Source organism: Pseudomonas sp. PDM09, assembly GCF_014852305.1.
Lineage (GTDB): Bacteria > Pseudomonadota > Gammaproteobacteria > Pseudomonadales > Pseudomonadaceae > Aquipseudomonas.
Genome location: NZ_JACVBI010000006.1, coordinates 342458 through 398902, shown reverse-complemented (window position 1 = coordinate 398902; position 56445 = coordinate 342458). Strand labels below are relative to the sequence as shown.

54 protein-coding genes, 1 other RNA gene and 2 pseudogenes (2 of these 57 only partly in view) are annotated in these 56445 nt (G+C 59.7%); 34 read left to right on the top strand and 23 right to left on the bottom strand.

All coding sequences use genetic code 11. The features are described from left to right. Positions 1-203: the end of a LysE family transporter gene (locus IB250_RS17320; protein ID WP_192345001.1), read on the top strand. The gene continues 430 nt to the left of window position 1, outside the view; only the last 203 of its 633 coding nucleotides appear in the window; its start codon lies off the left edge, out of view; the stop codon is at positions 201-203. A gap of 191 nt (positions 204-394) precedes the next feature. Here the strand turns inward: IB250_RS17320 and IB250_RS17315 are convergent, their stop codons facing one another. Genes IB250_RS17315 through IB250_RS17300 form a run of 4 tightly spaced genes read right to left on the bottom strand, consistent with a single transcriptional unit; the run spans position 395 to position 3550 of the window. Beyond that, on the bottom strand, positions 395-1138 hold the full coding sequence (locus IB250_RS17315; protein WP_192345000.1) for a penicillin-binding protein activator LpoB: 744 nt from the start codon (positions 1136-1138) through the stop codon (positions 395-397). Positions 1139-1141: 3 nt separating this feature from the next. Continuing rightward, positions 1142-1729 (bottom strand): penicillin-binding protein activator LpoB, encoded by a 588-nt coding sequence (gene lpoB, locus IB250_RS17310; protein ID WP_123500440.1) that lies wholly within the window; start codon positions 1727-1729, stop codon positions 1142-1144. Between the two features lie 39 nt (positions 1730-1768). Beyond that, entirely contained in the window at positions 1769-2140 is a 372-nt protein-coding gene (locus IB250_RS17305) for a YcfL family protein (RefSeq protein ID WP_007899347.1), read from the bottom strand. Between the two features lie 15 nt (positions 2141-2155). Then, a complete protein-coding gene (locus IB250_RS17300; RefSeq protein WP_192344999.1) occupies positions 2156-3550 on the bottom strand; it encodes a COG3014 family protein in 1395 nt (464 codons plus the stop codon). A gap of 315 nt (positions 3551-3865) precedes the next feature. On the opposite strand from IB250_RS17300, the gene IB250_RS17295 reads away from it, so the two are divergent. Together IB250_RS17295 and IB250_RS17290 are read left to right on the top strand one after the other, a co-directional pair. Beyond that, entirely contained in the window at positions 3866-5764 is a 1899-nt protein-coding gene (locus IB250_RS17295) for an FTR1 family protein (protein WP_192344998.1), read from the top strand. A gap of 106 nt (positions 5765-5870) precedes the next feature. Then, positions 5871-6326, top strand: coding sequence for a YaiI/YqxD family protein (locus tag IB250_RS17290; RefSeq protein ID WP_192344997.1), 456 nt, complete (start codon positions 5871-5873; stop codon positions 6324-6326). 112 nt (positions 6327-6438) lie between these two features. Here the strand turns inward: IB250_RS17290 and elbB are convergent, their stop codons facing one another. Then, on the bottom strand, positions 6439-7107 hold the full coding sequence (gene elbB / locus IB250_RS17285) for an isoprenoid biosynthesis glyoxalase ElbB (protein ID WP_192344996.1): 669 nt from the start codon (positions 7105-7107) through the stop codon (positions 6439-6441). A gap of 114 nt (positions 7108-7221) precedes the next feature. On the opposite strand from elbB, the gene IB250_RS17280 reads away from it, so the two are divergent. After that, complete coding sequence (locus IB250_RS17280) at positions 7222-8469, top strand: sterol desaturase family protein (protein WP_192344995.1); 1248 nt, start codon at positions 7222-7224, stop codon at positions 8467-8469. Here the strand turns inward: IB250_RS17280 and IB250_RS17275 are convergent. After that, positions 8450-9082: a DedA family protein gene (locus IB250_RS17275; protein ID WP_192344994.1), complete on the bottom strand. Its 633-nt coding sequence runs from the start codon at positions 9080-9082 to the stop codon at positions 8450-8452. The two genes, IB250_RS17280 and IB250_RS17275, sit on opposite strands and share 20 nt — an antisense overlap. A 198-nt stretch (positions 9083-9280) precedes the next feature. On the opposite strand from IB250_RS17275, the gene hemB reads away from it, so the two are divergent. Together hemB and ppk1 are read left to right on the top strand one after the other, a co-directional pair. Continuing rightward, the gene (gene hemB / locus IB250_RS17270; protein ID WP_007899362.1) at positions 9281-10294 is read left to right on the top strand and encodes a porphobilinogen synthase; all 1014 of its coding nucleotides are present in this window, start codon (positions 9281-9283) and stop codon (positions 10292-10294) included. 18 nt (positions 10295-10312) lie between these two features. After that, positions 10313-12535, top strand: a complete 2223-nt coding sequence (gene ppk1, locus IB250_RS17265; protein ID WP_192344993.1) for a polyphosphate kinase 1 — start codon at positions 10313-10315, stop codon at positions 12533-12535. A gap of 169 nt (positions 12536-12704) precedes the next feature. Here the strand turns inward: ppk1 and ppx are convergent, their stop codons facing one another. From ppx to IB250_RS17240, 5 genes are all read right to left on the bottom strand, one after another. Further along, positions 12705-14207 carry an exopolyphosphatase gene (gene ppx, locus IB250_RS17260; protein WP_123500426.1) on the bottom strand — a complete coding sequence of 501 codons (1503 nt, stop codon included), beginning with the start codon at positions 14205-14207 and terminating at the stop codon, positions 12705-12707. A 243-nt stretch (positions 14208-14450) separates the two neighbouring features. Next, positions 14451-15188 (bottom strand): amino acid ABC transporter ATP-binding protein, encoded by a 738-nt coding sequence (locus tag IB250_RS17255; protein WP_008076079.1) that lies wholly within the window; start codon positions 15186-15188, stop codon positions 14451-14453. Further along, positions 15175-15825 carry an amino acid ABC transporter permease gene (locus IB250_RS17250; protein WP_192344992.1) on the bottom strand — a complete coding sequence of 217 codons (651 nt, stop codon included), beginning with the start codon at positions 15823-15825 and terminating at the stop codon, positions 15175-15177. The genes IB250_RS17255 and IB250_RS17250 overlap by 14 nt, the downstream gene beginning before the upstream one ends. Beyond that, entirely contained in the window at positions 15822-16493 is a 672-nt protein-coding gene (locus IB250_RS17245; protein WP_008076077.1) for an amino acid ABC transporter permease, read from the bottom strand. The genes IB250_RS17250 and IB250_RS17245 overlap by 4 nt, the downstream gene beginning before the upstream one ends. A gap of 19 nt (positions 16494-16512) precedes the next feature. After that, on the bottom strand, positions 16513-17298 hold the full coding sequence (locus tag IB250_RS17240) for a transporter substrate-binding domain-containing protein (RefSeq protein WP_192344991.1): 786 nt from the start codon (positions 17296-17298) through the stop codon (positions 16513-16515). Positions 17299-17555: 257 nt separating this feature from the next. Here IB250_RS17240 and IB250_RS17235 point away from each other — a divergent pair, with 257 nt between their 5' ends. From IB250_RS17235 to IB250_RS17210, 6 genes are all read left to right on the top strand, one after another. Further along, the gene (locus IB250_RS17235) at positions 17556-18263 is read left to right on the top strand and encodes a FadR/GntR family transcriptional regulator (protein WP_192344990.1); all 708 of its coding nucleotides are present in this window, start codon (positions 17556-17558) and stop codon (positions 18261-18263) included. 122 nt (positions 18264-18385) lie between these two features. Beyond that, positions 18386-18715 (top strand): thioredoxin TrxA, encoded by a 330-nt coding sequence (gene trxA, locus IB250_RS17230; protein ID WP_007899382.1) that lies wholly within the window; start codon positions 18386-18388, stop codon positions 18713-18715. A gap of 247 nt (positions 18716-18962) precedes the next feature. Next, positions 18963-20222 carry a transcription termination factor Rho gene (gene rho, locus IB250_RS17225; RefSeq protein WP_007899384.1) on the top strand — a complete coding sequence of 420 codons (1260 nt, stop codon included), beginning with the start codon at positions 18963-18965 and terminating at the stop codon, positions 20220-20222. A 142-nt stretch (positions 20223-20364) separates the two neighbouring features. Next, entirely contained in the window at positions 20365-21831 is a 1467-nt protein-coding gene (ubiD, locus tag IB250_RS17220) for a 4-hydroxy-3-polyprenylbenzoate decarboxylase (RefSeq protein WP_007899385.1), read from the top strand. Next, a complete protein-coding gene (locus IB250_RS17215; protein WP_192344989.1) occupies positions 21831-22799 on the top strand; it encodes a CDP-6-deoxy-delta-3,4-glucoseen reductase in 969 nt (322 codons plus the stop codon). The genes ubiD and IB250_RS17215 overlap by 1 nt, the downstream gene beginning before the upstream one ends. Before the next feature lie 210 nt (positions 22800-23009). After that, positions 23010-23678: a gamma-glutamylcyclotransferase gene (locus IB250_RS17210; protein WP_192344988.1), complete on the top strand. Its 669-nt coding sequence runs from the start codon at positions 23010-23012 to the stop codon at positions 23676-23678. Here the strand turns inward: IB250_RS17210 and glpT are convergent. Then, positions 23654-25003: a glycerol-3-phosphate transporter gene (gene glpT / locus IB250_RS17205; protein ID WP_192344987.1), complete on the bottom strand. Its 1350-nt coding sequence runs from the start codon at positions 25001-25003 to the stop codon at positions 23654-23656. The two genes, IB250_RS17210 and glpT, sit on opposite strands and share 25 nt — an antisense overlap. A 220-nt stretch (positions 25004-25223) precedes the next feature. Then, on the bottom strand, positions 25224-26201 hold the full coding sequence (locus IB250_RS17200) for an NADPH:quinone oxidoreductase family protein (RefSeq protein ID WP_192344986.1): 978 nt from the start codon (positions 26199-26201) through the stop codon (positions 25224-25226). A 150-nt stretch (positions 26202-26351) separates the two neighbouring features. Here IB250_RS17200 and IB250_RS17195 point away from each other — a divergent pair, with 150 nt between their 5' ends. Continuing rightward, the gene (locus tag IB250_RS17195; RefSeq protein WP_095633149.1) at positions 26352-26759 is read left to right on the top strand and encodes a flagellar basal body-associated protein FliL; all 408 of its coding nucleotides are present in this window, start codon (positions 26352-26354) and stop codon (positions 26757-26759) included. 124 nt (positions 26760-26883) lie between these two features. Here IB250_RS17195 and IB250_RS17190 read toward each other — a convergent pair whose 3' ends face one another. Beyond that, complete coding sequence (locus IB250_RS17190) at positions 26884-27336, bottom strand: EVE domain-containing protein (protein ID WP_192344985.1); 453 nt, start codon at positions 27334-27336, stop codon at positions 26884-26886. A 200-nt stretch (positions 27337-27536) separates the two neighbouring features. Here IB250_RS17190 and IB250_RS17185 point away from each other — a divergent pair, with 200 nt between their 5' ends. Further along, entirely contained in the window at positions 27537-27686 is a 150-nt protein-coding gene (locus IB250_RS17185) for a hypothetical protein (RefSeq protein ID WP_018927582.1), read from the top strand. Positions 27687-27720: 34 nt separating this feature from the next. Here IB250_RS17185 and IB250_RS17180 read toward each other — a convergent pair whose 3' ends face one another. The 4 genes from IB250_RS17180 to IB250_RS17165 all read right to left on the bottom strand — a co-directional run bounded on the left by IB250_RS17180 (position 27721) and on the right by IB250_RS17165 (position 29144). Beyond that, the gene (locus IB250_RS17180; protein WP_192344984.1) at positions 27721-28326 is read right to left on the bottom strand and encodes a 5-formyltetrahydrofolate cyclo-ligase; all 606 of its coding nucleotides are present in this window, start codon (positions 28324-28326) and stop codon (positions 27721-27723) included. A gap of 85 nt (positions 28327-28411) precedes the next feature. Then, positions 28412-28590, bottom strand: a non-coding RNA gene (gene ssrS / locus IB250_RS17175) — 6S RNA. A gap of 30 nt (positions 28591-28620) precedes the next feature. Beyond that, the gene (locus IB250_RS17170) at positions 28621-28938 is read right to left on the bottom strand and encodes a cell division protein ZapA (protein ID WP_123500406.1); all 318 of its coding nucleotides are present in this window, start codon (positions 28936-28938) and stop codon (positions 28621-28623) included. Beyond that, a complete protein-coding gene (locus IB250_RS17165) occupies positions 28935-29144 on the bottom strand; it encodes a TIGR02449 family protein (RefSeq protein ID WP_007899405.1) in 210 nt (69 codons plus the stop codon). The genes IB250_RS17170 and IB250_RS17165 overlap by 4 nt, the downstream gene beginning before the upstream one ends. Positions 29145-29271: 127 nt before the next feature. Between IB250_RS17165 and IB250_RS17160 the strand changes: the two genes are divergently transcribed. From IB250_RS17160 to gcvP, 10 genes and pseudogenes are all read left to right on the top strand, one after another. After that, positions 29272-29826: a YecA family protein gene (locus IB250_RS17160; RefSeq protein ID WP_008012538.1), complete on the top strand. Its 555-nt coding sequence runs from the start codon at positions 29272-29274 to the stop codon at positions 29824-29826. 27 nt (positions 29827-29853) lie between these two features. Further along, positions 29854-31188: a Xaa-Pro aminopeptidase gene (gene pepP / locus IB250_RS17155; protein ID WP_192344983.1), complete on the top strand. Its 1335-nt coding sequence runs from the start codon at positions 29854-29856 to the stop codon at positions 31186-31188. Continuing rightward, positions 31185-32372, top strand: coding sequence for a 2-octaprenyl-6-methoxyphenyl hydroxylase (ubiH, locus tag IB250_RS17150; RefSeq protein WP_192344982.1), 1188 nt, complete (start codon positions 31185-31187; stop codon positions 32370-32372). The genes pepP and ubiH overlap by 4 nt, the downstream gene beginning before the upstream one ends. A 22-nt stretch (positions 32373-32394) precedes the next feature. Next, positions 32395-32490, top strand: a pseudogene (locus IB250_RS28715) (tetrameric acyl-CoA thioesterase); the annotation flags it as partial. Positions 32491-32499: 9 nt separating this feature from the next. After that, complete coding sequence (locus IB250_RS17145) at positions 32500-33717, top strand: 2-octaprenyl-3-methyl-6-methoxy-1,4-benzoquinol hydroxylase (protein WP_192345014.1); 1218 nt, start codon at positions 32500-32502, stop codon at positions 33715-33717. A gap of 99 nt (positions 33718-33816) precedes the next feature. Further along, entirely contained in the window at positions 33817-34821 is a 1005-nt protein-coding gene (locus IB250_RS17140; RefSeq protein ID WP_192344981.1) for an extracellular solute-binding protein, read from the top strand. Positions 34822-34998: 177 nt separating this feature from the next. After that, positions 34999-36615 carry an ABC transporter permease gene (locus IB250_RS17135; RefSeq protein ID WP_192344980.1) on the top strand — a complete coding sequence of 539 codons (1617 nt, stop codon included), beginning with the start codon at positions 34999-35001 and terminating at the stop codon, positions 36613-36615. A gap of 156 nt (positions 36616-36771) precedes the next feature. Next, positions 36772-37854: a glycine cleavage system aminomethyltransferase GcvT gene (gene gcvT, locus IB250_RS17130; protein ID WP_192344979.1), complete on the top strand. Its 1083-nt coding sequence runs from the start codon at positions 36772-36774 to the stop codon at positions 37852-37854. Positions 37855-37904: 50 nt separating this feature from the next. Next, positions 37905-38291: a glycine cleavage system protein GcvH gene (gcvH, locus tag IB250_RS17125; protein WP_192344978.1), complete on the top strand. Its 387-nt coding sequence runs from the start codon at positions 37905-37907 to the stop codon at positions 38289-38291. Positions 38292-38561: 270 nt separating this feature from the next. Beyond that, on the top strand, positions 38562-41435 hold the full coding sequence (gcvP, locus tag IB250_RS17120; protein WP_192344977.1) for an aminomethyl-transferring glycine dehydrogenase: 2874 nt from the start codon (positions 38562-38564) through the stop codon (positions 41433-41435). Positions 41436-41632: 197 nt separating this feature from the next. On the opposite strand, the gene IB250_RS17115 is transcribed toward gcvP, so the two are convergent. The 3 genes from IB250_RS17115 to IB250_RS17105 all read right to left on the bottom strand — a co-directional run bounded on the left by IB250_RS17115 (position 41633) and on the right by IB250_RS17105 (position 44343). Next, a complete protein-coding gene (locus tag IB250_RS17115) occupies positions 41633-41953 on the bottom strand; it encodes a DUF2388 domain-containing protein (protein ID WP_008076034.1) in 321 nt (106 codons plus the stop codon). A 176-nt stretch (positions 41954-42129) separates the two neighbouring features. Further along, complete coding sequence (locus tag IB250_RS17110) at positions 42130-43914, bottom strand: GspE/PulE family protein (RefSeq protein ID WP_192344976.1); 1785 nt, start codon at positions 43912-43914, stop codon at positions 42130-42132. A gap of 90 nt (positions 43915-44004) precedes the next feature. Beyond that, positions 44005-44343 (bottom strand): hypothetical protein, encoded by a 339-nt coding sequence (locus IB250_RS17105; RefSeq protein WP_007899446.1) that lies wholly within the window; start codon positions 44341-44343, stop codon positions 44005-44007. A gap of 126 nt (positions 44344-44469) precedes the next feature. On the opposite strand from IB250_RS17105, the gene IB250_RS17100 reads away from it, so the two are divergent. Next, positions 44470-44934, top strand: coding sequence for an Lrp/AsnC family transcriptional regulator (locus IB250_RS17100; protein WP_123500382.1), 465 nt, complete (start codon positions 44470-44472; stop codon positions 44932-44934). A gap of 125 nt (positions 44935-45059) precedes the next feature. On the opposite strand, the gene IB250_RS17095 is transcribed toward IB250_RS17100, so the two are convergent. Beyond that, positions 45060-46427, bottom strand: a complete 1368-nt coding sequence (locus tag IB250_RS17095) for an inorganic triphosphatase (protein WP_192344975.1) — start codon at positions 46425-46427, stop codon at positions 45060-45062. Between the two features lie 175 nt (positions 46428-46602). Here IB250_RS17095 and argE point away from each other — a divergent pair, with 175 nt between their 5' ends. Beyond that, on the top strand, positions 46603-47772 hold the full coding sequence (gene argE / locus IB250_RS17090; RefSeq protein ID WP_192344974.1) for an acetylornithine deacetylase: 1170 nt from the start codon (positions 46603-46605) through the stop codon (positions 47770-47772). Between the two features lie 265 nt (positions 47773-48037). Continuing rightward, positions 48038-49336, top strand: coding sequence for an amino-acid N-acetyltransferase (gene argA / locus IB250_RS17085; protein ID WP_123500376.1), 1299 nt, complete (start codon positions 48038-48040; stop codon positions 49334-49336). Between the two features lie 33 nt (positions 49337-49369). On the opposite strand, the pseudogene tauA reads toward argA, so the two are convergent. Then, a pseudogene (tauA, locus tag IB250_RS17080) lies at positions 49370-49534 on the bottom strand (taurine ABC transporter substrate-binding protein); the annotation flags it as partial. Positions 49535-49998: 464 nt separating this feature from the next. Between tauA and IB250_RS17075 the strand changes: the two are divergent. The 7 genes from IB250_RS17075 to ssuB form a co-directional block, all read left to right on the top strand. After that, positions 49999-51372: an OprD family porin gene (locus IB250_RS17075; protein WP_192344973.1), complete on the top strand. Its 1374-nt coding sequence runs from the start codon at positions 49999-50001 to the stop codon at positions 51370-51372. 294 nt (positions 51373-51666) lie between these two features. After that, entirely contained in the window at positions 51667-52305 is a 639-nt protein-coding gene (locus IB250_RS17070) for a peroxiredoxin (protein WP_192344972.1), read from the top strand. A gap of 278 nt (positions 52306-52583) precedes the next feature. Further along, positions 52584-53177: an NADPH-dependent FMN reductase gene (gene ssuE / locus IB250_RS17065; RefSeq protein WP_192344971.1), complete on the top strand. Its 594-nt coding sequence runs from the start codon at positions 52584-52586 to the stop codon at positions 53175-53177. 101 nt (positions 53178-53278) lie between these two features. Continuing rightward, complete coding sequence (locus tag IB250_RS17060; protein WP_192344970.1) at positions 53279-54244, top strand: sulfonate ABC transporter substrate-binding protein; 966 nt, start codon at positions 53279-53281, stop codon at positions 54242-54244. A 25-nt stretch (positions 54245-54269) separates the two neighbouring features. After that, on the top strand, positions 54270-55418 hold the full coding sequence (ssuD, locus tag IB250_RS17055; protein WP_008067973.1) for an FMNH2-dependent alkanesulfonate monooxygenase: 1149 nt from the start codon (positions 54270-54272) through the stop codon (positions 55416-55418). A gap of 9 nt (positions 55419-55427) precedes the next feature. Beyond that, positions 55428-56210: an aliphatic sulfonate ABC transporter permease SsuC gene (gene ssuC / locus IB250_RS17050; protein ID WP_192344969.1), complete on the top strand. Its 783-nt coding sequence runs from the start codon at positions 55428-55430 to the stop codon at positions 56208-56210. Beyond that, positions 56207-56445, top strand: the 5' end (the start) of a protein-coding gene (gene ssuB, locus IB250_RS17045; RefSeq protein ID WP_192344968.1) for an aliphatic sulfonates ABC transporter ATP-binding protein. Its footprint extends 568 nt past the window's final position; only the first 239 of its 807 coding nucleotides appear in the window; its start codon is at positions 56207-56209; the stop codon falls past the right edge of the window. Before ssuC ends, ssuB begins: the two co-directional genes overlap by 4 nt.

The window sequence follows — 56445 nt, the reverse complement described above, 5'->3', positions numbered from 1 at the left end:
CGCTGGTGGCCCAGTACCTGATTCTCGGCGTGACCATGATCGGCGTCGACCTGATCGTCATGGCCGGCTACACCGGGCTGGCGGCCAAGGTGCTGCGTTTGCTGCGCACGCCCAAGCAGCAACAACGCATGAACCGTACTTTTGCCGGGCTGTTCATTGGCGCGGCGGCGTTCATGGCGACCCTGCGCAAAGCCGCGGTGTAAACCTTCAGGCATAAAAAAAGGCGACCTCTTCAGGTCGCCTGATCGTTCCATGCTCTGCGTGGGAACGCCTCAACGGACGCTCCGCGTTCGGCTCTTTGGGACGCAGAGCGTCCCGGGCTGCGTTCCCACGCGGAGCGTGGGAACGATCAGAACGGGGGCAAGCCCCCTCGCTACAGATGGCCAGCCTGAGATCAGCGCAGAATCACCGGCGCCGTATCCTGCGGCAGATTATTGCGCAGCGGCGCTTGCCCCGGCTGCTCGTAACCACCGCCACCGAGTTGTTGGCTCAATTGCGCAGCCACATCCTCACCCAGCGCCTTGGACACGTCACGTACCACCCGTGGACGGTTCAGCGAGATCTTGATGTCCCGACCATTCACCAGTTTGGTGTCCTGACCTTCGCCCATCGCCGTGAAAGCCGAGGTGATCTCAAAGGTCTTAGTGTTGATCAGGCTGAAGTCCGCCACCAGCGTCAGCCCCAGCACCGCCGAATAGCTATCGGTGTTGGCCAGCTCGTTCATGTCGCGGGTGAAGTCGATGTCTGACACGGTGCCGAACAGCACGTAGTCGGCACCCTTGAAGCTGCCGGCCTTGATCCGCTTGATCACGTCATACACGTCACCTTTGGACGATGCTGTGTAAGGCGTGCCCTGCACCAATTGGAACATGCCGGTGCGTAGAATCTCGCCCTTGATGTCGCCGGTGAATTTACGCAGCTCGCCTTGCTCGATGTAGCTGCTGGTCGCTTCGATCTCGTTGTAACTCGAAGAGCCGCTGGCGCCGTAGTAACTCTGGCTGTGGTTGCTCTGTGCCGAAATGATGTGGATGTATTGCTCCACTCGCTCCTGATACGCCAGATCCGTCACCGCGACTTTCGGGGCCGCTTGCACGCTGAACGCGCAAGCCAGGGCCATCATGCCAATCCATGTGCGCATCGATTAACGCTCCGTGGTTTTGCGGATCTCTTTTTCGTCCATCCACTCGGCCAGACCGCTTTCAACGTCGATCAACTGCAGGCTGAATTTGTAGAAGACGTCCTTGTAATCGCTGCTGCGCTTGACGATCGAGCTGATCGAACCTTCAAGACGGTATTGGGCGGCGATCATGTTGCCGGTCTTGGCCACGGTGCTTTTCTTGTACAAACCGCTCTGGTTTTGCAGCTTGAGCTGGTCAACCTGGCTTTGCATGGCGGTGTTGTCGCTGGCGAAGCGGGCAGTGCCGGACTTCATCAGTTGGGTCTTGATGCTGGTGGTGATTTCGCGAGTGTCGATGTACTCGCTGGTCTTGTTCTTCACGTCGTAGACCTGAACCACCGGACGGCCTTGCAGGATGCCGGACTGGGCCAGGGAGCGGGTCATGGATTCGGCGATCATCTGCAGGTCGGTGGAACCGAACTCGTTGGTCACGGTTTCCACGGCCTTGGTGTCGCCGTAGCTGATGTTTTTGCTGCCAAGCGTTGGCGAAGTGTTGGCGCAACCGCTGGCCAGGAGGGCGATGACGGCGATGAACGAAAAGCGTGCAAACATGGGAATGCTCTCTAAAACTGAACGAATAGGGTGTCGGGCTTAAGGCGTTTTGATTTCGAGACGGAAATCCACGGCTTTGGCGGTTGGCGCAATCGCCTGAATGAAACTGGTCTGCTCGCCGTACATCATCTGGCTTTTCCAGGTTTCTTCTTCGGCAACCGGGAAACCTTCAGGGCCGAGCCAGGCAAAACGGTAGTAGAAGGTCTTGTTGTTGTAGCTGGTGTTGCTCAGCTGCGCATTGACCGTCATGAAGCCGTTTTCCCGGGCCACGCGCATGGCGCCGACCACGATGTTCTTGAGCTTGCCCATGGCCACGACCTTGCTGGCCGCGCTGCCTGGCTCCGGCGGTGGCGGGGTGGCGCAGCCGGCCAGCAAGGCGAGGGCGACGACAGCGATGAATTTGAAGCGCATGCAAAGACTCCGTTCTTAAGGTTGTTTGAGGCTGGCCACGGCGGTCGGGTTGGCGCTCGGGATCACGTGCGCAGCTACGCCGCTGGCGAATACTTGATTGCCCACGGCGCGCAGGGTGATGACCTGAAAGCGCTGATCGACGGTGACCTTGACCACCGAGCCGCCCACGGCGCTCGGCAGCGTGACGCTGTGCTCGCCTTTCTTCAAACGCAGACGCACCACCTGAGTGTTGTCCGGCAGCGTGCGCCACGTACGGGTATCGGCGCCTTCGAGTACAGCTGAAGTGATGCCGACGGCAAGACCCGCCAACGGGTTGGTTTCATTGATCTGCTTCTGTGCCACGCCACGGGTGATCGCCCGCACGGTGGTGCGCAGGATGATGCCTGGCATGTCATCACGCAGCGCGCGACGGGACATGGCAGTGGTGCTGTTGAGTTGCGTCAGGTCCAACTGCTGACCGTCCACGCCGATTTGGGCGAACACGGCGGTGGAGGTATCCGGCTTGATGATCGGGAACGACAGCGGCGTAATCACCACGTTGTTGCTGATAGGCAATGGCAGCGGAATGCGGATCGAGTCGCGGGACGGCGCCAGACCGCTTTGCACCACGATCAGGATGTCGCTGTCCTCGTTCCTGGCGGGTTTATCGAGATTCACCAGCGCCTGCTCCAGCAGTGGCGTGTTCGGACGCAGCTCGGCGGCCTTGCGATAGCCCGGTGCCGCCAGATCTTTCTCACCCAGGGCTTCATAGACGAAGCCGGCCAGATAATGGCTGAACGCACTCTGGTAGCTGTTTTTCAGGCTGACCACTTCCGGTGCGTCGAGGCTCGCCACCGGATAACCCTGCAAATCCTTGTACTGGGTTTTGACGCCTTCTTTCTCGGCTTGCTCTTCGCTCTTGAGGTATTCCTTGTCACGCAGGTCGGCAATCACCGCTTCACGTTCGTGAGTCTTCTTGATCGCGGTGCGCGCGCCATCGAAATCATTCACCGCCAGCAGGTTGAGGGCCATCTGCGTGGTCAGCATGACTTTTTCGTAGTCGTAGCCTTCGTAGCGACGAACCTTGTCGTTGACCAGGAAGCTGCCGAACTGAGCCAGGTACTTGTCGGTGTCGAGCTTGACCGCGTCTTCCCACTTGCCCACCACCTGATCGGCGCTGGTCCAGGCGTTCTGGCTGCCTGACAAGTCGCCCTTGGCGCGCAGCAGTTCGCCCTTCTCGAAGTAATAGAGCAGGTCTTTGTCTTTGCTGGTGTTGTTCTTTTCCAGCAGGGTCAATGCGGCGTCGACGTTGCCGGAGGCCAGTTGCTGGTTGGTTTGTGCAAGTTCCGAATCGTAGTTACGAAACGCCGAGCAGCCGGAAAGCAATGTGACAGCGCTGAGCGCGATCAAGGTGGGGGCACGGAATGCCATAAGGGTACGTCTTCCCTGAATTTAAGCAGCCGCGTGCTGGTCGGGCTGTTGGGACCCATCGGCAGGGCTGTTGGCCTCATGCCAATTCCTCATAAAAAAGGAGCTTAAATGCCATATCGCAATAACGACGGCGCGGCATTATAAACAGGGATGATGGCCATGTAATGGCTTTTTAATTTCATATTTTCGCAATGTGCCATTACTTATTTCAGGCCGGACTCCACGTAGCGTTCTCAGGAAATTCCAACAAAGCTTGAGTGAAACTCATTGGGAGTGAACAATGTGTTACTTCGTATTTCCATTTGAGATTTATTCATGATTGCCTCCTCTCGTTTTCTGGCGTGGCTCGTGCTGCCGGTGATCGCGTTTTGCAGTTTCAATGCGCTGGCCGAAACCGCGGAAGGTGCGCCCAAGGCCCTGCATTTGCTCGATTACATTGGCGCCGATTACCCAGCGACGGTTGAGGCGGGCAAGGTCATCGATGAGTCTGAATACCGCGAACAGCAGGAATTCCTGAAAGTGCTGCAAGGTTTGATCGCCGATTTGCCGGCCAAACCCGAACGGGCAGAGCTGGAGCAGGGCGTCAACAGCCTTGGCGCTGCCATCGCCGCTCGCAAGGACGGCGCGGATGTTGCCCGTCAGGCGCGGCAGCTGGGGGCAAAACTGGCGGTGACCTATGAGGTCAGCCAGGCCCCGGTTATCACTCCAGACCCGACTCGCGGCGCGCCGCTGTATACCCAGCAATGCTCGGTGTGCCATGGCGATGCGGGCGCCGGTGACGGTCCGGCGGGTGTCGGCATGACGCCACCGCCGGCCAATCTGCGCGATGCCGTGCGACTGGACCGTCTGAGCCTCTATGCGATCTACAACACGCTGGGCATGGGGGTTGAAGGCACCGACATGCCGGCCTTCGCCGATCAACTGGATGATCGTCAACGTTGGGACCTGGCAACCTATATCGCCAGCTTCAGCGCCGATCCGGCTGCGGCCAAATCCGAGAAAACCTACAACATCGCCGACCTGGCACGTCAGACGCCAGCCGAGGTGCAGGCCGCTGAAGGTCCGCAAGCGGCCGCCACTTTCCGGGCGCAACGAGCGCAACCGCCCCAGGTCAAGCGTGGTCCGGGGCAGTTGCTTGATTACACGGCGGCCACCCTGGACAAGAGCATCGCAGCCTACCGCGCCGGCGATCACGATCAGGCTTATGACTTGTCGGTAGCGGCGTACCTGGAAGGCTTCGAACTGGTCGAAAGCTCGCTGGACAACGTCGACGCCAACGTGCGCAAAGACACCGAAAAATCCCTGATGGCGTACCGTCAGTCGTTGCAGGACGGCTTGCCGGTGGCCCAGGCCGAGCAGCGCCTGGAAGCGGCCAAAGCCAAGTTGAAAGAGTCCGCTGGCCTGCTAGGCAGTGATGGCTTGAGCTGGTCGCTAAGCTACATTTCCGGTCTGTTGATTCTGCTGCGTGAAGGTCTGGAAGCGATTCTGGTGCTCGCGGCGATCCTCGCATTCCTGCGCAATACCGGTCAGCAATCGGCGGTACGCAGCGTCAACATCGGTTGGGGCCTGGCACTGTTGGCCGGGCTGGCGACCTGGGCGGTTGCGGCTTATGTGATCGACGTCAGCGGCGCCCAGCGTGAACTGCTGGAAGGCGCGACGGCGTTGTTTGCCAGTGTCATGGTGCTCTGGCTCGGCGTGTGGATGCATGACCGTCGCCACGCAGCGGCCTGGCAGGATTACATCAAGAGCAGCCTGGTGAGCGGTGGCGGGCGTTTCGGCTTTGCGATTCTGGCGTTTTTCTCGGTGTATCGCGAACTGTTCGAAGTGATCCTGTTTTACGAAACCCTGTGGCTGCAAGCCGGGCCAGCAGGGCATAACGCCGTAATGGCGGGCGGCGCAACGGCGCTGGTAATGCTGATCGGTCTGGCCTGGGTGATTCTGCGTGGCTCGGCGAAACTGCAGCTGGCGTTGTTCTTCAGCATCAATGCCGGGCTGTTGTGCGCATTGTCGGTGGTGTTTGCCGGCCATGGCGTGAAGGCGTTGCAGGAAGCCGGGATCTTCGGCACGCGGCCGGTGCCGTTCTTTGACTTCGACTGGCTGGGGATCCACGCTGATGCGTATTCCCTGAGTGCTCAGGCTGTGGCGATCATTGCGATCATTGTGTTGTATAGCCGTAGCCGGATGGCCGAGAAGCGGCGGGTGTCGGTTTCTTAAAAGCATTCGCTGCGCTCATAATCGCGGGCAAGCCCGCTCCCACAGGTTCAGCGCTAACCTTGTGGGAGCGGGCTTGCCCGCGATGCTTTTCAATAGAGGAAACACTATGCGCGTGTGGATCGATGCCGACGCCTGCCCTCGGGCAGCCAAGGATCTGGTGGTGAAGTTCGCCCTAAAGCGCCAGTTCGAAGTGGTGCTGGTGGCCGGCCAGCCGCAGATCAAACCGGGCCTCACGCTGGTGAAGTTGATCGTAGTACCCAGCGGCCCGGATGCCGCTGACGATTACCTGGTGGAACACGCGGCGCCGGGTGAGCTGGTAATTTGCAGCGATGTGCCGCTGGCGGACCGGTTGGTGAAGAAAGGCGTGGCGGCACTGGATCCGCGGGGCAAAGAGCTCGATGCGCAGAACATGGGCGATCGGCTGGCGGTGCGTAACCTGTTCACCGATCTGCGCGAGCAGGGCCAGATGAGCGGCGGGCCGGCGCCGTTTGGCGAGCGCGAGAAGCAGGCATTCGCCAATGCGCTGGACCGGATACTTACGCGGTTGTCGCGCAAAGCCTGAAAAGATCGCAGCCTGCGGCAGCTCCTACATGGACCGTGACCGACGCAAATTATGGGTCAGTGCAAAATCCTGTAGGAGCTGGCGAAGCCTGCGATCTTTTGATCTTGCTTCTTTACTCGTCGTTTTCGTGGGTCAGTTCCAGCACGCGGTCGACCAGTTTGTTGATGCCGGAAGCGGCCTCGCTGATCGATTGCGCCAGCATGTACGCCGGAGTGCTCACCAGCTTGCGCGCCTTGTCTTCGACGATGTCGGTCACCGCGCACTCGGCATGGGTGGCGCCCATTTTGTTCATCGCGGCGGCGGTATCGGCATCGTTGCCGATGGTGCAGGTCACGCCCGGGCCGTAGATCTTGGCCGCCAGGGCCGGCGAGATGCAGATCAGCCCCACCGGCTTGCCGGCCTCGGCGAACGCTTCGGTCAACGCCAGGACGTCAGGCTGAACGCTGCATCCGGCACCTTCGACGGCAAAGGTCGACAGATTTTTGGCCGATCCGAATCCGCCGGGAACGATCAGCGCATCGAAGTCTTCGACGCTGGCTTCACGGATATCCTTGATGTTGCCCCGGGCGATCCGTGCCGATTCCACCAGCACGTTGCGTGCCTCGGGCATTTCTTCGCCGGTCAGGTGGTTGATCACATGCAACTGCGCGATATTGGGTGCGAAACACTGCACCTGGGCGCCGCGCTGGTCCAGCCGCAGCAGGGTGATCACGCTTTCGTGGATTTCGGCGCCGTCGTACACGCCGCAGCCGGAAAGGATCACTGCAATTTTTTTGCTCATGGGCTTTTCTCCAGATTCATGGCGTTAAATGTCCACTAATTTGTCACTCGTTGCCATAGGGTTAATACGCGGCTCCACCTAATCTCTGCTGAACGATTCTGATCAGGGCGCGTCATGGACTTCATTCTGTATGCGGTGCCGTTTTTCTTTGTGCTGATTGCGGTCGAGCTGCTGGCCGACCGTTGGCGCGGGGTGAGCAATTACCGCGTGGCAGACGCGATCAACAGCATCAGCACTGGCGTGCTGTCGACTACCACGGGTCTGTTGACCAAAGGCGTCGGCCTGGTGACTTATGCCTTCGCCCTGAAGCATCTGGCCGTGATCGAGTTGTCGGCCGACAGCGTCTGGGTCTGGGTGTTCGCTTTCGTCTTCTACGACTTCTGCTACTACTGGCTGCACCGCATGGGCCACGAGCGCAATATCCTCTGGGCCGCCCATTCGGTGCATCACCAGAGCGAGGACTACAACCTCTCCACGGCCTTGCGCCAGACCAGCACCGGGTTTGTGTTGAGCTGGATTTTCTACCTGCCCATGGCCGTGCTCGGCGTTCCACTCGTGGTGTTCGTCAGCGTTGCGGCGCTGAATCTGCTGTACCAGTTCTGGGTGCATACCCGGCACATTCCCAAGCTCGGCTGGTTCGAATGGTTCTTCGTCACGCCGTCCAATCACCGGGCTCACCATGCACAGAACGCTCTTTACATGGATCGCAACTACGGCGGGGTGTTCATTATTTGGGACCGTCTATTTGGCTCGTTCCAGGAAGAGGACGACAACGAGCCGGTGATTTTCGGCGTGACCACACCGCTGGCGAGCTGGAATCCGTTGTGGGCGAATGTGCAGTTCTATGCGCAGCTGTGGGATGACGCCCGGCGTGCCGAAAGCGGATGGGACAAGCTGCGGATCTGGTTCATGCGCACCGGTTGGCGACCAGCGGATGTGGCGGCCAAGTACCCGATGAACAAACCGGACCTGAGCCAGTTCCGCAAATTCGAGGTACCGCTGGACGGGCGCCAACAGTGGTATGTGGCGCTGCAGTTCTGCGTCTACATCGCCTTGGGCAGTTACTTGATGAACCTGGAGCAAAGTCTGCCGACCGCAGCCCTGGTGTTGGGCTGGGGCGCCGTGGCGCTGGGGCTGTTTGTGCTGGGCGCGGCCCTGGAAAATCGCCCGCAGGCGTTGAGGCTGGAGTTGTTGCGGCTGGCGTCGAACCTGCCGCTGGTGTGGCTGGCGCCAATGGTCGGGTTATGGCCGGACAGTGTAATGGGCAATGCGGTGGGCTGGGTGGGGCTGCTCAGTTACAGCCTGCTCAGCGGGATCGGTCTCTACTGTTGTAGAAACCGCTTCACTCGATGGGCGTCGTAGGTTCGCTGGACTTGGCCTGTCCGGCTTTCAACGCTTGCTCGTCGGCATAGATCTTCTTCGCCAGACGGGCATTCTTGAAGCGCCGCCGCAGCCACAGGCAAAAGCCCAGTACCAGCAAGGCGCCCAGCACCCACAGCTCATACTTCTTGACGCTGCCCAACATGCCTTCGAGCACTGCGCCGAAATGATAGGCGGCGGAAGCCAGCGCGGCGGCCCAGATGGCTGCGCCAATCCCGTTGAGCAGCAGGTAACGTCCCGGCGGATAGCCCGACAGGCCGATCGCCACTGGCATCACGGTGCGCAATCCATAGACAAAGCGGAAGCTCAGCACCCAGATGTCCGGGTGCTTGCGGATATGTTCCAGCGCCCGATCGCCCATCAGTTGCCAGCGCGGTTTGCGCGCCAGCAGTTTGCGCCCGTGCTTGCGTCCCAGGAAGTACCACAGCTGATCGCCGGCATAACTGCCGAGGAATGCCACGAGCATCACCACCTTGATGTCCATGTATCCACGGAACGCAAGGAAGCCCGCGAGCACCAGGATGGTTTCGCCTTCGAAGAACGTGCCGAGAAAGAGGGCGAAGTAGCCGAATTCCTGAAGAAATTGTTGGAGCATTGTCTGGGTGCTGGCGAAATGAACGCGCAGCCTAACCCCTCGGACACATTCAGGAAAGTGTCAAAATGTGTCTCGACGTGAACATTTCCTACAAGGACAATGGAATGCGGCTTCCTGAAGCACAACTGTCATCCGTTCGTCATAATGGCCGCTTATAACTGTCACGCTCGCCCGCCAGCGCGGGCTCAGGAGTCTGCCGTGAGCTTTACCCCCGCCAATCGTTTGTTTCCTGCAACCCGCCTGCGTCGAAACCGTCGTGATGATTTCTCGCGTCGACTGGTCCGTGAAAACGTACTGACCGTCGATGACCTGATCCTGCCGGTGTTCGTGCTGGACGGTGAAAACCGTCGCGAAGCGGTGGCGTCGATGCCGGGCGTCGAACGCCTGACCATCGACCTGTTGCTGGAAGAGGCGGCCAAGTGGGTCGAGCTGGGGATTCCTGCCCTGGCATTGTTCCCGGTGACGCCGCCGGAGCTCAAATCCCTGGACGCCGCTGAAGCGTGGAACCCCAACGGCATCGCCCAGCGCGCCACCCGAGCCCTGCGTGACCGGTTCCCGGAGTTGGGGGTGATCACCGACGTCGCCCTGGACCCGTTTACCACCCACGGTCAAGACGGCATTCTCGATGAAGAAGGCTACGTGCAGAACGACATTACCGTCGACGCACTGGTTAAACAGGCCCTGTCCCACGCCGAAGCCGGCGCTCAGGTGGTGGCGCCTTCGGACATGATGGACGGTCGCATTCAAGCAATCCGCGAAGCGCTGGAGCTGGCCGATCACGTCAACGTGCGGATCATGGCTTACTCGGCCAAATACGCCAGCGCCTATTACGGCCCGTTCCGCGATGCGGTGGGTTCGGCGCTGAACCTGGGCAAGGCCAACAAGGCCTCCTATCAAATGGACCCGGCCAACAGCAACGAAGCCCTGCACGAAGTGGCGGCGGACTTGTCAGAAGGCGCGGACATGGTCATGGTCAAGCCAGGCATGCCGTATCTGGATATCCTTTACCGGGTCAAAGAAGAATTTAAAGTGCCGACCTTTGTCTATCAGGTCAGCGGTGAATACGCCATGCACATGGCAGCGATCCAGAATGGCTGGTTGAGCGAAGGGGTTATCCTCGAATCCCTGACCGCTTTTAAACGTGCAGGCGCTGATGGCATCCTGACTTACTTTGCCGTCCGTGCTGCTCAATTGTTACGAGAGCAAAAATAGCCCTCCCAGGAACATTCGATGAATACCGAAGGACTCACTGAAGTTGCCGTAAAAGACGCTCAACCTGTGGTGGAGCCAATCGCCGAAACCCCGCCGGAGCTGGAGCCTGCTCCTGCCGCGGTGGTGGCCGAGCCCGTTGTTGCGGCGCCAGCGATTGCCATTCCCGGCCTGGATGACAGCAGCCTGTACATCCATCGTGAGCTCTCGCAACTGCAGTTCAACATCCGCGTGCTGGAACAGGCGCTGGATGAGTCCTACCCATTGCTGGAGCGGCTGAAGTTTCTGCTGATTTTCTCCAGCAACCTGGACGAGTTCTTCGAGATTCGTGTGGCCGGCCTGAAGAAGCAGATCACCTTCGCTCGCGAACAGGCTGGCGCCGATGGCCTGCAACCGCACCAGGCCCTGGCTCGCATCAGTGAACTGGTGCACGGCCACGTCGATCGCCAATACGCGATCCTCAATGACATTCTGTTGCCGGAACTGGAAAAACATCAGGTCCGCTTCATCCGTCGCCGTTACTGGACCACCAAGCTCAAGACCTGGGTTCGTCGTTATTTCCGCGACGAGATCGCCCCGATCATCACTCCGATCGGCCTCGACCCGACGCACCCGTTTCCGTTGCTGGTGAACAAGAGCCTGAACTTCATCGTCGAGCTCGAAGGCATCGACGCCTTCGGTCGCGACTCCGGTCTGGCGATTATCCCGGCGCCGCGTCTGCTGCCGCGGATCATCAAGGTGCCGGAAGAAGTCGGCGGTCCCGGCGACAACTATGTGTTCCTGTCGTCGATGATCCACGCCCACGCCGATGACCTGTTCCAGGGCATGAAGGTCAAGGGCTGCTACCAGTTCCGCCTGACCCGAAACGCCGACCTCGCAGTCGACACCGAAGATGTCGAAGACCTGGCCCGCGCCCTGCGCGGCGAGTTGTTCTCCCGTCGCTACGGTGACGCGGTGCGGCTGGAAGTTGCCGATACCTGCCCGAAACACTTGTCCGACTACTTGCTCAAGCAGTTCAACCTGCATGAGACCGAGTTGTATCAGGTCAACGGCCCGGTCAACCTGACCCGGCTGTTCAGCATCACTGGCCTGGACAGTCATCCGGAGCTGCAATACAACCCGTTCACCCCGCAGATCCCGAAACTGCTGCAAAACAGCGAGAACATTTTCAGCGTGATCAGCAAGCAGGACATTCTGCTGCTGCACCCGTTCGAGTCGTTCACCCCGGTGGTCGACTTGCTGCGTCAGGCAGCGAAAGACCCGCACGTGTTGGCGGTACGCCAGACGTTGTATCGAAGCGGTGCCAACTCCGAGATCGTCGATGCGCTGGTAGACGCTGCGCGTAACGGCAAGGAAGTGACGGCGGTGATCGAATTGCGCGCGCGGTTCGATGAGGAGTCCAATCTGCAACTGGCCAGCCGTCTGCAAGCGGCCGGTGCGGTGGTGATTTACGGCGTGGTCGGTTTCAAGACCCACGCCAAGATGATGCTGATTTTGCGTCGCGAAGCGGGCGAGATTGTCCGCTACGCCCACTTGGGTACCGGCAACTATCACGCGGCCAACGCCCGTCTGTATACCGACTACAGCCTGCTGACCTCCGACGATGCCTTGTGCGAAGACGTCGGCAAACTGTTCAGCCAGCTGATCGGTATGGGCAAGACCCTGCGCATGAAGAAACTGCTGCACGCACCGTTCACGTTGAAGAAGGGCATGCTTGATATGATTGCCCGGGAGACGCAATTCGCCCTCGACGGCAAACCGGCGCACATCATCGCCAAGTTCAACTCGCTGACCGACCCGAAGGTCATCCGCGCGTTGTATAAGGCCAGTCAGTCCGGGGTGCGTATCGATCTGGTGGTGCGTGGCATGTGCTGCCTGCGACCGGGCATCGCCGGGGTCTCCCACAACATCCATGTGCGCTCGATCATCGGTCGCTTCCTGGAACACACCCGGGTCTTCTACTTCCTCAACGGCGGCGAAGAGCAGATGTTCCTGTCCAGCGCCGACTGGATGGAGCGCAACCTCGACAAGCGCGTCGAGACTTGCTTCCCGGTCGAGGGCAAGAAGCTGATTTTGCGGGTCAAGAAAGAGCTGGAGCTTTATCTCACCGATAACACCCACAGCTGGAGCCTGCAGTCGGACGGTCGCTACATCCGCAACACGCCGACCGGCAACCAGAACCCGCGCAGTGCCCAGGCAACTTTGCTTGAGCGTTTGGGTAGCCCGATTCTGGCTGTTCGTTAACGCGCAAACCCTGTGGGAGCGGGCTTGCTCGCGAAGGGGGCAGCACATTCAGCATGGATGTTGACTGACACACCGCCTTCGCGAGCAAGCCCGCTCCCACATGGGGCTTGCATCGTCTGCTGAATCGCGGGCACAAAAAAAGGCCTTCCGAAGAAGGCCTTTTTCAATTTCAACGAACGTTAAGGACGAAGCTGACGCGAGTCAGCCATTCCGCTTCCAGGGCGAAGTCGGCCTGGGTCAACTGGTTGTCGTCCAGCCAGTGTTCCGGGAACAACACGTCCAGGCTGTCGCCGTTGGCATGCAGCACGACCTGTGGCATTTCCTGGATACCGCGGATGTGGTGGAACAGAATCGCAAAACGCAGTAGCACGCACAGGCGAATCAGCTTGATGCCGTCGTCGCCGAATTCGGCGAACTTGTCCTTGGGAATGTTGCGTCGGTGGCCACGTACCAGTAGCGCGAGCATTTGCTGGTCTTCGCGGGAGAATCCGGCCAGGTCCGAGTGCTCGATCAGGTAGGCGCCGTGCTTGTGGTACTGATAGTGGGCAATGTCCAGGCCCACTTCATGGACCTTGGCGGCCCAGCTCAGCAATTCGCGCCAGACACCGTCATCCAGCTGCCAATCCTCGGCCACTTGATCGAAGGCATGCAGCGCCTTGCGTTCGACCCGTGCGGCTTGTTCCAGGTCAACGTGGTAACGCTCCATCAGCGAGCTGAGAGTGCGCTCACGCACGTCTTCATGATGATGACGGCCCAACAGGTCGTAGAGCACGCCTTCGCGCAGGGCGCCTTCACAGTGGTCCATGCGTTGCAATTCGAGGGCGTCGAAGATCGCTTCGAGAATCGCCAGCCCGGCGGGGAAAATCGCCCGACGGTCGGGCTTGATGCCTTCGAAATCGATTTTCTCGGCATCGCCGAGTTTGAACAGCTTGCGCTTGAGCCAGGCCAGGCCTTCGGCATTCACTTCGCCAGTGCCATGCCCGCCGGCCTTCAGCGCCAGGCCAATGGCGCGAATGGTGCCCGAGGAGCCGATGGCTTCATCCCAGGTCAGGCGGTGCAGGGCGTGTTCGATGCTCATGATCTCCAGCCGCGCCGCGGTGTACGCCTGGGCATAGCGGGCCGGGGTGATCTTGCCATCCTTGAAATAGCGCTGGGTATAGCTGACGCAGCCCATTTGCAGGCTTTCGCGCAGCAGCGGTTCGAAGCGCTGGCCGATGATGAATTCGGTACTGCCGCCGCCGATGTCGGCTACCAGGCGCTTGCCCGGCGTGTCGGCGAGGGTGTGAGAGACGCCGAGGTAAATCAGGCGCGCTTCTTCACGGCCAGAGATGACTTCTACCGGATGGCCAAGAATTTCTTCGGCGCGGTGGATGAATTCGGCGCGGTTACGGGCTTCGCGCAGGGCGTTGGTGCCGACGATCCGCACCGTGCCGGGCGGCATACCGCTGATCAGTTGGGCAAAACGCTTCAGGCAATCGAGCCCGCGCTGCATGGATTCTTCGCTGAGTTGGCGCTCTTCGTCGATGCCGGCGGCCAGCTGAACCTTCTCCCCGAGACGTTCGAGAATCCGGATTTCGCCGTTCTGGGCCTTGGCCACGACCATGTGAAAGCTGTTGGAGCCCAGGTCGATTGCGGCGATCAGGGACAGATTCTTGGCTTGGGATTGCGGCATGGTCAGGGGGTCTCGGTCGATAACCTCGACATCCTGCCACGATCAAACGCTGCCGCCAACGCGTAGGCGCTGTCGAAGGCTGCGATCTTTTACCACGGGGCATCCGTGGTGTTGCGAATGGCCTCTTCGCGGGCAAGCCCGCTCCCACAGGTTTTTGCGTCGAACACACCATCGCGTTCCAGCAGAGAACCCTGTGGGAGCGGGCTTGCCCGCGAAGGCGGCCTTGCAGGCACTGAAGATCTCTCAGCCTGCCGCCTCAACCGTCCCGATAAAATTCGCCAGCTCCGCCGTCTGCGGGTTGGCAAACAATACCTTCGGATCCCCCACCTCATGCACCTTGCCATGGTGCATGAACACCAATTTGTCCCCAACCTCGCGGGCAAAGCGCATTTCATGGGTGACCATGATCAGCGTCATGCCCTCTTTGGCAAGTTGCCGGACCACGCTCAGCACTTCGTTGACCAGTTCCGGATCCAGTGCCGAGGTGATTTCATCGCACAACAGCACCTTCGGCGACATCGCCAGCGCCCGGGCAATCGCCACCCGCTGTTGCTGGCCACCAGACAGTCGGTCGGGAAAGGCATCGAATTTTTCCCCCAGCCCCACCCGTTCCAGCATCTGCCGCGCCAGTTCGGCGGCTTTGGCTTTCGGCACTTTCTGCACCACTTGCGGCGCGAGCATGACGTTTTCGCCCACAGTGAGGTGGGGGAACAGATTGAACTGCTGGAACACCATCCCGACTTTCTGCCGCAGGCTGCGCAGGTCGGCGCGGGCGGCGTCGAGGTATTCGCCGTCGACTTCGATCACGCCGTCATTGATCGACTCCAGACCATTGAGGGTGCGCAGCAAGGTGGATTTGCCCGAGCCACTACGGCCGATGATCGCCACCACCTGGCCTTCGTCGACACTCAGGTCGATGCCTTTGAGCACATGGTGATCGCCGTAATACTTATGCAGGGCGGAAATTCTAAGCAGAGGCATGCAGTCTCCTTTCCAGGTAGCGCGCACTGAGGGACAAGGGGTAGCAGAGCAGGAAGTAACCGAGCGCCACCAGGCCGTAGACCATGAAGGGCTCGAAGGTCGCGTTGGCGAGCATGCCGCCGGTCTTGGTCAGTTCGGTGAAGCCGATGATCGAGGTGACGGCGGTGCCTTTGACCACTTGCACCGAGAAACCCACGGTTGGCGCCACAGCGATGCGCAGGGCTTGCGGCAGGATGACGTAACGCAGTTGCTCCAGCGGGTTGAGTGCCAGGCTCGACGAGGCTTCCCACTGGCCATTGGGGATCGAATCGACACAACCGCGCCAGATCTCCGCCAGGTAAGCGCTGGTGAACAGCGTCAAGGCCATGGCCGCGGCCATCCACGGCGAAATCTCCACACCGGCCAACGCCACACCGAAGAACACCAGAAACAGCTGCATCAATAGCGGCGTGCCCTGGAACAGCTCGATGTAGGTGCGGGCGAAGTGGCTGGGCAGGGATTTTTTTGAAATCCGCATCACCATGATCAGCAATCCGATCAGCCCGCCGCCGATAAACGCCACCAGCGACAATGCCAGGGTCCATTGCAGCCCCGTGAGCAGGTTGCGCAGGATGTCCCAGAGGGTGAAATCACTCATTGGCTGCTGCTCCTTGCTATGTAGCGCCGGCCGATCCAGTTCAGCAATTGGCGGATCAGCAGGGCCATGCACAGGTAGATCAGTGTGGTCAGGGCATAGGTTTCAAAGGCGCGAAAGTTGCGCGATTGAATGAAGTTGGCGGCGAAGCTCAGCTCTTCGGTGGCGATCTGCGAACAGACCGCCGAGCCGAGCATGACGATGATGATCTGGCTGCTCAGGGCCGGCCAGACCTTGCCCAGCGCCGGCAGCAGAACCACGTGACGGAAGGCTTCGAAGCGGGTCATCGCCAGGGCGGCCGCGGCTTCCAGCTGCCCGCGGGGGATCGCTTGAATGCCGGCGCGGATGATCTCGGTCGAATAGGCGCCAAGGTTGATCACCATCGCCAGCACCGCCGCCTGCCATTCGGAAATCTGCAGGCCCAGCGACGGCAAACCGAAGAAGATGAAAAACAACTGCACCAGGAATGGCGTGTTGCGGATCAACTCGACGTAAACCCCGAAAATGCCGGCGAACGGGCGGATGTTCCACGCCCGCACCAGTGCCCCGACGATACCCAGACCGACCCCGAGCACCGCGCCAATGGCCGTCAACTCAAGGGTGAACAGCGCACCGCGCAGCAGCAGATCGGTGTTTTCCACCACCGGCAAGAAATCGAACTGATAAGCCATAAATCGTCTCCGCGAACGATCAGAGATCGGCCGGCAGCGGCTCTTTCAGCCAGGTTTGCGAGTTCTTTTCCAGCGCACCGTCAGCCTTGGCCGTGGTGAGGATGTCGTTGACCTTGCCCAGCAGCGCCGGCTCCTTCTTGTTCACGCCAACGTAAACCGGCGAGTCCTTGAGCTTCACCTTGAGGGCTGGCACGCGTTTCGGGTTTTTTTCGCTGATCGCTACCATCACCACGTTGCCACTGGCGATCAGGTCGACTTGCCCTGCCAGGTAAGCGGCGATGGTCGAGTTGTTGTCTTCGAAGCGTTTGATGGTCGCGCCTTCGGGAGCGACTTTGGTCAGTTCGATGTCTTCGATGGCGCCACGGGTGACGCTGATGGTTTTGCCCTTGAGATCGTCCAGGCCCTTGATGGCGGCGTCTGGCGGGCCGAACACGGCGAGGTAGAACGGCGCGTAGGCACGGGAGAAGTCGATGACTTTCTCGCGCTCAGGGTTCTTGCCGAGGCTGGAAATCACCAGGTCGACTTTGCCGGTGGTCAGGAACGGAATGCGGTTGGTGCTGTTGACCGGGGTCAGTTCAAGTTTGACCTTGAGTTGGTCGGCCAGCAGTTTGGCGGTGTCGATATCGAGGCCGCGAGGTTTCATGTCCGGGCCGACCGAACCGAACGGCGGGAAGTCCTGGGGCACGGCGACTTTGAGGGTGCCGCGCTTGACCACATCCTCCAGACCGTCGGCGTGGGCGGGTGCCTGGCTCAGCATCAAGCTGGCAAACAGGGTGGCGAGGAGGACGCTGTAACGCATGGTCATGGCAAATCTCCGGATCGGCGGGAAGTGATTTCTGCGGATCGACAGAGCACGGGCCATGCCAAGATTGGTTTTTGGGGGGCGCAGGCCACGGTTTTGCTGGTGTCGCTCGGTCTTACTGGTCTGAACAGTTGAGTGACATTTCGCACCCTGATGGCGCACCCGTGAAAATTCCCGAACCCCCATGGGGCACGACTTGCCGGACGTCGCGAATAGCTTTACAACTAGCCGCTCATTGGCCTGGCTCGTCTGAAAAAACCATGAACTCGATCTCCCGCGCCGTACCCGAAGTGGCGCTGCAAGCCATCCGCAAACTGATCACCGAGCAAGGTTTCGGGGCGGGGGATGCCTTGCCCTCGCAACGGGACCTGGCGGTGCAATTGGGGGTCAGTCGAGCGTCATTGCGTGAGGCGTTATCGTCCCTGAGCGCACTGGGCGTGATCAGTATCCAGCCGGGCAAGGGCGTGTTTGTGCAGTCACCAGTCGATCTGCCCCGGGGCGATGCGGCGCCGGGCTGGCCGTTCGCGGCTCAGGCATCGCCGCTGGACATCTTCCAGTTGCGCTACGCGCTGGAAGGTTTTGCCGCCGGGCTGGCGGCCGTGACCCTGAGCACCGATGAACTCGATGTCCTGGAAGACAATGTCGCCGCCATGCGCAACGAACTGCGTGCCGCCGACTTCGATGCAGCGGCGCGACTGGATTTCGAGTTTCACCGGCGCATCCTCCTGGCCAGCGGCAATCAGGCGATGCTGAGCATTCTGACCGCCAGCGCCGACATCTTCCTGGAGAGCCAGAAGCTACCGTTCATCCGGGCCGAACGGGCGATGGAAACCTGGCAGGAACACCGTAAAATCCTCCGTGCGCTGGCTCGTCGGGCCTCTGGTGCCGCGCAGAAGGCCATGCAGGAGCATGTGCGCAATGCCGCCCTGCGTACCGGAATTGCTTTCGTCGCTCCCGCCACCTCATGACTTGAGCTATACCCAAACTCATGGGCCACCATAGCGAGACTCAATCATCTGCGGCTTCCTGAACACGGGAAGGGCGGCTATGATGGGCCACGTTTTTTATTGCTTACAACCCGGAGACATCCATGAGCAGCGATCTTATCAAGCACGTCACCGACGCTAACTTCGAAGAAGAAGTACTGAAGGCTGCTGGCCCTGTGCTTGTTGACTACTGGGCTGAGTGGTGCGGCCCTTGCAAAATGATCGCCCCGGTTCTGGACGAGATCGCTGGCACCTACGCTGGCAAGCTGACCGTCGCCAAGCTGAACATCGACGAAAACCAGGAAACCCCGGCCAAGCACGGCGTGCGCGGTATCCCGACGCTGATGCTGTTCAAGAACGGCAACGTCGAAGCCACCAAGGTCGGTGCGCTGTCGAAGTCGCAACTGGCTGCTTTCCTCGACGCCAACATCTAAGCGTTGTTATAAAGCGTCATGAAAAGGCCCCGCATAATGCGGGGCCTTTTCGTTATTGAGGGCTAGACGCTCCGAAACTCAGGTGGTACATTCGGCCCCGCACTGGTTTCTCCACTGCCCCCTGCTAGCCGTCGCCGACGCACTCCTTTTCGAATAAGTACGCGATCCTGTCGCCTTCTCTGCGGCGCGGCCTCATTAAGCCAAAAGCTTAATTTCCCCCCTCCATAAATGATTACGTCATTCCTATATGAATCTGACTGAACTCAAGCAAAAGCCGATTACCGAACTGCTCGAATTGGCCGAACAGATGGGCATAGAAAATATGGCCCGTTCGCGCAAGCAGGACGTGATTTTCTCCCTGCTCAAAAAGCACGCTAAAAGCGGCGAGGAAATCTCCGGTGATGGCGTGCTGGAGATTCTCCAGGACGGCTTCGGCTTCCTGCGCTCCGCTGACGCTTCCTATCTCGCCGGCCCAGACGACATCTACGTCTCGCCGAGCCAGATCCGCCGCTTCAACTTGCGCACCGGTGACACCATCGTTGGCAAGATCCGCCCTCCAAAGGAAGGCGAGCGTTATTTCGCACTGCTCAAGGTCGACACGATCAACTACGATCGCCCCGAGAACGCGAAAAACAAGATTCTCTTCGAGAACCTGACCCCGCTGTTCCCGACCGTGCGCATGAAGATGGAAGCCGGCAACGGTTCCACCGAAGACTTGACCGGTCGTGTCATCGACCTGTGCGCCCCGATCGGCAAAGGCCAGCGCGGCCTGATCGTTGCACCGCCGAAAGCCGGTAAAACGATCATGCTGCAAAACATCGCGGCGAACATCGCACGTAACAATCCTGAAGTTCATCTGATCGTATTGCTGATCGACGAACGTCCGGAAGAAGTGACCGAAATGCAGCGCACCGTGCGTGGCGAAGTGGTTGCCTCGACGTTCGACGAGCCGCCAACCCGCCACGTGCAGGTTGCCGAAATGGTGATCGAGAAGGCCAAGCGCCTGGTCGAACACAAAAAGGACGTGGTGATCCTGCTCGACTCCATCACCCGTCTGGCGCGTGCCTACAACACCGTGATCCCGAGCTCCGGCAAGGTGCTGACCGGTGGTGTCGATGCCCACGCCCTGGAGAAACCGAAACGTTTCTTCGGCGCTGCACGGAACATCGAAGAAGGCGGCTCGCTGACCATCATCGCTACCGCGCTGGTTGAAACCGGCTCGAAGATGGACGAAGTGATCTACGAAGAATTCAAAGGCACCGGCAACATGGAACTGCCTCTGGATCGCAAGATCGCTGAAAAACGTGTGTTCCCGGCCATCAACATCAACCGTTCCGGTACTCGCCGCGAAGAGTTGCTGACGGCCGACGACGAACTGCAGCGTATGTGGATTCTGCGCAAGCTGCTGCACCCGATGGACGAAGTCTCTGCCATCGAGTTCCTGGTCGACAAGCTGAAACAGACCAAGACCAACGACGAGTTCTTCCTGTCGATGAAGCGCAAGTAAATCGCAGAAAGTCAGCAAAAGCCGGGGAAACCCGGCTTTTTGCTATCTGATTTTTGATGAACCGGCAGTTCGTGGTTCTGAATAGAGGGGTTCGGCGCTAAACTGCCTGCCCCGAACGCCACGGCCAACACGAGGCTCACGCATGCAGTATCGCGACTTGCGCGACTTTATCAGCGGCCTGGAAAAGCGCGGCGAACTCAAGCGCATCCAGGTTCCAGTGTCCCCAGTGCTCGAAATGACCGAGGTCTGCGATCGAACGTTGCGCGCCAAGGGCCCGGCGCTGCTTTTCGAAAACCCTACCGGTTATGACATTCCAGTACTCGGCAACCTGTTCGGCACCCCCGAGCGCGTGGCGCTGGGCATGGGCGCAGAAGCGGTCAGCGAGCTGCGCGAAATCGGCAAGCTGTTGGCATTCCTCAAAGAGCCCGAGCCGCCGAAAGGCCTGAAAGACGCTTGGTCCAAGCTGCCGATCTTCCGCAAGATCATTGCCATGGCACCGAAAGTCGTCAAAGACGCGGTGTGCCAGGAAGTGGTCATCGAAGGCGACGATGTCGATCTGGCGATGTTACCGGTACAGACCTGCTGGCCGGGCGACGTCGGTCCACTGATCACGTGGGGCCTGACCGTCACCAAAGGTCCGAACAAGGACCGCCAGAACCTCGGCATCTATCGTCAGCAAGTGATCGGCCGCAACAAGGTGATCATGCGCTGGTTGAGCCACCGTGGCGGCGCGCTGGATTACCGTGAGTGGTGCGAGAAACACCCCGGCCAGCCGTTCCCGGTCTCCGTGGCCTTGGGCGCTGACCCGGCAACCATTCTGGGTGCTGTGACGCCCGTACCGGACAGCCTTTCCGAATATGCTTTCGCCGGTCTGTTGCGCGGCAACCGCACCGAACTGGTGAAGTGCCGAGGCAACGACCTGCAAGTGCCGGCCACTGCTGAAATCATTCTGGAAGGCGTGATCCATCCGGGTGAAATGGCCGACGAAGGCCCGTATGGCGACCACACTGGCTATTACAACGAAGTCGACAGCTTCCCGGTGTTCACCGTCGAACGCATCACCCATCGAATCAAACCGATCTATCACAGCACCTACACCGGCCGTCCGCCGGATGAGCCGGCGATACTCGGTGTGGCGCTGAATGAAGTGTTCGTGCCGATCCTGCAGAAGCAGTTTCCGGAGATCACCGACTTCTACCTGCCGCCCGAAGGCTGTTCGTACCGCATGGCCATCGTGACCATGAAGAAGTCGTATCCTGGGCATGCCAAGCGGGTAATGCTCGGTGTCTGGTCGTTTTTGCGACAGTTCATGTACACCAAGTTCGTTATCGTCACTGACGACGATATCAACGCACGGGACTGGAACGACGTGATCTGGGCCATCACCACGCGCATGGACCCCAAGCGCGACACGGTGATGATCGACAACACGCCGATCGACTACCTCGACTTCGCCTCGCCGGTTTCCGGCCTGGGCTCGAAGATGGGGCTCGATGCCACGCATAAATGGCCAGGCGAAACCACCCGCGAGTGGGGCCGGGTCATCGTCAAGGATGAAGCCGTTACCCAACGGATCGATGCCATCTGGAATCAGTTAGGAATAGATTGATGCGTGTAACCTTGCAGCCCTCCGGAGCAGTGCTAGAGATTCTGCCCGGCGAGCGGATTCTCGATGGCGCGCGGCGCCTGGGCTATGAATGCCCGCAAAGCTGTCGTAACGGCAATTGCCATGTGTGTGGCGCGTTGCTGGTGGAAGGCCGGGTCGAACAAGCCGGCGATGTGCGTGACCATGGCGAGTTCTACACTTGCATTGCAGAGCCGCTGGAAGACTGCATCGTGCTGTGGGATGGCGTGCTCGCGCTGGGAGAATTGCCGGTGCGCAGCGTGTCGTGTCAGGTCATTGAATGCAGGGATGTTGGCGGCGATACCTGGCGCGTGCGTCTGCGTGCGCCGGCGGGCAAGCCGCCGCGCTATCACGCCGGCCAGTACCTGATGATCGAGCGCGAGAGCGGTGAGAAATCCGCCTTCTCCCTGGCCTCTGCACCGCATTCCGGGCGCGACCTGGAAATTCATGTACTGGCGCGCGAAAGCAGTGCGTTGAGCCTGATCGAACAGCTTCAGCGCAACGCGATGGTGCGCATCGAGATGCCGTTCGGCGATACCCATTTGGCGGAACTGCCGGAGGGTCCACTGGTACTGATTGCTGCCGGTACCGGCATGGGCCAGATCCACAGCCTGATCGAACATTGCCGGGCCACGGGATTCAAGCATCCGGTGCATCTGTATTGGGGCGTGCGTCGTCCTGAAGACTTTTATGACATTGAGCATTGGGACGAATGGTTGAAGTTGCCCAATCTGTTCCTGCATAAAGTCGTCAGTGATCAATGTGGCTGGGGAGGGCGCTGCGGCATGTTGCATGAGGCGGTGTGTGAAGATTTCCCTGATCTGAAAGCCCTGCACGTCTATGCCAGCGGCTCTCCGGCCATGGTCTATGGCACGCTGGATGCGCTGGTCGAAGCGGGGATGGATGCCCATCAAATGCGCGCGGATGTGTTCGCTTACGCCCCCCGATCTTGATCCGCGATCTTAAATCGTTATAACTCCCCATATAGCCGATCGGTATTTATAAATTTTTATAGATGCCGGTAGGTTATATCTCATTCAGGCAATAAGTTTTAGAGCGCCGCTATGGCACTTAAATTGCCTTAAACCATATGTGCCTTATTGTTACAGCGGTGCGTTCTATTAAGTAATTCTTCACCCGCGGGGAGCTGAACGCTATTCGCCATGAGCGCCATTGAATCTGCTTTTTTGAATCTGGCTTACCCTCCGCAGCTCGATCTGGGGCCGCAGCTTACGCACGAACAATTGCTCAGCTCGATGCAATCGACCATGGCGCGCCACAAGGGTGGGCCGGTCTGGCTATTCGCTTATGGTTCGCTGATCTGGCGCCCTGAATGTGCGGCGGTTGAGCGAGTGCGCGGTCGCGTGCATGGCTACCATCGCGGTTTATACCTGTGGTCCCACGAACATCGCGGTACACCGGAAGTGCCGGGGCTGGTGTTTGGCCTGGATCGCGGCGGCTCATGCAGCGGGTTTGCCTATCGCTTGCCCGAAGAGCAACTCGAAGCTTCGCTTTATGCGCTCTGGCAGCGTGAAATGCCATTTCCCTCCTATCGCCCACATTGGCTTAACTGCCGTCTCGAAGACGGAAGCCAGGTTCAGGCATTGGGATTCGTTTTGGAGCGGCACCTGCCCAGCTATGCCGGCAACTTGCCGGATCATGTGCTGAGCCAGGTATTCGAAAGCGCTTGCGGGCGTTACGGCACTACTCGCGAGTATGTCGAGCAGACAGCTCACGCCCTGCGTAGCCACGCCATGCCAGACCGGAATCTGGAGGCGCGGCTCAAGCGCTGCAAATCAAAGACCGATCAGGCGATCGCTTCGCGGCTCTGACTGGCGACGTTCTTGTGACCCAGGGTGGGTGCCAGAAACGCCATCGCCAGCAGGCAGGCGACGACCAACAGGATGAAGCCGCCATCCCAGCCGAAATAGTCCACCGTGTAGCCCATCAGGGCACTGGCCGCGACTGAACCACCCAGGTAACCAAACAAACCAGTGAAACCGGCAGCCGTGCCCGCGGCTTTCTTGGGCACCAGCTCCAGCGCCTGCAGACCCACCAGCATCACCGGGCCATAGATCAGGAAGCCGATCGCGAACAGCGAGATCATATCGACCATCGGGTTGCCCGGTGGATTCAGCCAATACACCACAGTCGCCACAGTCACCAACGCCATGAACACCATGCCGGTCAGGCCACGGTTGCCCCGGAAGATCTTGTCCGACATCCAGCCACACAGCAGCGTGCCGGGAATGCCTGCCCACTCGTACAGGAAGTAAGCCCAGGACGTCTTGTCGAAGTCGAAGTGCTTGACCTCTTTAAGGTAGGTCGGCGCCCAATCCAGGATGCCATAGCGCAACAAGTAGACGAAGACGTTGGCCAGCGCGATGAACCAGAGCATTTTGTTGCGCAGCACGTATTTGACGAAGATGTCCTTGGCGCTGAATTCTTCTTCGTGGCTGGCGTCGTAGCCTTCCGGGTAGTCGTTCTTGTACTTCTCGATAGGCGGCAAGCCCGTCGATTGCGGAGTATCGCGCATGACAATGAAGGCAAATACAGCGACCAGCAACGCCACCGCTGCCGGTACGTAGAACTTGCTGTGCCAGTCGTTGAACCAGCCCATGCCGAGTATCGCCAGCGGGCCGATCAAGCCGCCGCCGACGTTATGCGCGGTGTTCCATACCGAAACCACGCCGCCGCGTTCTTTCTGCGACCACCAGTGCACCATGGTGCGCCCGCTCGGTGGCCAACCCATGCCTTGCGCCCAGCCGTTGATGAACAACAGGATGAACATCATGGTCACGCTGGACGTTGCCCACGGTGCGAAACCGAAAACGAACATCACCCCGGCGGACACAATCAGGCCAAAGGGCAGGAAGTAACGAGGATTGGAGCGGTCGGACACGATGCCCATCAAAAACTTGGAAAGACCGTAGGCGATTGCAATCGCCGACATCGCCACCCCGAGTTGGCCTTTTGTATAGCCTTGGGCGATCAGATCCGGAAATGCCAGGGTGAAGTTCTTGCGCAGCAGGTAGTAACCCGCATACCCAATGAAAATCCCGGCGAAGATCTGCCAGCGAAGGCGTCGGTAGGTGCTGTCTATTTTTTCTTCAGGCAATGGAGCCTGATGTGCGGCAGGACGAAAGAAAGCAAACATTCAAAGGCTCCAGATTTCTTGTTTTGACTGCGGATGCGAATGTTACAGTTTCGTTACCGAAAATAGCACCGGTTCGCATCAGCCAAACAGTGGAAATGTTGGAGATTGCATGTTCTTTTATGAACATGTCGCTCAGGTATAAATGCAGGGCGGTATGGGGATGGCGTAACCGGGTCGCAGGGCTGCGACCCGGTTCGGCTCAAGCAGGTCAGGTAAACAATCAGCGAATCTGAACCACCACTTTCCCGACCGCCTTGCGCTGGCCAAGATCATTGATGGCCTGCGCCGCATTGCTCAGCGGATAAACCTGAGACACCAGCGGCTTCAGCTTGCCTTCGGCAAACCAGCCGAACAGTTGCTGGAAGTTTGCCGCGTTGTCCTGTGGTTGGCGCTGGGCAAAGGAGCCCCAGAACACGCCGACCACCGCTGCGCCTTTGAGCAGTGCCAGGTTCACTGGCAGCTCAGGGATTCGTCCGCTGGCGAAACCGACTACCAGTAGACGGCCGTTCCAGGCAATGGCGCGGATTGCCTGGTCGAACAGGTCGCCACCCACCGGATCGTAGATCACGTCGGCGCCCTGGCCGTCGGTCAGGCGTTTGATTTCGTCCTTGAGGCTGGTTTCGCTGTAGTTGATCAACTCATCGGCGCCGGCAGCCTTGGCTACCGCGAGTTTTTCTGCGCTGCTGGCGGCGGCTATAACGCGAGCACCCATGGCTTTACCGATTTCCACCGCGGCGAGGCCGACGCCGCCGGAAGCGCCAAGCACCAGCAAGGTTTCGCCAGGTTGCAGGTTGCCCCGTTGCTTGAGGGCGTGCATCGAAGTGCCGTAGGTCATGCTGAATGCGGCGGCGGTGTTGAAGTCCATCGAGGGCGGGATCGGCAGCACGTTGTAGCCCGGCACCGCGACCTGCTCGGCAAAACTGCCCCAGCCAGTCAGGGCCATGACCCGGTCACCGACCTTGAGGTGGCTGACCTTTTCGCCTACCGCACTGACCACGCCGGCCGCTTCGCCACCCGGAGAAAACGGGAAGGGCGGCTTGAACTGATATTTGCCCTCGATGATCAACGTGTCCGGGAAATTCACCCCAGCCGCATGCACATCCAGCAGGATTTCATTCTTCTTCGCGACAGGACTGGCGACGTCTTCCAGCACCAGCGATTCGGCAGGGCCGAAGGCTTTGCACAGCACGGCTTTCATCAGGGCTATTCCTTTGGGAGTGATGGCCGATAAGTGTAGGTGTGTGAGTCATTGGGTCAACGAGCATGCCCGACCCTGATAGTCAGCCATAAGCTTGTGCTTGAGCGGCGGGTCGTTATGCTTGGCCGCAAACCGGATAAGGAGCGAATTGTGAAAGCGTGGATCATGTTGATGCTGGCCCTGTCTCTGCCTGTGGCAGCGATGGCCGAAGAAGCCAAAGAAGGTGAAGCCCCGAAGGTCAACTACATTACCCTGAGCCCGCCATTCGTGGGCAACTATGGGCTGGACGGTACGCCGAAGCTCAAGGTCTACAAGGCCGATGTGGCGTTGCGGGTGACCGGTGACGAGGCGACCAAAGCGGTAAAGGCCAATGAGCCATTGATCCGTAACAAGCTGGTGGCGTTGTTTGCGCAGCAGACCACTGAAGCCATGAACAACGTCGAAGCCAAGGAAAAGCTGCGTCAGGAAGCCTTGAAGCAGACTCAGCAAGTGATGAACGACGAAACCGGCAAGCCAGTGGTTGAGGATTTGTTGTTCAACAACCTCATTATTCAGTAAGACTTTTTTTGTCTGGGCGGCCTCATCGCGAGCAGGCTCGCTCCCACAGGGGATCTCCAGTGTATGCAGATTCAGTGTGGGAGCGAGCCTACTCGCGATAGCATTCTTTCAGTCACTGCATGGCTCAAGACCTTAATGCAATCACCGTCGCCCACTGCTCGGCTGTCACTGGCATCACCGACAGCCGCGAACCCTTCTGCACCAGTGGCATCTCGGCCAACGCCGTTTGCTGCTTCAGATAATCCAGCTTCAGCACCCTGGAAAACGTCTCGACGTGAGCAACATCAATCGCACTCCAGGCGTTTTTCTCGGCAGTGGCCTTCGGATCGAAGTAATGACTCTCAGGCTCCAGTGCCGTCGGGTCCGGGTACGCGGCTTCGACAATCTTGCCGATCCCGGCAATCCCCGGCTCCGGGCAGCTGGAGTGATAGAAGAGAAACTCGTCACCCACCGCCATTGCCCGCAGAAAGTTACGCGCCTGATAGTTGCGAACCCCGTCCCAGCGCGCTCGGCCAAGCTTCTCCAGGTCTTTGATCGAGAGTTCGTCAGGCTCGGATTTCATCAGCCAATAGGCCATGGTTTTGCTCCTTGCGAGGTGAGTGGGCAAGCGGTCGGGCAATTTTATGACAAACCGACAGTCGGTTGACGCCAGCGTTTGCGTGTCGGTTCACGTTGTCGCAAAATGCCGGCCTTCTAAGCTTGACGCTGCTGCACGGCCTACACCTACAACGGAAACCGCTGCTGTCATCGTGTTGATGTGCCTTTGGGGGGCAATCGATGAAACGCAAACCGGATTTACTATGGATTTTGGTTATTTTATTCGGCCTTGGTGTCGTGACCACCGGCTATGCCCAAAGCCTGTGGAACAACAAACCCGATGCTCCGGTCGAGATCGCGCAGCAACAGCCGTCGGCCTTCAAGCGCTGAACCTGTCTTTCGACGCCGCTGAAATCAGTGGCGTCTAGTCCGCGAAATACCATGCCTTGTCCGTGACCGTTCCCTGCAGCGGCACATCCCAGCTCGCCTGAGCCAATCGTTGAACCTTCTGACATTCATGGGCCAGGCCCAGAAGCGTCGGCTTGCGCCAGTTTTTGCGGCGCGCCAGGTACGCCAGGCTTCGATCGTAGAAACCACCGCCCATTCCCAGGCGTCCGCCGACATCGTCAAACCCCACCAGCGGCAACAACACCAGATCCAGCGCCCAGACCTTGCGTTGTCGGGCGATGTTGTGGCGAGGTTCGGGGATGCGAAAACGGTTGGGTTTGAGCTTTTCGCCGGGGCGAATCCGCTGGAACACCATTTTGGTTCGCGGCCAGGCACTGAGCACCGGCAGATACGTCGCCTTGCCCCGACGTTGCGCGGCACGCATCAACAGGCGCGGATCGATTTCACCGTCGTTGGGCAGGTACAGGGAGATGTGTTTTGCGCGGCGGAACAGCGGGTGCTGGATCAATTGCTTATACAGCCCGCGAGCGGCCTCGCGCTGCTGACTGGGAGTCAGTTCGCGGCGGGCCTTGCGCAGCATGCGTCGAAGTTGCGGGCGGGGCAGCAGCGCAGGTTCGGTCATGGATTCAGGCTTCAGAAGTGCGAGTACCAAAGCGTACCCGTAAAAAAGCCGATGCCGGTATTTAAACCGGCATCGGACTGGAATCAGGCTCCCCGGATGAACCGCTGTCGACTTAGCCCTTGAACCCGAAAGTTCAAGGTGGAAGATGCAGTAGGCTTTAAGGCTTTCCGTCTAGCGGACATGCACACCAGCCCAACGTGCAACCTCCAGGGTAGTGCGAATCGGCTCAGGGACGTCGTCAACTGGCAAGCACCCCAGGGAGTGATGCGAGTATACCCCAAGCGGTTTCGCGTTTCAGCCCTTGGTGACATCCGGATCGGTCGACAGCACCAGATCGACGCGGTCCAGCAGGTCGCGAACCTGCTCGCGGGTCGAACCGCTGGCCTGCACATCCGGGCGATCTTCCTTGTGCAGAAGATCGTGCGTGATGTTCAGCGCGGCCATCACGGCGATGCGGTCGGCGCCGATGACTTTGCCGCTGCTGCGAATTTCGCGCATCTTGCCGTCCAGGTAACGGGCAGCGCTCACCAGGTTGCTGCGCTCTTCCTGGGGGCAGATGATCGAGTATTCTTTGTCGAGGATCTGCACGGTAACGCTATTGCTTGAACTCATGAGTCTTGCTCCAGGGCCTTGAGGCGCGAAATCATCGATTCGACCTTACGCCGGGCGATTTCATTTTTTTCAATGAGATGCGCGCGTTCCTCGCGCCAGCTCTTTTCCTGAGCTAATAGGAGTCCATTCTGACTCTTTAGTTGCTCGACTCGAGTAATTAGCAGCTCGAGTCTGGCCATCAGCGCTTGCAGGTCGGTGTCTTCCATTGTGTCCACTGGTTGTGTCTGATGCGTGATAGCTGGCGGGACAGCCTTTAATAGTCTTGGCGAGTCTGTCGATGTAGGATACAAGGCCTTCATTCTAGACATAGCGCCGTCTGGCGCCTAGCTGCCCATGCCCATTCAGAATTCTCCGTACCAAGCCTTCGCCACCCTGCTGAGCACCAGCGGCCATCCCGTCTCGCCTGCCGAACTGCACGGCCTGTTGCTCGGTCGCAGTTGCGCCGGTGCCGGCTTCGAAGCCGACAGCTGGTTGGCCGACGCCGCCGAGCTGCTCGAAGGCGAGCCACAAGACAACGTTCGCAACGCCTTGATCGGCCTGCAAGAGATGGTCAAGGGCGAGCTTACCAGCGACGACATGACCGTTGTTCTGCTGCTGCCGACCGACGACGCGCCGCTCACCGAGCGCGCGGCTGCACTGGGCCAGTGGTGCCAGGGCTTTCTTACCGGCTTCGGTCTGACCCGCCGCGAATATGCCTTGAGCACTGAAGCCACCGAAGTGCTGCAGGATCTCGCCGCCATTGCCCAGGTACAGGACGCGCTGGAAGAGTCCGACGACGGCGAAAGCGACTACATGGAAGTGATGGAGTACCTGCGCGTCGCTCCGTTGCTGCTGTTCACCGAAACCAAGAAAACCGACGAAGCGGCTGCCAAACCGTCGTTGCATTAATCGCGTGCCAGGGAAAGCCATCTGCCCATGATTCATATCCCGAAATCGGAATACAGCCGTCGCCGCAAGGCGCTGATGGCGCAGATGGAACCCAACAGCATCGCCATCCTGCCTGCCGCCGCGGTGGCCATCCGCAACCGTGATGTCGAGCACGTCTACCGTCAGGACAGCGACTTCCAGTACCTCAGCGGTTTCCCCGAGCCTCAAGCCGTCATCGTCTTGATGCCCGGCCGTGAGCACGGCGAATACGTGCTGTTTTGCCGGGAACGTAATGCCGAACGGGAATTGTGGGACGGCCTGCGCGCCGGCCAGGAAGGCGCGATCCGCGACTTCGGCGCCGACGACGCATTCCCCATCACCGACATCGACGACATCCTGCCGGGCCTGATCGAAGGCCGTGACCGGGTGTACTCGGCCATGGGCAGCAATCCGGAATTCGATCGGCACCTGATGGACTGGATCAACGTGATCCGCTCTAAAGCGCACCTCGGCGCCCAGCCGCCGAACGAATACGTTGCCCTGGATCATCTGCTTCACGACATGCGCCTGTATAAATCGGCGGCAGAAGTGAAGGTAATGCGCGAAGCCGCACGGATTTCCGCCCAGGCCCATATTCGTGCGATGCAGGCCAGCCGTGCCGGTTTGCATGAGTTCAGCCTCGAAGCCGAGCTCGATTACGAATTTCGCAAGGGCGGGGCGAAGATGCCGGCTTACGGTTCGATCGTCGCCGCCGGGCGCAACAGCTGCATCCTGCATTACCAGCAGAATGACGCAGTGCTCAAGGACGGTGATCTGGTGCTGATCGACGCCGGTTGCGAGATCGACTGCTACGCCAGCGACATCACCCGCACCTGGCCGGTCAATGGCAAGTATTCACCGGAGCAGAAGGCAATTTACGAGTTGGTGCTGGCTTCTCAGGAAGCGGCGTTTGCCGAAATTGCGCCGAACAAACACTGGAATCAGGCGCACGAAGCCACGGTACGGGTGATTACCACCGGTCTGGTGAAGTTGGGCCTGTTGCAGGGCGACGTCGACGAGTTGATCGCCAGCGAAGCCTATAAAGCGTTTTACATGCACCGCGCCGGCCACTGGCTGGGCATGGATGTGCACGACGTTGGCGAGTACAAGGTCGGCGGCGAATGGCGCGTGCTGGAAGTCGGCATGGCGCTGACGGTCGAGCCGGGCATTTACATTGCGCCGGACAACCAGAACGTGGCGAAGAAATGGCGCGGCATTGGCGTGCGCATCGAGGACGACGTGGTGGTCACTAAAACCGGTTGTGAAATCCTGACGAACGGCGTGCCGAAAACGGTCGCCGACATCGAGGCATTGATGGCCGCAGCACGGACACAAGCGGCATGAGTCGAGTCAATCTGGCAATCATCGGCGGTGGCCTGGTTGGCGCCAGTCTGGCGTTGGCGTTGCAGGCCGGGGCCAAGGCCCGTGGCTGGAAGATCGTGCTGATCGAACCGTTTGCCCCCGGCGACAGCTATCAACCCAGTTATGACGCCCGTTCTTCGGCGTTGTCCTTTGGTGCCCGGCAGATTTATCAACGGTTGGGTGTGTGGCAGGAAATCTCCCGCCGCGCCGAGCCGATCAAGCAGATTCATGTCTCCGACCGTGGACGTTTCTCCACCGCGCGGCTGTCGGCGATGGAAGAGGGCGTTCCGGCGCTGGGTTATGTGGTGGAAAACGCCTGGCTCGGCCAATGCCTCTGGCACAGTCTGGACAAGGACGTGATCAGTTGGCGTTGCCCGGCGGAGGTCACCGGCATGGAACCGCTGACCGACGGCTATCGCCTGACGCTCAACGATGAAACCCTGGTGGAATGCGACCTTGCGGTGCTCGCCGATGGCGGCCGTTCCGGCTTGCGTGAGCAACTGGGGATCGGCATCAAGAAGCGCCCGTATAACCAGAGCGCGCTGATCGCCAACATCACCCCCAGCGAAGCGCACAACGGCATGGCCTTCGAACGTTTCACCGACGATGGGCCGATGGCCTTGCTGCCGTTGCCGGACAATCGTTGCGCGCTGGTCTGGACCCGTTTGGGTATGGATGCGCAACGGCTGGCAGCCCTTGATGACCGCAGCTTTCTCACTGAGCTGCAGGGCATCTTCGGTTATCGCCTCGGCACGCTGAAGCAGGTCGGCGCACGGCATTTGTATCCGTTGTCGCTGATCGAAGCCGAGGAACAAGTCCGCCCGCATCTGGCGATCCTCGGCAACGCCGCCCACAGCCTGCATCCGATTGCCGGGCAAGGGTTCAACCTGTCGTTGCGTGACGCCCAGGCGCTGGCCGACAGTTTGTTGGGCAGCGAGACATCGCCCGGCGATTTCGCCACCTTGCAGGCCTATCGCGAGCGTCAGCGTCTGGACCAGAGCCTGACCGTGGGCTTCTCCGATCAGGTCACCCGCTTGTTCGGCAGCACGCAGCCGCTGGTTTCCCTGGGTCGCAACATCGGCCTGCTCGGCCTCGATCTGTTGCCGCCGGCCAAACGCTGGTTCGCCCGGCAGGCCATGGGCCTGGGTACGCGTCCCGATGACTAAGCGAAAGCCGGGCAGGGTGAACCTGCAAGTCGATATTCACGACGGCGCGAGCACTTGGGTGACGCGCGTCGGAAAAAAACTTTATGAGCGGCTCAAGCCGCAAGCGAGACAGGCTTAAAGCATGGAAATGCGCGCAGATCTGCTGATTGTCGGGGCCGGAATGGTCGGCAGTGCCCTGGCGCTGGCGTTACAAAACAGTGGGCTCGAAGTCCTGCTGCTGGACGGTAGTCCCCTGAGCGTCAAACCCTTCGATGGGCAGGCTCCGTTCGAACCGCGGGTGAGCGCTTTGTCGGCGGCCAGCCAGCGAATACTCGAACGTCTGGGCGTTTGGGATGGCATCGTCAGCCGGCGCAGCAGCCCCTATACGGACATGCATGTCTGGGATGGCAGCGGCACCGGGCAGATCCATTTCTCGGCGACCAGCGTGCATGCCGAAGTGCTCGGGCATATCGTCGAGAACCGCGTGGTTCAGGACGCCTTGCTCGACCGACTGCACGACTGCGATCTCGGGATGCTGGCCAATGCGCGTCTGGAACAGATGCGCCGCTCCGGTGACGACTGGCTGCTGACCCTGGCCGATGGCCGCACCTTGCGGGCACCTTTGGTGATCGCGGCGGATGGCGCCAACTCGGCCGTTCGGCGCCTGACCGGTGTTGCGACTCGCGAATGGGATTACATGCACCACGCGATCGTTACCAGCGTGCAAAGCTCAAAACCCCATCGAATGACTGCGTGGCAACGATTCACTGACAACGGTCCGCTGGCGTTTCTGCCGCTGGAGCGGGACGGTCAACAGGATTGGTGCTCGATCGTCTGGTCGACCACGCCGAGCGAAGCCGAGCGCTTGATGGCGCTGGATGACGAAGGCTTCTGTAAAGAGCTGGAGCGGGCCTTCGAAGGCTGCCTCGGCACGGTGCTCCGCGCCGACCCGCGTTTGTGTGTGCCACTGCGTCAGCGTCATGCAAAACGTTACGTGGCTGAAGGTCTGGCGCTGATCGGCGACGCGGCCCACACCATCCATCCGCTGGCCGGGCAGGGCGTGAACCTTGGTTTCCTCGATGCCGCGGTGCTGGCCGAAGTGCTGCTGCAAGCGGCCACGCGTGGCGAGCGGCTGGCGGACGTGAAAGTGCTCAGTCGCTATGAGCGTCGGCGCATGCCCCACAACTTGGCATTGATGGCGGCGATGGAAGGGTTCGAGCGCTTGTTCCAGGCCGATCCGTTGCCGGTGCGCTGGTTGCGTAATACCGGGTTGAAGATGGTCGACCAGATGCCTGAGGCCAAGGCGTTGTTCGTGCGTGAGGCGCTTGGGTTGATTGGGGATCTGCCGGCACTTGCCAAGGCTTGATTGCAACATCCGGTAACGCCTCCACTCACTGTCCGATTGAGATGCGAAATGTGAGTCCTTATCATTCGCTCTCACTTCCCCATTCGAGAGACCGCTTCCATGTTGGCACCCAAGCGTCTACTGACCGCACTGGCCCTGACCCTGATTGGCAGCACCGCCGCCCAGGCCGCCGACGAGGTGGTGGTTTACTCCTCGCGTATCGATGAGCTGATCAAGCCAGTCTTCGATGCCTACACCCAGAAAACCGGCGTGCAGGTGAAGTTCATCACCGACAAGGAAGCGCCGCTGATGCAGCGGATCAAGGCCGAGGGCGAAAACGCCACTGCCGACCTGCTGCTGACCGTCGATGCCGGCAACCTCTGGCAGGCCGAGCAGATGGGCATCCTCCAGCCGTTCACGTCCAAGGTGATCGACGCCAACATTCCACTGCAATACCGCGCGTCCTCCCATGCCTGGACCGGCCTCAGCCTGCGGGCACGGACCATCGCCTATTCCACCGACCGGGTAAAACCCGGTGAACTGACCACCTACGAGGCGCTGGCCGACAAGCAGTGGGAAGGCCGGCTGTGCCTGCGCACGGCGAAGAAGGTCTACAACCAGTCCCTGACCGCCACCATGATCGAAGTCCATGGTGCCGAGAAAACCGAGAAAATCCTCAAGGGCTGGGTCAACAACCTGTCCACCGACGTGTTCTCCGACGACGTTGCCGTGCTGGAGGCGATCAACGCCGGCCAGTGCGATGTCGGCATCGTCAACACTTACTACTATGGCCGTCTGCACCAACAGAAGCCGAACCTGCCGGTGAAGCTGTTCTGGCCGAATCAGGGCGACCGTGGCGTGCACGTCAACCTGTCGGGCATCGGCCTGACCAAACACGCGCCACACCCGCAAGCTGCCAAGGCGTTGGTGGAGTGGATGACCACGCCTGAAGCACAGAAGATTTTCGCTGACGTGAACCAGGAATTCCCGGCCAACCCTGCCGTTCAACCTTCAGCTGAAGTCGCGAGCTGGGGCAAGTTCGTGGCCGACACCTTGCCGGTGGAAATCGCGGGCAAGCGTCAGGCTGAAGCGATCCGGATGATGGATCGGGCTGGCTGGAACTGAGTCTGTCGATATACTGCGCCACAGAATGAAGTCGGCGACGTCCCGGCCGGCCTGATCGTTCCCACGCTCTGCGTGGGAATGCATCCACCGACGCTCCGCGTCGAAGCGTGACGCAGAGCGTCACAAGATGTGTGCCCACGCAGAGCGTGGGCACAATCATTTAAACGAGAGCTTTCCTTGGCCCACCCTGCCCAACGCCGCTGGTATCCTCTGGTCTTCGCCATTGCTGCGCTGGTCCTGCTGCCCCTGAGCGTCCTGCTTCTTTCCTGGCAAACCATCGATCAGCAGATCTGGTCCCACCTGTGGGACACCCAGATGCCGCGGTTGCTGGGCAATACCCTCACGCTGGTCCTCGGCGTCGGTTTCGGCGTAACGCTGCTGGGCGTCAGCCTGGCCTGGCTCACCAGCCTCTGCGAATTCCCCGGGCGGCGCTGGCTGGACTGGGCGCTGATGCTGCCCTTTGCGATTCCTGCTTACGTGCTGGCATTCGTCTTTGTCGGCCTGCTGGATTTTGCCGGCCCCGTGCAAACCTTGCTGCGCGAATGGTTCGGCAGTGGCCTGAGGCTGCCGCGAGTGCGCTCCACCGGCGGTGTGATTCTGGTACTGGTGCTGGTTTTTTATCCGTACGTTTACCTCTTGGCACGTAGCGCATTCCTGGCTCAGGGCAAAGGCTTGATGGAAGCAGCGCGAGTCCTTGGGCAATCCCCGTGGCAGGCGTTCTGGCGAGTGGCATTGCCGATGGCACGTCCGGCCATTGGCGCGGGCGTGGCGTTGGCGCTGATGGAAACCCTGGCGGATTTCGGTGCCGTGTCGGTGTTCAACTTCGATACGTTCACCACCGCTATCTACAAAACCTGGTACGGCTTTTTCAGTCTTTCCACGGCTGCGCAACTGGCCAGCCTGTTGCTATTGGTGGTGATGGTCGTGCTGTATGGCGAGCGCCGTGCCCGCGGGGCCAATCGGGCGAGCAACGAACGGCCACGGGTCAAGGCGTTGTATCACCTGCGCGGGTTCAAGGCGCTGGCGGCCATGAGCTGGTGCGGCCTGGTATTTGCCTGCGCCTTCGTCATTCCAGTGCTGCAACTGGTGGTGTGGTTCTGGCAACGTGGGCGCTTCGATCTGGATGAGCGTTATGCCGGATTGATCATCCATACCCTGTACCTGGGCGGCATGGCAGCATTGATCACCGTCAGTGTCGCTCTGGTGCTGGCCTTTGCCCGTCGATTGGCGCCGACCCGGGCGATCCGCTCCGGCATCAGTCTGGCCAACCTTGGCTACGCCTTGCCAGGCTCGGTGCTGGCGGTGTCGATCATGCTGGCGTTCAGTTACCTGGATCGCGAACTGGTGATCCCGCTGTCAGGCTGGTTTGGCGGCGCGGGCAAACCGTTGCTGCTGGGCAGTCTGTCGGCGTTGTTGCTGGCCTATCTGGTGCGTTTTATCGCGGTGGCCTATGGACCGCTGGAAAGCAGCCTGGCGCGAATACGGCCCTCTTTGCCCGAAGCAGCACGTAGCCTTGGCGTCAGTGGGCCACGACTGTTTTTCAAAGTGTATCTGCCGCTGCTGCTGCCGGGCACGTTGAGCGCGGCGTTGCTGGTGTTCGTCGACGTGCTCAAGGAAATGCCCGCAACCCTGCTAATGCGCCCGTTTGGCTGGGACACGCTGGCGGTGCGGATCTTTGAAATGACCAGCGAGGGCGAGTGGGCGAGAGCCTCGTTGCCGGCATTGACCCTGGTGTTGGTCGGGCTGTTACCGGTCATCGGATTGATCCGACGTTCGGCGCACCGAAACGCGTAGGTGTCAGTCCTACACCTTGCGGCTACAATGCGCGGCATTCGGTGCGGTCCGTCCTCGGATCGGGTTGCTGAAATCGGCTGAAAGCCTTTTATTTCAAGGCATTTCATCTCGTGCAGCGCCTGCCCGCACCTTCGCCACGCCCGGAAGGAGAAACCCATGGGACAGCGTACGCCTCTGTACGACCTTCATCTCGCCCTTGGCGCGAAGATGGTCGATTTTGGCGGTTGGGATATGCCTCTGCATTACGGCTCGCAGGTCGAGGAACACCATCAGGTGCGCCGCGATTGCGGGGTTTTCGATGTATCCCACATGACCGTGATCGATGTTGACGGCCCCCAGGCCAAGGCCTGGCTTCAGTATTTACTGGCCAATGACGTCGAGCGTCTGCACAGCCCCGGCCGTGCCTTGTACAGCGCCATGCTCAACGAGCACGGCGGCATCGTCGACGACATGATCGTCTATCGTCTCGAGGACGGTTATCGCCTGGTGGTGAATGCCTCCACCCGCAATCAGGATCTGGCCTGGATGCAGGCTCATCTCGGTGACTTCGATGTGCGGCTCAACGAGCGTTCCGAGTTGGCGATGCTGGCCATTCAAGGGCCTCACGCCCGGCACAAGATTGCCGAACTGGTGACTCAGTCCCGCGGCACGCTGATTCAGCAGCTCAAATATTTCGAAGGTCAGACCGACGGTGACTGGTTCATCGCGCGCACCGGTTACACCGGTGAGGATGGTCTGGAAATCGTGCTGCCGGCGGATCAGGCACCGGGCTTTTTCAACGATCTGGTGGGCGCGGGTATTTCCCCGATCGGCCTCGGCGCGCGCGATACCTTGCGTGTCGAAGCCGGCATGAACCTCTACGGGCAGGACATCCATCAAGAAGTTTCGCCTTTGGCCTCCAACATGGCCTGGAGCATTGCCTGGGAACCGGCCACGCGCCAGTTCATTGGCCGCACTGCCCTGGAAGCCGAACAGGCCAATGGCGTACAGCACAAACTGGTGGGTCTGGTCCTGGAAGAACGTGGGGTTTTGCGCGCGCATCAGGTGGTTCGTATCGCCGATGTTGGCGAAGGGGAGATCACCAGTGGTAGTTTCTCTCCTACGCTTAGCAAGTCGATTGCACTGGCGCGCGTACCGGTGGCCACCGCCGACCGCGCTGAAGTGGAAATCCGTGGCAAGTGGTACCCGGTTCGAGTGGTCAAACCGACCTTCGTACGCCACGGCAAAACCTTGATCTAACTTTTTTTGGCGGGCAATGACCGCTGACATTTTTCTTGAGGACACAGAACATGAGCGAAATCCCTGTCGACCTGCGTTTTGCCGAAAGTCACGAATGGGCCCGTCTAGACCATGATGGCGGCGTGAAAGTGGGTATTTCAGACCATGCTCAGGAAGCCTTGGGTGACGTAGTGTTCGTCGAGCTGCCGGAAATCGGCAAAGTGTTCGCTGCCGGTGAGGCTGCGGGTGTCGTCGAGTCGGTCAAGGCCGCGTCGGATATCTACTCGCCAGTTTCCGGCACAGTCATTGCCGTCAACGAAGAGTTGGCCAACAACCCGGAACTGGTCAACAGCGCGCCTTATGACAGCTGGTTCTTCAAACTCGAGCCAAGCGATACCACCGAACTGGACAATCTGCTGCTCGATGCAGTTGCCTACAAGGCCGCCATCGGCGAATAAGCCTTCAGCGTTACCTCAAAGCCCCGACTTTTCGGGGCTTTTTTGTCTCTGCTAACTTGATGCGCTGGAGATTAAATGTGGAAGCGAGCTTGCTCGCGAAAGCGATTAATCATTCAACCTATATGTCGACTGACCCACCGTTTTCGCGAACAAGCCCGCTCCCACAGGGTATGTGTCAACCTTTCCCACAGGTTCGCTGCTGGCAGCGACTGCTATGCTGGTTTGACCGCATTGCATCGACGCCGAGCGCCAGTCAAGAGAGAGCCCGTCATGTCCCAGTTGCCGTCCTTGAGCCAGTTACGCGACCCCAATACCTTCCTGCGCCGCCATCTGGGCCCCGATGCCGCCGAGCAGCAGGCGATGCTCGACAGCCTCGGTCTTGGCAGCCGGGTCGAACTGATCGAGCAGACGGTTCCGCCGGGAATCCGCCTCAACCGGCCGCTGGACTTGCCGCCGGCCCTCGACGAAGAAGCCGCGCTGGCCAAGCTGCGGGGCTACGCCGAGCAGAACCAGGTATGGACCAGCCTGATCGGCATGGGATACCACGGCACTCTCACGCCGGCCGTCATCCTGCGCAACGTGCTGGAAAATCCCGGTTGGTACACCGCCTATACCCCCTATCAACCGGAGATCGCTCAAGGCCGGCTCGAAGCGTTGCTGAATTTCCAGCAGCTGACCATCGACCTGACCGGCCTGGAACTGGCCAACGCCTCGCTGCTGGATGAGGCCACGGCGGCAGCCGAGGCCATGGCACTGGCCAAGCGCGTGGCCAAATCCAGAAGTAACCTGTTTTTTGTCGATGAGAATTGCCACCCGCAGACCATTTCCGTCGTGCGGACCCGAGCCGAAGGGTTCGGTTTCGAGTTGATCATCGACGCTGTGGATAACTTGAAAAAGCACCAGGTGTTCGGCGCGCTGCTGCAATATCCCGACACCCACGGTGAAGTGCGCGATCTGCGCCCATTGATCGATCATTTGCATGCCCAACAAGCTTTGGCTTGCGTGGCGACCGATCTGCTGAGCCTGCTGTTGCTGACCCCGCCGGGGGAGCTGGGCGCCGACGTGGTGTTCGGTTCGTCCCAGCGATTCGGCGTACCCATGGGTTACGGCGGTCCCCACGCGGCGTTTTTTGCCAGTCGCGACGAATACAAACGGGCGATTCCCGGGCGGATCATTGGCGTGTCGAAAGATGCGCGCGGAAACGTTGCCCTGCGCATGGCCCTGCAAACCCGCGAGCAACATATCCGCCGGGAGAAGGCCAACTCCAACATCTGCACCGCTCAGGTGCTGCTGGCCAATATCGCCAGTTTCTACGCGGTCTACCATGGCCCGGAAGGGCTAAAACGGATTGCCCAGCGCGTCCATCGGCTGACCTGCATCCTCGCCGCTGGCCTGGAGCGTCACGGGATCACCCGTCTCAACCAGCATTTCTTCGACACCCTGACCCTGGAGGTGGGGGGCACTCAGACGGCAATCATCGAAAGTGCCCAGGCGGCGCAGATCAATTTGCGCATTCTCGGCCGTGGGCAGCTGGGCCTGAGCCTCGACGAAACCTGTGACGAAACCACCGTGGCGAAGCTGTTCGATGTGTTTCTCGGTGCCGATCATGGGCTCAACGTCGACGACCTGGATGCTGAAACGCTGGTATCCGGCATTCCTGCCGGGTTGCAGCGCAGTACACCTTATCTGCGTCATCCGGTGTTCAACGCTCATCACAGCGAAACCGAAATGCTGCGTTACCTCAAGCAGCTGGAAAACAAAGACCTGGCGCTTAACCAATCGATGATTCCGCTGGGCTCTTGCACCATGAAGCTCAACGCTACCAGCGAGATGCTCCCCATCACCTGGCCGCAGTTCGCCAACCTGCATCCGTTTGTGCCGAAAGAGCAGGTGGTGGGTTATTCCTCGATGATCGAGGAGCTGGAGCGCTGGCTCTGCGCGATCACCGGTTTCGATGCTATCTGCATGCAACCCAACTCGGGCGCTCAGGGCGAGTACGCCGGGTTACTGGCGATTCGCAAATATCACGAGAGCCGCCATCAGGGCGCGCGGGATATCTGCCTGATCCCGTCATCGGCCCACGGCACCAACCCGGCTTCGGCGCAGATGGCCGGTATGCGCGTAGTGATCGTCGAGTGCGATGAGGCGGGTAATGTCGATCTGGATGATTTGAAGGAAAAGGCCACGGCGGCGGGGGATAAACTCGCCTGCCTGATGGCGACTTATCCTTCGACCCACGGGGTTTACGAGGAAGGCATCAGCGAGATCTGTGAAGTTATCCACAGCCATGGCGGTCAGGTGTACATGGATGGCGCCAACCTCAACGCGCAGGTTGGATTGGCACGGCCGGCAGACATCGGTGCCGACGTGTCGCACATGAACCTGCACAAAACCTTCTGCATTCCCCACGGCGGTGGCGGGCCGGGGATGGGCCCGATTGGCGTTCGCGCGCACCTGGCGCCGTTCGTCGCCAATCACCCGGTAGTGCCCATCGACGGCCCGCTGCCGGAGAACGGCGCGGTGAGCGCGGCGCCCTGGGGCAGTGCGAGCATTTTGCCCATCAGCTGGATGTACATCGCCATGATGGGGCCGCAGTTGGCGGATGCGAGCGAGGTGGCGATTCTCGCCGCGAATTACCTGGCGCAGCATTTGGCCGGCGCATTTCCAGTGCTCTACACCGGGCGCAACGAGCGAGTGGCCCACGAATGCATCCTCGACTTGCGGCCGCTCAAGGCGCAGACCGGGATCAGTGAAGAGGACGTTGCCAAGCGCCTGATGGACTATGGCTTCCATGCGCCGACCATGTCATTCCCGGTGCCGGGGACGTTGATGGTCGAACCGACCGAGAGTGAATCGAAGGCGGAGCTGGACCGTTTTATCGGCGCGATGCTGAGTATCCGCGCGGAAATCACCGAGGTGCAGAACGGCAACTGGCCGGCAGAGGACAACCCTCTGAAGCGTTCGCCACATACCTTGGCCGACATCACCGGGGTTTGGGAGCGCCCGTACAGCATCGAGCGGGCGGTGACGCCGGATGCTCACACCAAGGCCCATAAATATTGGCCGGTGGTGAACCGGGTGGACAATGTCTACGGTGACCGCAATCTGTTTTGCGCGTGTGTGCCGGTGGATGAATACCGCTGAAGTAACGGAACACTAAATGATCGTTCCCATGCTCTGCGTGGGAATGCATCCCGGGACGCTCTGCGTCCCAAGAGCGGACGCAGAGCGTCCATGGCGGCGCTACCACGCGGAGCGTGGGAGCGATCATTGACAGGGTTTTGTCTCGGGCAAAAAAATGCCGCTCATCCAGAGCGGCATTTTTTGTTCAGCAACGAACCTTATTTCGAGGCGATGGCATTCTTCGCCAGGATGGCGTTCGCCAGTTCCATGTCCGTGGCTTGCAGGCCAGGGTTGTCGGCGCGGACTTTCTGTATCGCAGCTTCCAGATAGGGGCCGCGAATGGCGCCGTCACTGGCGACAAAGCTGCCGGCGTCGTCCTGGGCGGCGACGACCAGCTTGTGATCCCTGGAGGTCAGGTAGGAGGTGCCGGTGGTGGCACCGGAAGTAAGGACGTTACGCAAAAAGCTGTCATCAGCCATCGCCGAACCGACTTGAAGGGACAACACGGCGAAAGTAGCGACAGCAAGTTTGAGACGCATAAAAGGTGACTCCACTGGGTTTTAACTGCGGGCTTTGATTGCCAATAACCCAATCGAGTTCCGTGACGTTAGTCGGCTCGCCGCAGGAGCTGCCGCAGGCTGCGATCTTCTGATTTTTGCTTTTAAAAACAAGATCAAAGGATCGCAGCCTGCGGCAGCTCCTACCGACATCAGGCCTACTTCTGCTCACTCTGCGGCGTCACTCGCAACACCTCTTCGACCGTCGTCAAACCCGCCGCCACTTTTTGCGCCCCCGACAAGCGCAAACTGCGCATGCCTTCCTTGAAGGCCTGACGCCGCACCGCGAGCAAATCGGTATCAGGGTTGATCAGCGCTTTGATGCCATCAGTCAGTTGCATGATTTCGTACACGCCGGCGCGGCCGCGATAGCCGGTTTCGCGGCATTCCAGACAACCGATGGCGCGTTGTGCGTTACCTGGCAGTGGCGCTTGCCAAGGCCGGGTCAGGGTTTGCCAGTCGTCCTCGCCCAAAGTTAATGGCGCCTTGCAATGGGGGCAGAGGGTCCGGACCAGACGCTGGGCCATGACCCCGAGCACCGTGGCCTTGATCAGGTAATGCGGCACGCCGAGCTCCAGCAGGCGGCTGATGGCGCTCGGGGCGTCGTTGGTGTGCAACGTCGACAGCACCAAGTGGCCAGTGAGTGCGGCCTGAATCGCCATCTCGGCGGTTTCGAGGTCGCGGATCTCGCCAATCATGATGATGTCCGGGTCTTGCCGCATGAGTGCGCGCACGCCGGCGGCAAAGGTCAGGTCAATGTTGTGCTGGACCTGCATCTGATTGAACGCTGGCTCGACCATTTCGATCGGGTCTTCAATGGTGCAGAGGTTGACCTCCGGCGTCGCCAGTTTCTTCAGGGTGGTGTACAGCGTGGTGGTCTTGCCTGAACCCGTCGGCCCGGTCACCAGAATGATGCCATTGGGCTGGCGGGTCATGTCTTGCCAGCGACGCAGGTCATCGGCGGAAAAACCCAGCTGATCGAAGTCCTTGAGCAGCACTTCCGGGTCGAAGATCCGCATGACCATTTTTTCGCCGAACGCGGTCGGTAATGTCGACAGCCGCAACTCGACTTCGCCGCCATCCGGGGTTTTGGTTTTGACCCGGCCGTCCTGGGGTTTGCGCTTCTCTGCGACGTTCATCCGCCCCAGGCTTTTCAGGCGGCTGACGATGGCCATTGTCACCTGCGGCGGGAATTGATAGACGTTGTGCAGCACGCCGTCGATGCGAAAGCGCACCGTGCCTTGCTCGCGCCGGGGTTCGATGTGGATATCGCTGGCCCGTTGCTGGAACGCGTACTGGAACAGCCAGTCGACGATGTTGACGATGTGTGCATCGTTGGCGTCCGGCTCCTGGTCGCTGGCGCCGAGGTTGAGCAACTGTTCGAAGTTGCCCAGGGTGCTTGTTTGTTGATCAGCGTTGGTGGCGCCGGTGACCGATTTGGCCAGGCGGAAAAACTCCACGCTGAAGCGCTGGATGTCCACCGGGTTGGCCACTACGCGCTTGATCGGTACCTTCAGCACGTGGGTCAGGTCGGCTTCCCAGCTGCTGACGAAGGGCTGGGCGCTGGCCACGGTGACGGCATCGCGGTCGATGGACACCGCCAGAATCTTGTGGCGTTGGGCGAAGGCATAGGACATCAACGGCGTGATGGCCGCGACGTTGATTTTCAGCGGGTCGATGCGCAAGTAAGGCTGACCGGCCTGCTGAGACAGCCAGAGTGTCAGGCTTTCCAGATCGAGGTGTTTGCCGGGACGGCTGAGGTCGTCCAGGTGTTGGCTGGCGATGAATTCCAGCGGGTGCTGTTGACCATTTATGGCGTGACGGCGGCGGGCGTTGAGCGCGTGCTCGGCCGAATCCTGGCTGATAAAGCCTTGGGCGACCAATTCACGCAGCAAATCATTGAGGTCCAGCCAGCGGTCCTGAGTGGCGAGTTGAACGGACATGCGGGCTCCTTTTGAACAACCGTTCGCAAAGGATAGTCGTGCACCCGCAGACCGTTGGGCCACTACCCGACCAAGGCGTGACGTTTCTTTTCAGCCTGCCGCCTGAGCCGGCTCTTCCCACGCAGAATCAGCCGCTTGCAGGTTCACCGAGCAGACGCTGATCAGGTTACGTAATTTTTCCGCGATCACTTGAGCACGGTGCCAGCTCAGGCCGTCCATGACGATATCGACCGACAGCAGATCGTCCATACGCTGCACGTTGACCTGCTGCGGCGTCAGAAACTGCAAGGCGAACAAGTTGAGCGCCCGACACAGCAGATCCGGCTCGGCCTCGGCCAGTAATTGATAGTGAACGCGGCAGTGGGCGTTGCTGACGTTCCAGACATCGGCGCGGGCGGGCGGGGTGTTCACGGCTTCTAAATGCGGCATGGTCGGGCTCCAAAATCACTGGAGGAATTTTTACATTCGGTGCCGGGCATTTCTTATCTATGATTGGGCTTATTGACCATTTATCGAATCGATCAATTCGATTTAGTACCCACTATAGGTTTTTCTATGCACAGCGAGCTGGATGGCTACGACCGCAAGATTCTCGCGTTGCTGCAAGAGGACGCTTCGCTCTCCAGCGCGCAGATCGCCGAACAGGTGGGGCTCTCGCAGTCGCCGTGCTGGCGGCGGATTCAGCGGATGAAGGAGGAGGGGATCATTCGTGCTCAAGTGACGTTGCTTGACCGCAAGAAAATCGGCCTTAACACGCAGATCTTCGCCGAGATCAAACTCAACGCCCACGGACGTTCGAACTTCACCGAGTTCACCGAGGCGATTCGCGGTTTTCCCGAAGTGCTGGAATGTTATGTGCTGATGGGGTCGGTGGATTTCTTGCTGCGGATCGTCACGGCGGACATCGAGGCTTATGAGCGCTTCTTCTTCGAGAAGCTGTCGATGGTGCCGGGGATTCAGGAGGTCAACTCGATCGTGGCGTTATCGGAAATCAAGTCCACGACGAGTTTGCCGGTCTGAAGTTTTTGCGGTGAATGTGCTGGCCTCATCGCGAGCAGGCTCGCTCCCACATTTGATCTTTAGCGTCCACGAATATGTGAGCGACAGATAACCTTGTGGGAGCGGGCTTGCCCGCGATGGCAGTCTTACAGACGCAGCAAAGTCTTCCAGGCTCGATTCTGATACACCGCGATCGCCTGCTGCTTGCGCGCATCCAGCGATTCATCGGTGATCGGCTCGTTGGCCAGTTGCGTCAGTTTGTTCAGCTCACCGTACAGGCGATCCATTTCCGGGATCTCCAGTACGCCGCGGGCATGGTGCAGCCAGGCCTGGATGCGCTCGATACGCGGCAGTTGCTCGGCCAGGTCTTCCGGCTGTTGCTGGTAACGTTGCAATTGCAGCGAGTTGGCTTCTTCGCCCAGCATGCGCGGCAGCCAGCTGCCCAGTTGTGCAGCGCCCTGGCGATTACCGCGGACGTTGCGATCGGCGGCCCAGGTGCGGGCCAGCAGCCAGCGCGAAGTGTTCAGTGAGAACAGGCCCCAACGTGGGTCTTCCAGTTCTTCGAGGAACTGCTCCGGCGCAGCTTTACGTACGTCTTCGTCGTCCAGGCCGGCCTGTACCAGCGGGCGCCAGTCTTCCAGCAGGGCATCCAGCGCGACCCGCAGATCGTGCGTCGACTGACGCGGTGCGGCCTGACCGAGGCTGCTGATCAACGCGCGCATTTCAGCGAGGTTCTCGACCCAGTCCTGCAACAGGCGCCAGTGGCCATTGAAGCGATATTGCTCGGCCAGACGCTGGCTGCTGCTCAGCAAATGCCAGCTCAACGCGGCGAATGCATCGTCCAGCGGCATTTCGGCAGTGATCTGCGGTGCCGGCAAGCTCAGCGAGTAGCTGTTGGCGTCGAACAAGCGATAACCGCGTTCGGCCTTGCTGATGTCACACGGCATCAGCGCCAGTGTCGCAGCCAGTTCGGCGGCCAGTTCCAGCAGCGCGGCCGGTTCGCCTTCGCGCAGCTCCAGTTCCAGCTCGCAGATTTCTTCTTTCTGCTTGCCGACCACCACGTGGCCCAGGTCCAGCGCTGCTTCGATAACCACTTTGGTCTTGCCACGGCCCCAGGCGATTTCTGCGCGTTCGCGAACGAAATCGGTGGTGAAGATGGCTTTCAGGGTTTTCTTGTCCAGCTCGGCCAGCTCTTCGGGCCAGCATTCACCTTCGAGCTTCTTCACGTCGAGCTTGGCTTTGGCCAGAGGCCAGTCGTACTCGTGACGCTCGGACAAACCGGCGACGCTCTGGCCACGGGTCTTGAGGGTCTGAATCACTTCGTCGCCATCGCGGCGCAGGCGCAGGGCAACCTTGGCGCGGGCCAGGTCGCGCTCAGGCGTGTCGAAGTACTGGTTCATCAACTCACGGCGTTCCCAGCCACTTTTGTTGCGTTTTTTCAGTAACGGGTGCTCGCGCAGGGCGGCGAGGGTTTCGCGGCTGACGCGGAGTTTGATTTCGGTTTCTTTCTGCATGGCCGGAAAATCCAGGATCGGGAGCGCAGCCGGGGGAATGTGTGGCTGCCAAGGTCGTGCAGTGTACAGGACTCATTCGAGATAGGGTCTGTTGACACCCTACGCGCCGCGACGGTTTATTCCTGTCGCCGGATGGTTCTATGATGGACTTCAATTCGGGAGTTGGGAGTCAGCGATGCCTTTGCCGTCCATGAAAGATCAGTTCGCTGCGCTGATCGCCGCGCCGTCTGTCAGCTGTACCCAGCCCAGCCTGGATCAAACCAATCGGCCGGTCATCGACTTGCTGGCGACTTGGCTCGGGGACTTGGGTTTTGCCTGCGATATCCAGCAGGTCAGCCCCGGCAAATTCAATCTGCTGGCCAGTTTTGGCTCGGGCCCCGGCGGGCTGGTGCTGGCCGGTCACAGCGATACGGTGCCCTACGACGAGGCGTTGTGGCAGACCGACCCGCTGAAACTGACGGAAGTGGACGGTCGTTGGGTCGGCTTGGGCAGTTGCGACATGAAGGGCTTTTTCGCCCTGGCCATCGAAGCCGTCAAACCCTTGCTCGACCAACCGTTCAAGCAACCCTTGCTGATCCTCGCCACCTGCGATGAAGAAAGCTCGATGTCTGGCGCTCGCGCTCTGGCCGAAGCTGGACGTCCGCTGGGCCGGGCCGCGGTGATCGGCGAGCCGACCGGGCTGAAGCCGATCAGGATGCACAAAGGCATCATGATGGAACGCATCGACATCCTCGGCCAGAGCGGCCATTCCTCGGACCCGCGCCTGGGCCACAGCGCCCTCGAAGCCATGCACGACGCCATGGGCGAACTGCGCGGCCTGCGCCTGGCGTGGCAGCGCGAGTTTCGTAACCCACAGTTCAGCGTGCCGCAGCCGACCCTGAATTTCGGTTGTATCCACGGTGGGGACAACCCTAATCGCATCTGCGGCCAGTGTTCGCTGGAATTCGACCTGAGGCCTTTGCCAGGCATGGACCCCAAAGCGCTGCGCGCGGCGATTCTGCAGAAGCTCAATCCGATTGCCGAACGGCATCAAGTGAAGATCGATTACGCGCCGTTGTTCCCCGAAGTGCCCCCCTTCGAGCAGGCCGAGGACTCGGAATTGGTGAGGGTCGCTGAAAAGCTCACCGGTCATCGCGCCGAAGCAGTGGCGTTCGGCACAGAAGCGCCTTATCTTCAGCGTCTTGGTTGTGAAACACTGGTATTGGGACCGGGCGACATCGCCTGCGCACACCAACCGGGGGAATACCTCGAAATGTCACGTTTGCAGCCTACCGTGCATCTATTACGTCAACTGATTGAACATTACTGCCTGACACCGGCCAAAACGGCGATGCCGGTCAGTTGAGCGCAACCCATGTGGGAGCGGGCTTGCTCGCGAATAGGGAGTGTCAGTTGATATTAATGTGTCTGATACGCCGCCTTCGCGAGCAAGCCCGCTCCCACAGGTTCTGTGTTTTGGCTGACTAAACGTATAAATTGCCAGTGTCCCAACCCGTATTCATGAGGAGAGCGCGCGTGTCGCCAAGCCTGTTCCGACGATAACCATCAGCCCGCTGTGCGTTTACTGCTTTACCCTTTTTTCGGCTGCTATTTATTACAGGCCCAGGTTCATGCCCGAATACGTCAATTGGCTTCGTCACGCTTCGCCTTACATCAACGCCCACCGCGATTGCACCTTCGTCGTCATGCTGCCCGGCGACGGCGTGGAGCACCCGAACTTCGGCAACATCGTCCACGACCTGGTGCTGCTGCACAGCCTGGGTGTGCGACTGGTGCTGGTTCACGGTTCGCGCCCGCAAATTGAAACCCGCCTCGCCGCTCGCGGCCTGACTCCGCATTACCACCATGGCATGCGCATCACCGATGCGGCGACGCTTGAGTGCGTGATTGATGCGGTCGGTCAACTGCGCATCGCCATCGAAGCCCGGCTGTCGATGGACATGGCCTCATCGCCAATGCAGGGTTCGCGCCTGCGGGTGGCCAGCGGCAATCTGGTCACCGCACGGCCGATCGGCGTACTTGAGGGTGTCGACTATCACCACACCGGCGAAGTGCGCCGGGTCGACCGCAAGGGCATCAATCGCCTGCTGGACGAGCGCTCCATCGTGCTGTTGTCGCCGTTGGGTTACTCGCCGACCGGTGAAATCTTCAACCTCGCTTGCGAAGATGTCGCCACCCGTGCAGCTATCGATCTGGGGGCGGACAAGCTGCTGCTGTTCGGCGCCGATTTGGGCTTGATCGACGAAAATGGCCGGCTGGTCCGCGAATTGCGCCCGCAGCAAGTACCGGCGCATTTGCAGCGTCTGGGCAACAATTATCAGGCCGAGCTGCTGGACGCGGCCGCTGAAGCGTGCCGGGGCGGGGTGGCGCGCAGTCACATCGTCAGTTACGCCGAAGATGGCGCGTTGCTGACCGAACTGTTCACCCGTGACGGTGGCGGTACGCTGGTGGCCCAGGAGCAATTCGAAGTTGTACGCGAGGCGGCCATTGAAGACGTCGGCGGTTTGCTGGACTTGATCAGCCCGCTGGAAGAGCAGGGCATTCTGGTACGGCGTTCCCGCGAAGTGCTGGAGCGTGAGATCGAGCAGTTCAGCGTGGTCGAACGCGAAGGCATGATCATCGCCTGCGCCGCGCTGTATCAGATTGCCGATTCGGATGCTGGGGAGTTGGCGTGTCTGGCGGTGAACCCGGAGTACCGCCATGGCGGTCGCGGTGATGAACTGCTGGAACGCATCGAAACCCGCGCCCGGGCCCAAGGGTTGAAAACCTTGTTCGTGCTGACGACCCGGACCGCTCACTGGTTCCGTGAACGGGGCTTCGTGCCGAGCAGCGTCGAACGCCTGCCGTCGGCGCGGGCGTCGCTTTACAACTATCAGCGTAACTCGAAGATCTTCGAAAAAGCCCTGTGATGCCCCAAGCCTCGCTCCTACGGGGGCGGGGTGTTATTCAGTGACGAATTTCGCGCTGACATACGGCGAATAATCCGGCAGCACCGTCTCGACCTTTCCTTGTTCCTTCAAGAACTTCGCCGTCTCGCCCTTCGCCTGGGCTGGAGATGCCGAGCTGACCAGCAGCTCTGGCACATCATTGGCGCCGGTCATCGCGGCGTAAATCCTTGCGAACGCCCCAATACGTCGGCGGAAAAGAAAATATACGCGATACACAAACTGTAACAAATTGACTAGATAGTGCGCGTTTGGCCATGATGGCGTCGCCTTTTCGAAAGTGATTGACGTATGGGGAATACGCAAACGCTAATCGATCTAAAAAAAGGCCAATAAATACCATTTAGGAATTAGCTTATGAGCCGATACCTTTTGTCTCGGTTCGGATCATTGCTCGAGAGCTATATTCCCAAATGGTATGAAAAAGAATGAAATAATTCTTTTTGGGTTTATGAGGAAATCATTACCCTGCAGGGACCAAATCACGGCGGTTAGACCTTGGTCGTAGACACACATGGTTACGATTGACTTGTCAGTCACGGTCTGGCGCTAATCGCGCATCTGTGGATCTGGGGCGTTAGACCCGAGACCAAAGAACACAAAAATTAGAACGAGAGGAGCGAAACATGAAGAAGTCCACCTTGGCCCTGGCAGTGGCCGTAGGGGTTTTGGCGCAGCAGGCAGGCGCCGCCGGTTTCATCGAAGACAGCAAGGCTACTTTGGGGTTGCGTAACTTCTACATCAACACGGATAACCGTGACAGCGCTGCTGGCACTGCTGCCAACAAGGCTAACGGTGTTCAGAGCAAAAACGAAGAATGGGGTCAAGGCTTCGACCTGCGCTTCACCTCGGGTTACACCCAAGGCACCGTTGGCTTCGGTATTGATGCTATCGGCCTGCTGGGCGTGCGTCTGGACTCGGGCGGTGGCACCAACGGCGCCACTTCGACTTCTTACGGCGGCACTGTTTTCCCAAGCAAATCCAACGGCGAAGCGGTTGATAACTTCTCCAGCCTGGGCCTGACTGCCAAAGCCAAGATCTCCCAGACCGAACTGAAATTGGGCACTCTGCAGCCAAAACTGCCAGTGATCGTGACCAACGACGGTCGTCTGCTGCCGCAAACCTTCCAGGGCGGCCAGATCACCTCGAACGAAATCAAAGACCTGACACTGGTCGGCGGTCAGATCGAGCACGCCAAGGGCCGTAACTCCAGCAACAACGAAGAGTTGTCGATTGCTGGTGCGAACGCTCACACTGCTGCCGGTCGTGACAGCAACAAGTTCATCTACGGTGGCGGTGACTACAAAATCACCAAAGACCTGACTGCCCAGTACTACTACGGCAACCTGGAAGACTTCTACAAGCAACACTTCCTGGGCCTGGTTCACAACTGGTCGATCGGTCCTGGTGTGTTGAAGTCTGACTTGCGTTACTTCAACAGCTCCGATGACGGTGCCAACGGTCACGACTCGGCTTATTTCAGCTCCGGTAACGATGAGGGTTTCCGTTCCGGTCGCGGTAAAGTCGACAACAACCTGTACAGCGGCCTGTTCCTGTACTCCGTTGCCGGTCACACCTTCGGCGGTGGTTATCAGGTCAGCAATGGCAGCAGCGACTTCCCTTGGCTGAACCAGGGTGACGGCTCGTCGGCTTACATCACTACCGACAGCCAGATCGCCAAGTTCGCCCGTGCCGGCGAACGTACCTGGCAAGCTCGCTACTCGTATGACTTCGCCAAGGTTGGCCTGCCAGGCGCTACTGCCGGCATCGTTTACCTGCGTGGCGACAACATTGACACCGTTGGTACCAACGGTCGCGAGAACGGTTCCGGCCGTTCCGAGTGGGAACGCGACCTGACCCTGGCGTACGTAGTGCCAGAAGGTCCGCTGAAGAACCTGGGCTTCACCTGGAAAAACGCCATGTGGCGCAACGACGTCCCTGGTCAGCGCGACCAGGACGAAAACCGCCTGATCGTCAGCTACTCGATCCCGCTGTTGTAACAGCACTCGCGTAACCGACGTAAAAAAAGCCCCGCCCGGCATCACGCCGGGCGGGGCTTTTGCGTTTTCAAGGTGGGCTCACCCCCGTAAACCCTCCTTGAAATTCCCCTCTTTTGCAGCAACTCAAGGCCTTCTCGAACCTTGTGACCGATGTTCGTCTCGATGACTATTCAGGTCCAGTGAACAGATTTTTAATATTCTTTATAGATCTAAATAAATCGATATTTATTCTTTTTAATTAATATCGAACGCAGGCACAGTTGGGCTCAACAAGCACTCACCAGGAGCAGCACCATGAGCCTCAGACTTGGCGATATCGCCCCCGATTTCGAACAGGATTCCAGCGCCGGCACTGTCCGTTTCCACGAATGGCTGGGCGATAGCTGGGGCGTGTTGTTTTCCCATCCGGCGGACTTTACGCCAGTGTGCACCACCGAGCTGGGCTTCACCGCCAGGCTCAAGGATGAATTCACCCAGCGCGGCGTCAAAGCCATTGCTCTGTCGGTCGACCCGGTGGACTCGCATCACAGGTGGATCGAGGACATCAACGAAACCCAGAACGCCATCGTCAACTTCCCGATCCTCGCCGATGCGGACCGCAAAGTGTCCGACCTGTATGACCTTATCCATCCGAATGCCAACGACACCCTGACCGTACGTTCGCTGTTTGTGATCGACCCGAACAAGAAGATTCGGCTGACGATTACTTACCCGGCGAGTACCGGCCGTAACTTCAATGAAATTTTGCGGGTGATCGATTCGCTGCAGCTCACCGACAACTACAAGGTGGCCACCCCGGCCAACTGGCAGGACGGTGATGAAGTGGTGATCGTGCCGTCGCTCAAGGACGAAAACGAAATCAGGCAGCGCTTTCCCAAGGGTTATCGCGCGGTGAGGCCATACCTGCGCCTGACGCCGCAGCCGAATCGTTAAACGTCAAAAGATCGCACGGCAGCTCCTACGTAGATTGGCGTACAGCTGCAGGAGCTGCCGAAGGCTGCGATCTTTTACAGGCATCAACCAAAGCAGGGGATTTTGGGCCGTTTCGACGGCCTTTTTTTTACCTGGGAAAAACAGTTTCACATAGATCTATAACGCATAACTAAATGAATAAATATGATTTATGGATATATAAATCAACTGTTAAGGTCACTCCATCAACGCGAGATCGCAAGCCGCGAATCGCTAACACCGCTCAAGGAATTGTCTGAATGCTGGTCGTCTCACTCGGTGGCAGTCCCAGCCCACGCTCCCGTTCCGGGGTTTTGCTGGAGCGCTCGCGACGCTGGTTACAAGAGCAAGGTGTGGAAGTGGTGAGTTACCAGGTACGGGACTTCCCGGCCGAAGATTTGCTGCATGCCCGTTTCGACAGCCCGAAAGTGATCGACCTGTTGCAACAGATTGAAAACGCCGATGGCTTGTTGATCGCCACGCCGGTTTACAAGGCGTCGTTCTCCGGTGCGCTGAAAACCTTGCTCGATCTGCTGCCCGAACGTGCCCTCAGCCACAAGGTGGTTTTGCCGATGGCTACCGGCGGCAGTATCGCCCACATGTTGGCGGTGGATTACGCGCTCAAACCGGTGCTGTCAGCGTTGAAAGCCCAGGAAATGCTGCAGGGGATTTTCGCCGTGGACAGCCAGATCACTTACGGCGAAGGCAGCGCCCAGGCGCAGTTGGCGCCGGAGCTTGCGCAACGATTGTTTGAAGCGCTGGAGCAGTTTTTCAGCGCCATGGCTCGACGGCCCAAGCCGCTCGATCCGAACCTGTTGAACGAACGTTTGTTGAGTGCTCGCTGGAGCATTTAAGCCCGCCCTCAAACCACATCTGAATTTGAAGTACTCCACCTTACTGGCCCGCTAACGGGCAAGCAGGTGCAGCCAAAACCCAACTGCAAAAGGAGAGCGCTATGCGCACTGTCATTTTGCGTCGTGGTCTGGTCGCTCTGTTTGCTGCGGCTGTAACCTTCGGCGCCATTACTCAAGCTCAAGCCGAGACCCTGCGGATCGGTTATCAAAAGTACGGCACGCTGGTGCTGCTCAAAGCCAAAGGTACTCTGGAAAAACGCCTCGCCGCCCAAGGCGTGGACGTGCAATGGACTGAATTCCCCGGTGGTCCGCAACTGCTCGAAGGCCTGAACGTCGGCTCCATCGACTTTGGCGTCACCGGTGAAACGCCGCCCGTGTTCGCTCAGGCGGCCGGCGCCGATCTGCTCTACGTTGCCTATGAACCGCCAGCGCCCCACAGTGAAGCGATCCTGGTGCCGAAGGACTCGCCGATCAAATCGGTGCAGGACCTCAAGGGCAAGAAAGTCGTGCTCAACAAAGGCTCCAACGTGCATTACCTGCTGGTGCGTGCGCTTGAAGACGCCGGCCTCAAATACACCGACATCCAGACCGTGTTCCTGCCGCCAGCCGATGCCCGTGCCGCATTCGAGCGTGGCAGTGTCGATGCCTGGGTGATCTGGGACCCGTACCAGGCCGCCGCCGAACAGCAACTGCAAGCACGCACGCTGCGCGACGGCAAAGGCCTCGTCGACAACCACCAGTTCTACCTGGCGACCAAACCTTACGCGCAGAAAAATCCTCAAGTGATCAAGGCGCTGGTGGAAGAAGTACGCGCGGTTGGCGAATGGTCCAAGGCCAATCCCGAGGACGTGACCAAGCAAGTTTCGCCACTGCTCGGCCTGCCAACGGACATCACCCTGACCTCGGTGAAACGCCAGGGCTACGGCGCGCTGTTCCTTACGCCGGAAGTAGTCGCTGCCCAGCAAAAAATCGCCGACAGCTTCTACCAGCTCAAGCTGATTCCCAAACCCTTGAGCATCAAAGACGTGATCTGGACGCCACCCACCGCCGTGGCCAAAGCGCCGTAATTCGATTTCCTGAGGAGACCACTCCATGAGCCTTAATATCTTCTGGTTCCTGCCTACCCATGGCGATGGCCATTACCTTGGCACCGCTGAAGGCGCTCGCGCCGTCGACCACGGTTACCTGCAACAGGTCGCGCAAGCGGCGGATCGTCTGGGCTTTGGCGGGGTGCTGATTCCCACCGGTCGCTCCTGCGAAGACTCGTGGCTGGTAGCCGCGTCGCTGATCCCGGTGACCCAGCGTTTGAAGTTCCTTGTCGCCCTGCGCCCCGGGATCATTTCCCCGACGGTGGCGGCGCGTCAGGCCGCGACACTGGATCGCTTGTCTGGCGGTCGTGCGCTGTTCAACCTGGTCACCGGTGGCGATCCGGAAGAACTGGCCGGCGACGGTTTGTTCCTCAGTCACGAAGAGCGCTATCAGGCTTCGGTGGAATTCACCCGCATCTGGCGCCGGGTGCTGGAAGGTGAAACCGTTGATTACGACGGTCAACACATCAGCGTGAAGGGCGCCAAGTTGCTCTATCCGCCGATCCAGCAACCGCGCCCGCCGCTGTATTTCGGTGGCTCGTCGGAAGCCGCCCAAGACCTCGCGGCAGAGCAAGTCGAGATGGTTCTGACCTGGGGCGAGCCACCGGCCGCCGTGGCAGAAAAAATCGAGCAGGTTCGCGCCAAAGCGGCGAAGCTCGGCCGCACCGTGCGCTTCGGTATTCGCTTGCATGTGATTGTTCGCGAAACCAACGCAGAGGCGTGGCAAGCGGCGGATCGACTGATCTCGCATCTGGACGATGACACCATTGCCCGTGCCCAGGCGTCTCTGGCGCGTTTCGATTCGGTCGGTCAGCAACGGATGGCCGCGTTGCATGGTGGCAGTCGCGACCATCTGGAAGTCAGCCCCAACCTGTGGGCCGGTGTTGGTCTGGTGCGCGGCGGTGCCGGTACGGCGCTGGTCGGCGATGGCCCGACCGTGGCGGCACGGGTGAAGGAATACGCGGACCTGGGCATCGATACGTTCATCTTCTCCGGTTATCCACACCTGGAAGAGTCCTATCGGGTGGCTGAGTTGTTGTTCCCGCACTTGGATATCGAGCGTCCGGAACTGCCGAAAAGCGCCGGTTACGTCAGCCCGTTCGGCGAGATGGTAGCCAACGACATTCTTCCCAAAGCCGCGTCCCAGAGCTGAGGCGCCGCCATGAAGAAAATCATCCACAACCTCGCGCCCTGGGCGCTGCCGGTCTTGTTGCTGGCGGTGTGGCAGTTGTCGGTGTCGGCGGGCTGGTTGTCGACGCGGATTCTGCCGGCGCCGATCGCGGTGATCGAAGCCGGTGTGAGCCTGGTCAGCAGCGGTGAAATCTGGACTCACCTGGCCATCAGCGGCTGGCGCGCGGCGCTCGGATTCGCCATTGGCGGCGGCATCGGTCTTGCGTTGGGCTTCATCACTGGCCTGTCGACGTGGGGCGAACGCCTGCTCGACAGTTCGGTGCAGATGATCCGCAACGTGCCGCATCTGGCATTGATTCCGCTGGTGATCCTGTGGTTCGGCATCGACGAGTCGGCAAAAATTTTTCTGGTGGCGTTGGGCACGTTGTTCCCGATTTACCTCAACACATATCACGGCATTCGCAACGTCGATCCGGCGCTGGTGGAGATGGCGCGCAGTTATGGCTTGTCCGGTTTCAGCCTGTTTCGCCAAGTGATTTTGCCGGGTGCGCTGCCATCGATTCTGGTCGGTGTGCGTTTTGCGCTGGGCTTCATGTGGTTGACATTGATCGTGGCGGAAACCATTTCCGCGAGCTCGGGCATTGGCTATCTGGCGATGAATGCCCGGGAGTTTTTGCAGACCGACGTGGTGGTGCTGGCGATTCTTTTGTACGCGGTGCTCGGCAAGCTGGCCGACCTTGCGGCGCGTGGGCTTGAACGCGTGTGGCTGCGCTGGCATCCGGCTTATCAGGTTGCCAAGGGAGGTGCCGCATGACGGCTCAACAACCTCCACGCCTGCTGCGCGGTATTCCGCTGGTGGTGCGCAAGCTGCAAAAAACCTTCGGTTCACGGCAGGTGCTGCGTGAAATCGACCTGCACATTCCGGCCGGGCAGTTTGTGGCGGTGGTCGGGCGTAGCGGCTGCGGCAAAAGTACCTTGCTGCGCTTGCTCGCCGGTCTCGACAAGCCCACGGGGGGTGAGCTGCTTGCAGGCGCAGCACCACTGAATGA

Coding starts and splice junctions, on each gene's coding strand:
- IB250_RS17315 (WP_192345000.1), bottom strand. CDS start 1,138: ATGCGCACATGGATTGGCATGATGGCCCTGGCTTGCGCGTTCAGCGTG.
- lpoB (WP_123500440.1), bottom strand. CDS start 1,729: ATGTTTGCACGCTTTTCGTTCATCGCCGTCATCGCCCTCCTGGCCAGC.
- IB250_RS17305 (WP_007899347.1), bottom strand. CDS start 2,140: ATGCGCTTCAAATTCATCGCTGTCGTCGCCCTCGCCTTGCTGGCCGGC.
- IB250_RS17300 (WP_192344999.1), bottom strand. CDS start 3,550: ATGGCATTCCGTGCCCCCACCTTGATCGCGCTCAGCGCTGTCACATTG.
- IB250_RS17295 (WP_192344998.1), top strand. CDS start 3,866: ATGATTGCCTCCTCTCGTTTTCTGGCGTGGCTCGTGCTGCCGGTGATC.
- IB250_RS17290 (WP_192344997.1), top strand. CDS start 5,871: ATGCGCGTGTGGATCGATGCCGACGCCTGCCCTCGGGCAGCCAAGGAT.
- elbB (WP_192344996.1), bottom strand. CDS start 7,107: ATGAGCAAAAAAATTGCAGTGATCCTTTCCGGCTGCGGCGTGTACGAC.
- IB250_RS17280 (WP_192344995.1), top strand. CDS start 7,222: ATGGACTTCATTCTGTATGCGGTGCCGTTTTTCTTTGTGCTGATTGCG.
- IB250_RS17275 (WP_192344994.1), bottom strand. CDS start 9,082: ATGCTCCAACAATTTCTTCAGGAATTCGGCTACTTCGCCCTCTTTCTC.
- ppk1 (WP_192344993.1), top strand. CDS start 10,313: ATGAATACCGAAGGACTCACTGAAGTTGCCGTAAAAGACGCTCAACCT.
- ppx (WP_123500426.1), bottom strand. CDS start 14,207: ATGCCGCAATCCCAAGCCAAGAATCTGTCCCTGATCGCCGCAATCGAC.
- IB250_RS17255 (WP_008076079.1), bottom strand. CDS start 15,188: ATGCCTCTGCTTAGAATTTCCGCCCTGCATAAGTATTACGGCGATCAC.
- IB250_RS17250 (WP_192344992.1), bottom strand. CDS start 15,825: ATGAGTGATTTCACCCTCTGGGACATCCTGCGCAACCTGCTCACGGGG.
- IB250_RS17245 (WP_008076077.1), bottom strand. CDS start 16,493: ATGGCTTATCAGTTCGATTTCTTGCCGGTGGTGGAAAACACCGATCTG.
- IB250_RS17240 (WP_192344991.1), bottom strand. CDS start 17,298: ATGACCATGCGTTACAGCGTCCTCCTCGCCACCCTGTTTGCCAGCTTG.
- IB250_RS17235 (WP_192344990.1), top strand. CDS start 17,556: ATGAACTCGATCTCCCGCGCCGTACCCGAAGTGGCGCTGCAAGCCATC.
- trxA (WP_007899382.1), top strand. CDS start 18,386: ATGAGCAGCGATCTTATCAAGCACGTCACCGACGCTAACTTCGAAGAA.
- rho (WP_007899384.1), top strand. CDS start 18,963: ATGAATCTGACTGAACTCAAGCAAAAGCCGATTACCGAACTGCTCGAA.
- ubiD (WP_007899385.1), top strand. CDS start 20,365: ATGCAGTATCGCGACTTGCGCGACTTTATCAGCGGCCTGGAAAAGCGC.
- IB250_RS17215 (WP_192344989.1), top strand. CDS start 21,831: ATGCGTGTAACCTTGCAGCCCTCCGGAGCAGTGCTAGAGATTCTGCCC.
- IB250_RS17210 (WP_192344988.1), top strand. CDS start 23,010: ATGAGCGCCATTGAATCTGCTTTTTTGAATCTGGCTTACCCTCCGCAG.
- glpT (WP_192344987.1), bottom strand. CDS start 25,003: ATGTTTGCTTTCTTTCGTCCTGCCGCACATCAGGCTCCATTGCCTGAA.
- IB250_RS17200 (WP_192344986.1), bottom strand. CDS start 26,201: ATGAAAGCCGTGCTGTGCAAAGCCTTCGGCCCTGCCGAATCGCTGGTG.
- IB250_RS17190 (WP_192344985.1), bottom strand. CDS start 27,336: ATGGCCTATTGGCTGATGAAATCCGAGCCTGACGAACTCTCGATCAAA.
- IB250_RS17185 (WP_018927582.1), top strand. CDS start 27,537: ATGAAACGCAAACCGGATTTACTATGGATTTTGGTTATTTTATTCGGC.
- IB250_RS17180 (WP_192344984.1), bottom strand. CDS start 28,326: ATGACCGAACCTGCGCTGCTGCCCCGCCCGCAACTTCGACGCATGCTG.
- IB250_RS17170 (WP_123500406.1), bottom strand. CDS start 28,938: ATGAGTTCAAGCAATAGCGTTACCGTGCAGATCCTCGACAAAGAATAC.
- IB250_RS17165 (WP_007899405.1), bottom strand. CDS start 29,144: ATGGAAGACACCGACCTGCAAGCGCTGATGGCCAGACTCGAGCTGCTA.
- IB250_RS17160 (WP_008012538.1), top strand. CDS start 29,272: ATGCCCATTCAGAATTCTCCGTACCAAGCCTTCGCCACCCTGCTGAGC.
- pepP (WP_192344983.1), top strand. CDS start 29,854: ATGATTCATATCCCGAAATCGGAATACAGCCGTCGCCGCAAGGCGCTG.
- ubiH (WP_192344982.1), top strand. CDS start 31,185: ATGAGTCGAGTCAATCTGGCAATCATCGGCGGTGGCCTGGTTGGCGCC.
- IB250_RS17145 (WP_192345014.1), top strand. CDS start 32,500: ATGCGCGCAGATCTGCTGATTGTCGGGGCCGGAATGGTCGGCAGTGCC.
- IB250_RS17140 (WP_192344981.1), top strand. CDS start 33,817: ATGTTGGCACCCAAGCGTCTACTGACCGCACTGGCCCTGACCCTGATT.
- gcvT (WP_192344979.1), top strand. CDS start 36,772: ATGGGACAGCGTACGCCTCTGTACGACCTTCATCTCGCCCTTGGCGCG.
- gcvH (WP_192344978.1), top strand. CDS start 37,905: ATGAGCGAAATCCCTGTCGACCTGCGTTTTGCCGAAAGTCACGAATGG.
- gcvP (WP_192344977.1), top strand. CDS start 38,562: ATGTCCCAGTTGCCGTCCTTGAGCCAGTTACGCGACCCCAATACCTTC.
- IB250_RS17115 (WP_008076034.1), bottom strand. CDS start 41,953: ATGCGTCTCAAACTTGCTGTCGCTACTTTCGCCGTGTTGTCCCTTCAA.
- IB250_RS17110 (WP_192344976.1), bottom strand. CDS start 43,914: ATGTCCGTTCAACTCGCCACTCAGGACCGCTGGCTGGACCTCAATGAT.
- IB250_RS17105 (WP_007899446.1), bottom strand. CDS start 44,343: ATGCCGCATTTAGAAGCCGTGAACACCCCGCCCGCCCGCGCCGATGTC.
- IB250_RS17100 (WP_123500382.1), top strand. CDS start 44,470: ATGCACAGCGAGCTGGATGGCTACGACCGCAAGATTCTCGCGTTGCTG.
- IB250_RS17095 (WP_192344975.1), bottom strand. CDS start 46,427: ATGCAGAAAGAAACCGAAATCAAACTCCGCGTCAGCCGCGAAACCCTC.
- argE (WP_192344974.1), top strand. CDS start 46,603: ATGCCTTTGCCGTCCATGAAAGATCAGTTCGCTGCGCTGATCGCCGCG.
- argA (WP_123500376.1), top strand. CDS start 48,038: ATGCCCGAATACGTCAATTGGCTTCGTCACGCTTCGCCTTACATCAAC.
- IB250_RS17075 (WP_192344973.1), top strand. CDS start 49,999: ATGAAGAAGTCCACCTTGGCCCTGGCAGTGGCCGTAGGGGTTTTGGCG.
- IB250_RS17070 (WP_192344972.1), top strand. CDS start 51,667: ATGAGCCTCAGACTTGGCGATATCGCCCCCGATTTCGAACAGGATTCC.
- ssuE (WP_192344971.1), top strand. CDS start 52,584: ATGCTGGTCGTCTCACTCGGTGGCAGTCCCAGCCCACGCTCCCGTTCC.
- IB250_RS17060 (WP_192344970.1), top strand. CDS start 53,279: ATGCGCACTGTCATTTTGCGTCGTGGTCTGGTCGCTCTGTTTGCTGCG.
- ssuD (WP_008067973.1), top strand. CDS start 54,270: ATGAGCCTTAATATCTTCTGGTTCCTGCCTACCCATGGCGATGGCCAT.
- ssuC (WP_192344969.1), top strand. CDS start 55,428: ATGAAGAAAATCATCCACAACCTCGCGCCCTGGGCGCTGCCGGTCTTG.